The 57538-nt window shown below is 72.6% G+C and carries 56 protein-coding genes (2 of these 56 only partly in view); 32 read left to right on the top strand and 24 right to left on the bottom strand.

All coding sequences use genetic code 11. From position 1 onward, the window contains the following. The 5 genes in view from G514_RS0104000 to G514_RS0104020 are tightly spaced (at most 38 nt apart) and all read right to left on the bottom strand, a layout consistent with a single transcriptional unit that may run on beyond the window. Positions 1-142: the 5' portion of a lytic transglycosylase domain-containing protein gene (locus G514_RS0104000; protein WP_028650705.1), read on the bottom strand. The gene continues 803 nt to the left of window position 1, outside the view; the window shows 142 of its 945 coding nt (coding positions 1-142); its start codon is at positions 140-142; its stop codon lies off the left edge, out of view. Between the two features lie 37 nt (positions 143-179). Next, positions 180-674, bottom strand: coding sequence for a beta-class carbonic anhydrase (locus tag G514_RS0104005; RefSeq protein ID WP_028650706.1), 495 nt, complete (start codon positions 672-674; stop codon positions 180-182). Positions 675-712: 38 nt separating this feature from the next. After that, complete coding sequence (locus tag G514_RS0104010) at positions 713-2488, bottom strand: MFS transporter (protein WP_028650707.1); 1776 nt, start codon at positions 2486-2488, stop codon at positions 713-715. After that, positions 2485-3207 (bottom strand): LppX_LprAFG lipoprotein, encoded by a 723-nt coding sequence (locus G514_RS24765; RefSeq protein WP_051246673.1) that lies wholly within the window; start codon positions 3205-3207, stop codon positions 2485-2487. The genes G514_RS0104010 and G514_RS24765 overlap by 4 nt, the downstream gene beginning before the upstream one ends. Positions 3208-3211: 4 nt before the next feature. Then, positions 3212-5698: a DNA gyrase/topoisomerase IV subunit A gene (locus G514_RS0104020; RefSeq protein WP_028650708.1), complete on the bottom strand. Its 2487-nt coding sequence runs from the start codon at positions 5696-5698 to the stop codon at positions 3212-3214. A 578-nt stretch (positions 5699-6276) separates the two neighbouring features. Between G514_RS0104020 and G514_RS0104025 the strand changes: the two genes are divergently transcribed. The 3 genes from G514_RS0104025 (at position 6277) to G514_RS0104035 (ending at position 10982) form a co-directional block, all read left to right on the top strand. Beyond that, positions 6277-8982, top strand: a complete 2706-nt coding sequence (locus G514_RS0104025; RefSeq protein WP_028650709.1) for a bifunctional acetate--CoA ligase family protein/GNAT family N-acetyltransferase — start codon at positions 6277-6279, stop codon at positions 8980-8982. 270 nt (positions 8983-9252) lie between these two features. Beyond that, a complete protein-coding gene (locus G514_RS0104030) occupies positions 9253-9849 on the top strand; it encodes a DUF5998 family protein (protein WP_051246677.1) in 597 nt (198 codons plus the stop codon). 11 nt (positions 9850-9860) lie between these two features. After that, complete coding sequence (locus tag G514_RS0104035) at positions 9861-10982, top strand: alkaline phosphatase family protein (RefSeq protein ID WP_028650711.1); 1122 nt, start codon at positions 9861-9863, stop codon at positions 10980-10982. Between the two features lie 95 nt (positions 10983-11077). Here G514_RS0104035 and G514_RS0104040 read toward each other — a convergent pair whose 3' ends face one another. The 4 genes from G514_RS0104040 to G514_RS0104055 all read right to left on the bottom strand — a co-directional run bounded on the left by G514_RS0104040 (position 11078) and on the right by G514_RS0104055 (position 14298). Next, entirely contained in the window at positions 11078-12556 is a 1479-nt protein-coding gene (locus tag G514_RS0104040) for a multicopper oxidase family protein (protein WP_245582092.1), read from the bottom strand. A 3-nt stretch (positions 12557-12559) separates the two neighbouring features. Next, the gene (locus G514_RS28945) at positions 12560-13030 is read right to left on the bottom strand and encodes a hypothetical protein (RefSeq protein WP_051246680.1); all 471 of its coding nucleotides are present in this window, start codon (positions 13028-13030) and stop codon (positions 12560-12562) included. 143 nt (positions 13031-13173) lie between these two features. Then, positions 13174-13842 (bottom strand): thymidine kinase, encoded by a 669-nt coding sequence (locus tag G514_RS0104050; RefSeq protein WP_028650713.1) that lies wholly within the window; start codon positions 13840-13842, stop codon positions 13174-13176. A gap of 33 nt (positions 13843-13875) precedes the next feature. Next, positions 13876-14298, bottom strand: a complete 423-nt coding sequence (locus tag G514_RS0104055; RefSeq protein ID WP_028650714.1) for a DUF2000 domain-containing protein — start codon at positions 14296-14298, stop codon at positions 13876-13878. A 49-nt stretch (positions 14299-14347) separates the two neighbouring features. Between G514_RS0104055 and G514_RS0104060 the strand changes: the two genes are divergently transcribed. The 5 genes from G514_RS0104060 to G514_RS0104080 are packed head-to-tail and all read left to right on the top strand — an operon-like array spanning position 14348 to position 19423. Further along, complete coding sequence (locus tag G514_RS0104060; RefSeq protein WP_028650715.1) at positions 14348-15112, top strand: AraC family transcriptional regulator; 765 nt, start codon at positions 14348-14350, stop codon at positions 15110-15112. Then, on the top strand, positions 15109-15924 hold the full coding sequence (locus tag G514_RS0104065; RefSeq protein ID WP_028650716.1) for a sulfurtransferase: 816 nt from the start codon (positions 15109-15111) through the stop codon (positions 15922-15924). The genes G514_RS0104060 and G514_RS0104065 overlap by 4 nt, the downstream gene beginning before the upstream one ends. 20 nt (positions 15925-15944) lie before the next feature. Continuing rightward, positions 15945-16961, top strand: coding sequence for an NADP-dependent oxidoreductase (locus G514_RS0104070; RefSeq protein ID WP_028650717.1), 1017 nt, complete (start codon positions 15945-15947; stop codon positions 16959-16961). An 18-nt stretch (positions 16962-16979) separates the two neighbouring features. After that, positions 16980-18020 carry a GNAT family N-acetyltransferase gene (locus G514_RS24775; protein WP_051246684.1) on the top strand — a complete coding sequence of 347 codons (1041 nt, stop codon included), beginning with the start codon at positions 16980-16982 and terminating at the stop codon, positions 18018-18020. Positions 18021-18052: 32 nt separating this feature from the next. Beyond that, positions 18053-19423: a glucose-6-phosphate dehydrogenase gene (locus G514_RS0104080; RefSeq protein ID WP_036563488.1), complete on the top strand. Its 1371-nt coding sequence runs from the start codon at positions 18053-18055 to the stop codon at positions 19421-19423. 10 nt (positions 19424-19433) lie between these two features. On the opposite strand, the gene G514_RS31265 is transcribed toward G514_RS0104080, so the two are convergent. The 8 genes from G514_RS31265 to G514_RS24800 all read right to left on the bottom strand — a co-directional run bounded on the left by G514_RS31265 (position 19434) and on the right by G514_RS24800 (position 30028). Next, on the bottom strand, positions 19434-20591 hold the full coding sequence (locus tag G514_RS31265; protein WP_169576297.1) for a calcium-binding protein: 1158 nt from the start codon (positions 20589-20591) through the stop codon (positions 19434-19436). Further along, a complete protein-coding gene (locus G514_RS28955) occupies positions 20578-21441 on the bottom strand; it encodes a signal peptidase I (RefSeq protein ID WP_084151762.1) in 864 nt (287 codons plus the stop codon). Before G514_RS28955 ends, G514_RS31265 begins: the two co-directional genes overlap by 14 nt. Before the next feature lie 69 nt (positions 21442-21510). Continuing rightward, positions 21511-22209, bottom strand: coding sequence for a SipW-dependent-type signal peptide-containing protein (locus tag G514_RS0104095; protein ID WP_028650719.1), 699 nt, complete (start codon positions 22207-22209; stop codon positions 21511-21513). 182 nt (positions 22210-22391) lie between these two features. Then, on the bottom strand, positions 22392-24407 hold the full coding sequence (locus G514_RS0104100) for an SDR family oxidoreductase (protein WP_028650720.1): 2016 nt from the start codon (positions 24405-24407) through the stop codon (positions 22392-22394). Positions 24408-25094: 687 nt separating this feature from the next. Further along, positions 25095-26129 (bottom strand): septation protein SepH, encoded by a 1035-nt coding sequence (sepH, locus tag G514_RS28960; protein ID WP_051246693.1) that lies wholly within the window; start codon positions 26127-26129, stop codon positions 25095-25097. Between the two features lie 154 nt (positions 26130-26283). Continuing rightward, complete coding sequence (locus G514_RS0104110; protein WP_028650721.1) at positions 26284-27588, bottom strand: D-arabinono-1,4-lactone oxidase; 1305 nt, start codon at positions 27586-27588, stop codon at positions 26284-26286. Then, positions 27536-28783, bottom strand: a complete 1248-nt coding sequence (locus tag G514_RS24795; RefSeq protein ID WP_051246695.1) for an MFS transporter — start codon at positions 28781-28783, stop codon at positions 27536-27538. Before G514_RS24795 ends, G514_RS0104110 begins: the two co-directional genes overlap by 53 nt. 12 nt (positions 28784-28795) lie before the next feature. Further along, entirely contained in the window at positions 28796-30028 is a 1233-nt protein-coding gene (locus G514_RS24800) for an MFS transporter (RefSeq protein ID WP_051246697.1), read from the bottom strand. A gap of 24 nt (positions 30029-30052) precedes the next feature. Between G514_RS24800 and G514_RS0104125 the strand changes: the two genes are divergently transcribed. The 3 genes from G514_RS0104125 to G514_RS0104135 all read left to right on the top strand — a co-directional run bounded on the left by G514_RS0104125 (position 30053) and on the right by G514_RS0104135 (position 32446). Continuing rightward, positions 30053-31162: a ferrochelatase gene (locus G514_RS0104125; protein WP_028650722.1), complete on the top strand. Its 1110-nt coding sequence runs from the start codon at positions 30053-30055 to the stop codon at positions 31160-31162. Beyond that, complete coding sequence (locus G514_RS24805; RefSeq protein ID WP_036563491.1) at positions 31159-31983, top strand: inositol monophosphatase family protein; 825 nt, start codon at positions 31159-31161, stop codon at positions 31981-31983. The genes G514_RS0104125 and G514_RS24805 overlap by 4 nt, the downstream gene beginning before the upstream one ends. 172 nt (positions 31984-32155) lie before the next feature. Next, on the top strand, positions 32156-32446 hold the full coding sequence (locus G514_RS0104135) for a DUF4193 domain-containing protein (RefSeq protein WP_028650723.1): 291 nt from the start codon (positions 32156-32158) through the stop codon (positions 32444-32446). 75 nt (positions 32447-32521) lie between these two features. Here G514_RS0104135 and G514_RS0104140 read toward each other — a convergent pair whose 3' ends face one another. Beyond that, a complete protein-coding gene (locus tag G514_RS0104140; protein ID WP_028650724.1) occupies positions 32522-32815 on the bottom strand; it encodes a DUF4235 domain-containing protein in 294 nt (97 codons plus the stop codon). A 99-nt stretch (positions 32816-32914) separates the two neighbouring features. After that, positions 32915-33379 carry a DUF3093 domain-containing protein gene (locus G514_RS0104145; protein WP_028650725.1) on the bottom strand — a complete coding sequence of 155 codons (465 nt, stop codon included), beginning with the start codon at positions 33377-33379 and terminating at the stop codon, positions 32915-32917. A gap of 42 nt (positions 33380-33421) precedes the next feature. On the opposite strand from G514_RS0104145, the gene dut reads away from it, so the two are divergent. The 4 genes from dut to G514_RS24815 are packed head-to-tail and all read left to right on the top strand — an operon-like array spanning position 33422 to position 35671. After that, positions 33422-33904: a dUTP diphosphatase gene (dut, locus tag G514_RS24810; protein ID WP_157544590.1), complete on the top strand. Its 483-nt coding sequence runs from the start codon at positions 33422-33424 to the stop codon at positions 33902-33904. Beyond that, positions 33901-34539 carry a DUF3710 domain-containing protein gene (locus G514_RS0104155; protein ID WP_028650726.1) on the top strand — a complete coding sequence of 213 codons (639 nt, stop codon included), beginning with the start codon at positions 33901-33903 and terminating at the stop codon, positions 34537-34539. Before dut ends, G514_RS0104155 begins: the two co-directional genes overlap by 4 nt. Beyond that, positions 34536-34904, top strand: coding sequence for an OB-fold nucleic acid binding domain-containing protein (locus G514_RS0104160; protein ID WP_028650727.1), 369 nt, complete (start codon positions 34536-34538; stop codon positions 34902-34904). The genes G514_RS0104155 and G514_RS0104160 overlap by 4 nt, the downstream gene beginning before the upstream one ends. Continuing rightward, positions 34901-35671, top strand: a complete 771-nt coding sequence (locus G514_RS24815; protein WP_211222027.1) for a DUF3159 domain-containing protein — start codon at positions 34901-34903, stop codon at positions 35669-35671. Before G514_RS0104160 ends, G514_RS24815 begins: the two co-directional genes overlap by 4 nt. 37 nt (positions 35672-35708) lie before the next feature. Here G514_RS24815 and G514_RS0104170 read toward each other — a convergent pair whose 3' ends face one another. Both G514_RS0104170 and G514_RS0104175 read right to left on the bottom strand, forming a co-directional pair. Then, positions 35709-36380 (bottom strand): potassium channel family protein, encoded by a 672-nt coding sequence (locus G514_RS0104170; RefSeq protein WP_028650728.1) that lies wholly within the window; start codon positions 36378-36380, stop codon positions 35709-35711. A 7-nt stretch (positions 36381-36387) separates the two neighbouring features. After that, positions 36388-37035, bottom strand: a complete 648-nt coding sequence (locus G514_RS0104175; protein ID WP_425411428.1) for a potassium channel family protein — start codon at positions 37033-37035, stop codon at positions 36388-36390. A 96-nt stretch (positions 37036-37131) separates the two neighbouring features. On the opposite strand from G514_RS0104175, the gene G514_RS0104180 reads away from it, so the two are divergent. The 4 genes from G514_RS0104180 (at position 37132) to G514_RS0104195 (ending at position 44120) form a co-directional block, all read left to right on the top strand. Then, positions 37132-39183: an APC family permease gene (locus G514_RS0104180; RefSeq protein ID WP_051246778.1), complete on the top strand. Its 2052-nt coding sequence runs from the start codon at positions 37132-37134 to the stop codon at positions 39181-39183. Next, positions 39180-40322, top strand: coding sequence for a class I SAM-dependent RNA methyltransferase (locus G514_RS0104185; RefSeq protein WP_028650731.1), 1143 nt, complete (start codon positions 39180-39182; stop codon positions 40320-40322). The genes G514_RS0104180 and G514_RS0104185 overlap by 4 nt, the downstream gene beginning before the upstream one ends. Before the next feature lie 4 nt (positions 40323-40326). Beyond that, positions 40327-41046 carry a Type 1 glutamine amidotransferase-like domain-containing protein gene (locus G514_RS0104190; protein ID WP_036563495.1) on the top strand — a complete coding sequence of 240 codons (720 nt, stop codon included), beginning with the start codon at positions 40327-40329 and terminating at the stop codon, positions 41044-41046. A 233-nt stretch (positions 41047-41279) separates the two neighbouring features. Next, complete coding sequence (locus G514_RS0104195; RefSeq protein ID WP_028650733.1) at positions 41280-44120, top strand: aconitate hydratase; 2841 nt, start codon at positions 41280-41282, stop codon at positions 44118-44120. A gap of 8 nt (positions 44121-44128) precedes the next feature. Here the strand turns inward: G514_RS0104195 and G514_RS0104200 are convergent, their stop codons facing one another. Both G514_RS0104200 and G514_RS0104205 read right to left on the bottom strand, forming a co-directional pair. Next, a complete protein-coding gene (locus G514_RS0104200) occupies positions 44129-44434 on the bottom strand; it encodes a hypothetical protein (RefSeq protein WP_028650734.1) in 306 nt (101 codons plus the stop codon). After that, positions 44431-45681 carry a glycosyltransferase gene (locus G514_RS0104205; protein ID WP_028650735.1) on the bottom strand — a complete coding sequence of 417 codons (1251 nt, stop codon included), beginning with the start codon at positions 45679-45681 and terminating at the stop codon, positions 44431-44433. The genes G514_RS0104200 and G514_RS0104205 overlap by 4 nt, the downstream gene beginning before the upstream one ends. A 62-nt stretch (positions 45682-45743) precedes the next feature. On the opposite strand from G514_RS0104205, the gene G514_RS24820 reads away from it, so the two are divergent. The 6 genes from G514_RS24820 (at position 45744) to G514_RS0104235 (ending at position 48879) form a co-directional block, all read left to right on the top strand. Next, positions 45744-46331 carry a TetR/AcrR family transcriptional regulator gene (locus tag G514_RS24820; protein ID WP_157544591.1) on the top strand — a complete coding sequence of 196 codons (588 nt, stop codon included), beginning with the start codon at positions 45744-45746 and terminating at the stop codon, positions 46329-46331. Positions 46332-46397: 66 nt separating this feature from the next. Then, positions 46398-46913, top strand: a complete 516-nt coding sequence (locus tag G514_RS0104215; RefSeq protein ID WP_028650736.1) for a hypothetical protein — start codon at positions 46398-46400, stop codon at positions 46911-46913. A gap of 34 nt (positions 46914-46947) precedes the next feature. Next, a complete protein-coding gene (locus G514_RS0104220; RefSeq protein WP_028650737.1) occupies positions 46948-47259 on the top strand; it encodes a thiamine-binding protein in 312 nt (103 codons plus the stop codon). Positions 47260-47321: 62 nt separating this feature from the next. Further along, positions 47322-48047 carry a phosphatase PAP2 family protein gene (locus G514_RS0104225; protein ID WP_157544592.1) on the top strand — a complete coding sequence of 242 codons (726 nt, stop codon included), beginning with the start codon at positions 47322-47324 and terminating at the stop codon, positions 48045-48047. Next, a complete protein-coding gene (locus G514_RS0104230) occupies positions 48013-48417 on the top strand; it encodes a YjbQ family protein (protein ID WP_028650739.1) in 405 nt (134 codons plus the stop codon). The genes G514_RS0104225 and G514_RS0104230 overlap by 35 nt, the downstream gene beginning before the upstream one ends. Positions 48418-48492: 75 nt before the next feature. After that, complete coding sequence (locus tag G514_RS0104235; RefSeq protein ID WP_028650740.1) at positions 48493-48879, top strand: hypothetical protein; 387 nt, start codon at positions 48493-48495, stop codon at positions 48877-48879. A gap of 12 nt (positions 48880-48891) precedes the next feature. On the opposite strand, the gene G514_RS24825 is transcribed toward G514_RS0104235, so the two are convergent. Beyond that, positions 48892-49968, bottom strand: coding sequence for a glycosyl hydrolase family 18 protein (locus G514_RS24825; RefSeq protein ID WP_051246700.1), 1077 nt, complete (start codon positions 49966-49968; stop codon positions 48892-48894). Positions 49969-50036: 68 nt separating this feature from the next. Here G514_RS24825 and G514_RS0104245 point away from each other — a divergent pair, with 68 nt between their 5' ends. From G514_RS0104245 to dxs, 7 genes are all read left to right on the top strand, one after another. Next, positions 50037-50462, top strand: a complete 426-nt coding sequence (locus tag G514_RS0104245) for a cupin domain-containing protein (RefSeq protein WP_036563606.1) — start codon at positions 50037-50039, stop codon at positions 50460-50462. 65 nt (positions 50463-50527) lie between these two features. Continuing rightward, entirely contained in the window at positions 50528-51751 is a 1224-nt protein-coding gene (locus G514_RS0104250) for an EfeM/EfeO family lipoprotein (protein WP_028650742.1), read from the top strand. Next, entirely contained in the window at positions 51748-53025 is a 1278-nt protein-coding gene (efeB, locus tag G514_RS0104255; RefSeq protein WP_245582094.1) for an iron uptake transporter deferrochelatase/peroxidase subunit, read from the top strand. The genes G514_RS0104250 and efeB overlap by 4 nt, the downstream gene beginning before the upstream one ends. Positions 53026-53081: 56 nt before the next feature. Continuing rightward, entirely contained in the window at positions 53082-54752 is a 1671-nt protein-coding gene (locus tag G514_RS24830; protein WP_084151763.1) for a phospholipase C, read from the top strand. A gap of 4 nt (positions 54753-54756) precedes the next feature. After that, positions 54757-55188, top strand: coding sequence for an NUDIX domain-containing protein (locus tag G514_RS0104265; RefSeq protein ID WP_036563499.1), 432 nt, complete (start codon positions 54757-54759; stop codon positions 55186-55188). Beyond that, positions 55185-56126 carry an SMP-30/gluconolactonase/LRE family protein gene (locus G514_RS0104270; protein ID WP_028650745.1) on the top strand — a complete coding sequence of 314 codons (942 nt, stop codon included), beginning with the start codon at positions 55185-55187 and terminating at the stop codon, positions 56124-56126. The genes G514_RS0104265 and G514_RS0104270 overlap by 4 nt, the downstream gene beginning before the upstream one ends. Positions 56127-56158: 32 nt before the next feature. Beyond that, positions 56159-57538 carry the 5' portion of a 1-deoxy-D-xylulose-5-phosphate synthase gene (gene dxs, locus G514_RS0104275; protein ID WP_028650746.1) on the top strand. 534 nt of this gene lie beyond the right edge of the window, so only the first 1380 of its 1914 coding nucleotides appear in the window; it begins with the start codon at positions 56159-56161; its stop codon lies beyond the right edge, outside the window.

Genomic DNA, 57538 nt, shown 5'->3' on the forward strand with positions numbered 1-57538 from the left:
GCGGCGCGGCCTCGGAGGACGGGGTCGCCGCGGTGTCGGTCGGCTCCGGGTGCGTGGGCGCGGCTGCCTGCTCGTCGGTGCAGCCGGTCAGGCAGGTCGCGGCCACCACCGCCACGAGCCAGCCACCCACCCGCGTCAGCATCCCGTCAGCCTAGGGTCGCGCGCGGGGCGGGCAGCGCTCAGAGCTTCTGGTCGAGCAGGCCCGTGTCGACGTCGTACATGAAACCGCCGACCACGACCGTGTCGGGGATGAGCGGGTGCGACTGCACGCGGTGGACGTCGTCCTCCAGGGCGGCGATGGGGTCGTCGATCACGCCGAAGGCCTGCCAGGTCGCGTCGACGCCGGCGGACTCGCCGACCTTCTCGCGCAGCTGCTGCTCGGTGTGGAGGTTCATGGCGCAGCGGGTGTGCGGGATGATCAGGATCCGCTGCACCCCGAGGAGGTGCACGCCGAGCACCAGCGCCTCGAGGGCGGGGGAGGTGACGCGTCCTCCGGGGTTGCGGAAGATCTTGGCGTCGCCGGCCTTGAGTCCCACCATGTTGAGCGGGTCGAGCCGGGAGTCCATGCAGGTCACGATGGCCACCCCGGCGTGCGCGATCCCGTCGAACCCGGCGAGGTCGAACCTCGCGGCGTAGTCGCGGTTGGCGGCCAGCAGATCGTCGAAGTCACCCACGTCCCGAACGCTAACCGGTGGCCGCCTCGGCCCGGAAGTCAGCCCACGGAGCGGAGCGCCTCGACCGTGCCGACCGACCGGGTGGCGACGCCCCGGAACAGCAGCAGCGCCAGCAAGGCGGCGGCGACCGCGCAGACGACCGCGCCGAGGAAGACGGTCTGCTCCTGCGCGACGCCGGCGGCTTTCTGGAGGTCGCGGTACGCCGAGCACATCTTCGGCCCGCCGCACACCTCGGCGACCGACTGGAGCGCGTCCTGCTTGGCGTAGTAGCGGTGCAGGCCGATCGTCGTCAGCGCCGAGATGCCGACCAGCATCCCGACCATCCGGGCGACGACGACCATCGCGGTCGAGACGCCGTGCACCTCGGGGTCGGTCGCGGCCAGGATCGCGGCGTTGACCGGGGCCAGCGCGAGGCCGAACCCGAACCCGCACAGCACCAGCGTCGCCGTGGAGGTGACGTGGTGGTCGAGCGTGTCGACGTCCCAGCGCGACATCAGGCCGAAGCCGACGGCCGACATCGACATGCCGACGGCCGTGACGAGCCCCGCGCTGCGGGTCCGGATCAGGTAGCCGCCGAGGATCGCGCCGGCGGGCAGCGCGACGAGGAACCGGACGAGGACGAGCGCCGCGAGGAGCTGGGAGGTCCGGTAGGTCGTGGTGCGGGCGAAGATCGGGATGTCGATGAGCGCGGCGATCAGGGCGGCCCCGACGAAGAAGCTCACGACCACCGCGCCCCAGGCGGGCGTACGCCGCAGCGCACCCCGGGGGATCAGCGGCGACCCGGCGCGCCGCAGGTGGACGACCAGGGCCGCGGTCGCGACCGCGGAGCCGAGGAGGTACCAGACCCCCTGGTCGGAGAAGAGCTGCACGGCGGGGTCGGCCGTCGCGAAGGCGAGGATCACCCCGCCGAGGGCGACGGCCAGGAACAGGGCACCGGTGAGGTCGGCGTCGCGCGCGCTGCGCGCCCACCCGCGCAGGTCGACCAGCGGACGCGTGGCGGTGAGGCAGCGCAGCACGAACAGCGCGAGTGCGGTCATCGCGACGACGCCGACCGGGGTGAGCCAGCGGCCGTTGCCGGCGAAGGGGATGAAGTACTCGCCCCAGGTCAGGTCACGCACCACGCCGGGCGGCCGGACGAAGACGACGGCGCCGACGAGCACCGTGACCGCGAGGAGGAGCGAGCCGACCGGGTCGGGCAGGCGCCGTCGCTGGGCTGGTGTCGAGACGGGCGCAGCAACCGTCCCTCGACCCCCGGTCGCCCGCAGCGCGGCGGCGAGCACCAGCCCGACGGCGAGGTTGATGGCGAAGATGACGGGCCAGTCGGCGAAGGCGAGCACGACGGCTCCGAAGAGTGGGCCGATGACCGAGCCGAGCTCCTGGACGGCCGACACGACGCCGAGGGGTACGCCGCGGCGGTCGACGGGGTAGAGGTCGGCGACCAGCGCCAGCGTGGCCGGGACGAGGCCGCCGCCGCCGAGACCCTGGAGGAACCGGCCGGACACCATGCTGGGCAGGTCGTAGGCGAGCGCGGTGACGAGCGACCCCACGGCGAAGACGACGAGCGCGGCAGTGAGCACCGGCAGCCGCCCGCGCAGGTCGGCGATCCGGCCGATGAGGGGGAGCATGGCGACGTACCCGAGCAGGAAGCCGGAGACGATCGGTGCCGCGCGCTGGAGCTCCTCGATCGGGATGCCGGCGCTGCCCATCATCTCGGGCAGCGCGAGCACGACGACGTAGGTGTCGGCGGCCGCGAAGGCCACCGCGACCGAGGCCAGCGACAGCAACAGCCGCGGCGAGCGGCCCGCCGCGGTCACGGCGCGGTGATCTCCTTCTCGGTGCCGTAGTCGTCGAGGGTCAGCGTGTAGGTCACGTCGCCCTCGTCCTTGCCGTAGAACGCGCCCTTGATCACGGCCTCGCGCAGCTCACCCTCGTCGCTGATCGTGTAGGTGAAGTCGAAGTCGCCCTCGGCGGCCGGGATCAGCGCCTCGACCGCGTCGCTGGAGATGGTCCCGGTGTACTCGGTGAGGATCTCCTTGTTGCCGGCGCCGCCGCGCACCGAGTCGCCCGCCTCGACGTCCTCGGCCGCGGAGAGGAGGCCCGAGAACCCGCCGTCGGGGTCCATCAGCCTGGCCGGGTCGGGGGCGCCGTAGTCGGCCGGGTCGATGGGCGTCCAGTCGGGCAGCAGCAGCGAGTTCTTGGCGTAGGTCTTGCCGTCGACCGCGATCACGTCGGCATCGGCGGGCAGGCCGCTGACGCTGAGCTTGAAGGTGCCCTCGAACGCCGAGGGGTGCACGCCGGTGCCGTCGGCCGAGGTGATGCCGGTGACGCCGTTGGGCAGGTCGTCGGTCGCGAGCGAGATCTTCACCCCGCTGGTCTCGTCGAGCGTCTTCTTGGCCGCGGCGAGGACCTCGTCGGCGTTGCCTCCGCCCTTCGGCTCGTCGTCGCCGCCGCACCCGAAGAGCCCGCCCAGGCCCAGGCCGAGGGCCACGGGAGCGAGCAGCAGTCGCAGCCGCGCGGAGCCAGGGTGGGTCACGGGTTCAGCCTTGCACACGCGTCGCCGTCGCGAACCGCGCCAGCCTGGCACCCACCGGGCCGGCCACCGCGGCGATCGGCTGGCTGCCGGGCGTGCCGGACCCGTCGCGCTTGCCGGTCGCGTCGGGCAGGTCGACGGGCGCGCCGCTCGCGGCCGCGGCCCGCGCCGGGGCGTCGCCTGCCCAGGCGGTGACGAGGGTGTCCTCGCCCTTGAGGAACCGGTGGCAGCGGACGCCGCCGGTCGCCCGGCCCTTGGGTGGGTACTCGCTGAACGGCGTCACCTTGACCGCGCCGGGCTCGGTGCCGGGCAGGGCCGTGGAGGACCCGGAGGCGGTGACGACGACGGCGTCGTCGGTCGACGCCAGCGCGCCGAACCACGCGACCGTCTCGCCCGCGGCGACGCGGATGCCGGCCATGCCGCCGCCCGAGCGACCCTGCGGCCGCACCGCGGCGGCGCCGAAGTGCAGCAGCTGGGCATCGGTGGTGATGAAGCACAGCGTCTCGGTGCCGGTGGCCAGCTCGACCGCACCGACCACCTCGTCGCCGTCGTCGAGCCGGATCACCTCCCACTCGTCCTTGCCCAGCACCTCGGGGTTGACCCGCTTGACGGTGCCCCTGCGGGTGCCGATCGCCAGCCCGGGACCGTCGGTGGAGAGCCGGCTGAGCGCGAGCGCGCGCTCGCCGGGCTCGAGCGACGCAAGCTCGCTGACGGGGTAGCCGCCCTGCAGGTTGGGGTCGTTGGCCGACGCCGGCAGCGCGGGGAGGTCGAGCACCGACAGCTTGATCAGGCGGCCGCGGCTGGTGAGGAGGCCGACCTCGCCCCGCGCGGTCGCCGGGACCGCGGAGATCACCACGTCGTGGTTGGTGCGTGCGCCGCCCTCGCCGACCGGCTCGTCGCTGGAGGTGCGTGCCAGGAGCCCGCTGGCGGAGAGGAAGGCGAAGCAGGGGTCGTCGGCAACCTCGAGCGTGGCGGTCGCAGGCGTGACCGTGGTGCCGGCGGACTCCAGGAGCACCGTGCGCCGCGGCGTGCCGTAGGTCTTGGCGACCTCGGCGAGCTCGTCGGACACGACCTTCCGGAGCAGGGCCTCGTCGCCGAGGATCGCCTCGAGCTCCTCGATCTCACGGCGCAGGGTCTCCTGCTCCTTCTCGAGCTCGATCCGGCTGAACCTCGTCAGCCGGCGCAGTTGCATCTCGAGGATGTAGTTGGCCTGGGCCTCGGACAGGTCGAAGACCGAGATCAGCCGCTCGCGCGCGGTCGCGGTGTCGTCGCTGGTGCGGATCACCTGGATGACTTCGTCGATGTCGACCAGCGCGATCAGCAGGCCGTCGACCAGGTGGAGCCGCTCGGCCTTCTTGTCGCGGCGGAACGTCGACCGGCGGCGTACGACGTCGTAGCGGTGCTGGAGGAAGACCTCGAGGAGCTCCTTGAGCCCGAGCGTGCGCGGCTGCCCGTCGACCAGGCAGACGTTGTTGATGCCGAAGGACTCCTCCATCGGCGTGAGCTTGTAGAGCTGCTCGAGGATGGCCTCCGGGACGAAGCCGTTCTTGATCTCGATGACCAGGCGGGTGCCGTTGGCCATGTCGGTGAGGTCCTTGACGTCGGAGATGCCCTGCAGCTTCTTGCCCTGCACGAGCGTCTTGATGCGCTCGACGACCTTCTCCAGCCCCACGGCGTACGGCATCTCGGTCACCACGATGCCCTTGCGCCGGCCGACGGCCTCCACGCGGGCGGTCGCCCGCATCCGGAAGCTGCCGCGGCCGGTCTCGTAGGCGTCGCGGATGCCGTCGAGGCCGATGATCTTGCCGCCGGTCGGCAGGTCCGGGCCGGGCACGAACCGCATCAGCCCGTCGACCGAGGTGTTGGGGTGCGCGATCAGGTGGCGCAGCGCCTGGACCACCTCGACCAGGTTGTGCGGGGCCATGTTGGTGGCCATGCCGACGGCGATGCCGGTGCTGCCGTTGACCACGAGGTTGGGGATCGCCGACGGCAGCACGACCGGCTCGGTCTCGCGGCTGTCGTAGTTGGGCTTGAAGTCGACGGTGTCCTCGTCGATCGACGCCGTCATCGCCACCGCCGGCGGCGCCATCCGGCACTCCGTGTATCGCATGGCTGCCGGGGAGTCGTCGGGAGATCCAAAATTGCCGTGGCCGTCGATCATCGGCACCCGCATGGACCACGGCTGCGCGAGCCGCACCAGGGCGTCGTAGATCGCCCCGTCGCCGTGCGGGTGCAGGCGGCCCATCACCTCGCCGACCACGCGGGCGCTCTTGACGTGCCCGCGGTCGGGGAAGAGCCGCATGTCGTTCATCGTGTAGAGGATCCGGCGCTGCACGGGCTTGAGCCCGTCGCGGGCGTCGGGCAGCGCACGGGAGTAGATGACCGAGTAGGCGTACTCCAGGAACGACGAGCGCATCTCGTCGCCCACGTCGATGTCGAGGATGTGCTCCTCGAAGTCGTCGGGGAGGTCCTGCTTGGTGCCACGCCGTGCCATGACCCCATCCTCTCCCGCGGCACCGACGCGGTGGCGGGTGGCACGCCGACTGGATACCCCCGCGAGCTTCGGCCTGCGCTCGGAACCTGCTCGGTGGAATGCCTTTGCTGCGGGAATCTCGACAGGCTCGATCGGCGGTGGTCGGCCGGGTTGCCTTCCTTGCGGTGGCTTCGAGGCTCGTCGCTGGAGCTCCTCGCACCTCAGCCACCGTGGGGCTCGCGTCGTACGGTGGCTGAGGTGCGAAGGCGTGCTGCGCCTGAGCCTCGAAGCCTCCGCAGCCTGCGCTGGGAGCTGCTCAGCTCGGGTGCCTTTGCTGCGGGGATCTCGACAGGCTCGATCGGCGGGGGGTCCGGCGGGTGCCTTCCTTGCGGTGGCCTCGAGGCTCGTCGCTGGAGCTCCTCGCACCTCAGCCACCGTGGGGCTCGCGTCGTGCGGTGGCTGAGGTGCGAAGGCGTGCTGCGCCTGAGCCTCGAAGCCACCGCACCGAGGGCAGCCGGCCGTGGTCGGCCCCCAGCGGGGACACGCATGCGGCCGAGACACAACCGGCAGGGAGGACGCCGCCTCCTACGATGGCACGTGTGAGCGGCACCGAGCAGGCGACAGCGACCGAGCCGCCGCGCCACTGGGAGGCCGACGTCGTCCTGCGCGACGGCAAGACCGCGCACCTGCGGCCGATCCAGCCCGAGGACGCCGACCTGCTCGTGGAGTTCTACGAGCGGGTGTCGGACCGGTCGAAGTACTACCGGTTCTTCTCGCCGATGCCGCACCTGTCCGACCGAGACGTCGCGCGGTTCACCCAGGTCGACCACGACCAGCGGGTGGCGTTCGTGCTGACCCTGCAGGGTCAGATCATCGCGGTGGCGCGCTACGACCTCGTCTCGCCGGGCGAGGCCGAGGTCGCCTTCCTGGTGGAGGACCAGCACCAGGGGCGGGGGATCGCCCAGATCATGCTGGAGAACCTCGCTCAGGCCGCCCGCGAGCGCGGCATCGAGCGGTTCGTGGCCGAGGTGCTCCCCGACAACCAGCGGATGATCCAGACCTTCCGCGACGCGGGCTACCGCGTGGTCAGCGCCTACGACGAGGGCGTGCTCCAGCTCGAGTTCCCGATCGAGCCGACCGACACCGCGATCGGGATCATGCAGGGCCGGGAGCACATCGCGGAGGCGGCCTCGATCCACCGGTTCTTCAACCCGCGGTCGGTCGCCGTCATCGGCGCCAGCCGCCGTCAGGACACCATCGGGCAGGCGCTGGTGCGCAACCTGGTGACCGGCGACTTCAGCGGCCGGGTCTACGCCGTCAACCCCAGCGCGGGGGCGGTGTCCGGCTTGCCGGCGTACAAGTCCGTCAGCGACATCCAGGACGACGTGGACGTCGCGATCGTCGCGGTGCCGGCCGACTCGGTCGAGGACGTCGTGCTCGACTGTGCCGCGAAGGGCGTGCACGGGCTGGTGGTGATCTCGTCGGGCTTCGCCGAGACCGGCGAGGAGGGCCGGCAGCGGCAGCGCCGGCTGGTCGGCCTCGCGCGCTCGTACGGCGTCCGCCTCATCGGTCCCAACGCGCTCGGCATCATCAACACCGACCCCGAGGTGTCGATCAACGCCTCGCTGGCGACCCTGATGCCGCCCCGCGGGCGCGCGGGCTTCTTCTGCCAGTCCGGTGCGCTCGGGTCGGCGATCCTCGAGAAGGTCCGCAACCGGGGCCTGGGCCTCTCGACGTTCGTCAGCGCCGGGAACCGCGCGGACGTCTCCGGCAACGACCTCCTGCAGTACTGGGAGGAGGACGAGTCGACCGAGGTGGTGATGATGTACCTCGAGTCGATCGGAAACCCGCGCAAGTTCTCCCGCATCGCCCGCCGCGTCTCGCTGCGCAAGCCGATCATCGCCGTCCGCTCCGGCCGCACGACCCAGGGCGTGCCGATGGGGCACACGGTGCGCAAGATCGCGGCGCCACCGCAGGCCGTCGACGCGATGTTCCGCCAGGCCGGGGTGATCCAGGTCGACACCCTCGAGGACATGTTCGACGTCGCCCAGCTCGCCGCGCACCAGCCGCTCCCGCGCGGGCGCCGGGTCGCGATCGTCGGCAACTCCGACGCGCTGGGCCTGCTCGCGGCCGACGCGGCGTCGGCGGTCGGCCTGGTCGTCAACAAGCAGGTGGCCCTGAGTGCCGAGCCATCGCCGGAGGACTTCGAGGAGGCGCTCGACGACGCCATCGACGACCCCGACGTCGACGCCGTGGTCGTGGTCTACATCCCGCCGCTGAGCGTGCCCGGCGAGCAGATCGCCAACGTGCTGGCCGCGGTGGGGGAGCAGTCCGACAAGCCGCTGGTCTCGTCGTTCCTCGGCGCCGAGGGCATCCCCGAGCTGCTCCGGGTGCCGGACGTGGCCGGGTCCACCGCGGGCCGCGGCTCGGTGCCGTCCTACCCGGCCGTCGAGGCGGCGGTCAGGGCGCTCGCCAAGGTCGTGGAGTACGCCGTGTGGCTGCGCACGCCCGACGGGGCGGCGCCGGACCCCGACGCGGTCGACCTCGCGACCGCCCAGCAGGTCATCGGGCGAGCGCTCGCGGCGAACCCCGACGGCGTCGACCTCGACGCCGTTGCGCTCACCGAGCTGCTTGCGGCGTACGGCATCGAGCTGTCGGAGGCCCGGCGGGTGGCCACCCTGCGCGAGGCCCAGAAGGCGGGCCGCGAGCTGGGGTGGGACGTCATCCTCAAGGCCACCACCGAGCGGGTCCGGGAGCGGCCCGACCTCGCGCACGTCTGGCGCAACATCGACTCCTCCGCGGAGATGCGCGACGCGTGGGAGAGCCTGCTCGAGATCGTCGGCGAGCCCGACGACGCGGGCTACGTGGTGCAGAAGAACGCCCAGCCCGGCGTGCCGATCGCCATCCGCAGCCTGGAGGACCCGCTCTTCGGGCCGGTCGTCTCCTTCGGCATCTCGGGGCCGATCATCGAGCTGCTGTCCGACGTGTCGTACCGGATCCCGCCGATCTTCCAGCACGACGCCGCCTCGATGGTCCGGGAGATCAGGTCCTCGCCGATGCTGTTCGGCTACCGCGGCAGCGAGGTCGTCGACGTCGACGAGGTGGAGCGCCTGATCCAGCGGGTCGCCCAGCTGCAGAACGACCTGCCCCAAGTGCGCTCGCTCGAGCTCTCCCTGGTGCTCGCGGGCGCGCACGGCTCCACCGTGCTGACCGCCGCTGCCCGGGTCGAGCCCGTCGTCGACCCGCGGTCGGACTGGTTCGTGCGTCGGATGCCTGCCGTGCCGGGGGACACCATTCCGGGCTGACCCGCTGCGGGACTGTGCAGCATCTGGTCCCCGGTGGCGCCCCAATGCTGCACTGTCGTGGCGCCAGACCCGGGACGCCGGCATCTGCACCCCATCTGGGCCTCCTGGCGGGCTAAATGTGGTGCACATACATTGGCGGCTTCCGGAGGGTGGCCGGCCGGGACAGTGCAGCAATTGGGCGCTCATGGGGATGCAAAGCTGCACTGTCGGAGCCCCGAGGGCCCCGAGCCAGCAGCACCACGCCGTGGGGCGCGTGCCAGACTCCACACCATGCCGCTCCGCGCCACCGACGACCGCAAGGACGACGCCGACCGCAGCCGCGAGCTGCGCGACGCGATCGACCGCACCGGCTACTACCCCGAGGTCGTCATCGACAGCGTCGCCGCCGCGGTCTCGGGCGAGCGCGTCGTGTCGTTCTACGTCCACCACGAGCCGACGTTCGACCGCGACGAGGTGCGCCGCCACCTCTCGGTCATGGTGCTCACGCCGAGCCGGCTGATCATCGTGCACACCGACGAGCACGCTGGCGACGACCTGCTGCCCGAGCCCTACACGTCGACGTCGTCGGAGGCGATCCGGCTCAGCTCGGTGACCTCCGTCGTGGTCACGCGGATGGTCGCCAACCCCACCAAGGGCCAGACCACCCCCGCCGAGGCCGTGATCACGCTGGGCTGGGGCGGCGTCAGCCGGGTCGACCTGGAGCCGGCCGGCTGCGACGACCCGCAGTGCGAGGCCGACCACGGCTACACCGGCGTGCTCGCCTCCGACGACTTCTCGCTGCGTGTCTCCGCGGCCGCGGACGGGCAGGACGCCGTGCCGCTCCTGCTGTCGTTCGCCGAGCAGCTGTCCGCCCGGACGCATTCCTAGAGCGCGGCCTGTTGACCACCCCCTTCGTCGAGCCTGCGTACGGCCACCGCGGGCTGGGTGACGTCGTCCCGGCCATCGGACACGCGCTGGGCAGCGACGCGCTCCGGCGCCCGACGGGCCTGGTGCTGCCCGAGGCGCCGGCCTACGTCCTCTTCCTGGTCGACGGCCTCGGGGCGCGGCTGCTCGAGAGGTACGCCGCCGCTGCGCCGTACCTCTCGTCGCTGCTGGCGGACTCCGCCCCCGGCACCGCCGGCGTCCCGTCGACCACCGCGACCAGCCTGACCTCGCTCGGCACCGGCCTGACCCCGGGCACCCACGGCCTGGTCGGGTTCACCAGCCGCGTCCCCGGCACCGACCGCCTGCTCAACGCGCTCTTCTGGGACAAGTCGGTCGACCCTCTCGTGTGGCAGCCGCACCAGACCGCGTTCGGCCGGCTCACCGACGCCGGCGTGCGGGTCGACGTCGTCAACAAGCGCGAGTTCGACCGCAGCGGCCTCACGATCGCCGCCCAGCGCGGCGCCGGCTACATCGGGGCGGACCGGATCGGCGAGCGGATCGCCGGTGCGGTGACCGGGTCGACGCACCGCCCGTCGCTGACCTATCTCTACGACGGCGACCTCGACTGGACCGGTCACAAGTACGGCGTCGACTCGCCCCAGTGGCTCCAGCAGCTCGCCGCCATCGACGCCGAGGCCGTGCAGCTGCGCGAGGCACTGCCCGACGAGGTGCGCCTGGTCGTGGTCGCCGACCACGGGATGGTCGACTCGACCCCGGCCAGCCGGCTCGACGTCGACCAGCACGAGGAGCTCCGCGACGGGCTGGTGCTGCTCGGCGGCGAGGCGAGGTTCCGCCACCTCTACTGCGCGGACGGCGCCGTCTCGTCGGTGGCCGCCTGCTGGGCCGAGGTGCTCGGCGACCGCGCCGACGTGCTGACCCGCGAGGAGGCGATCGCGCGGGGCTGGTTCGGCACCGTCACCGAGCTCGTGCTCCCGCGGCTCGGCGACGTGGTGGTCGCTGCGCGCGACGACGTGGCGATGTTCTCGAGCAAGGACTTCGGCTACGAGATGAGCCTCGTCGGCCTGCACGGCTCGCTGACGTCGGACGAGATGCTCATCCCGATCCTGGTGGGCTGACGGCGGGCGGCCAGTTTCACCGGGTACCCGGTGAAACTGGTCCTTCCCGGCTGGAACTCCATCCGGTCAGCGCCAGTTTCGTGGGGGCAGTCCGGTCACTCCGGGGAGTTGTTCGACCGGCCGCCGACTCGGAAGGACGACTCCACGCCGGTGTACATCAGGTGCGCGACGAGCCCCTCGGCCGCGTGCACCAGGTTGTGGCAGTGGTCCATCCAGATGCCCGGGTTGTCGGCCAGGAACGCGATCTCGTAGGTCTCGCCGTTCTTGACCTCCAGGGAGTCGACCCACCAGGGGCTGCCGGTGGCCGGCTCGCCGTCCCGCGACAGCACGACCGCGTGGTGACCGTGCAGGTGCATCGGGTGGTTGTCGCCGCTGCCGTTGTGGATCTCGAACACCACGACGTCGCCCTCGGTGACCATGTACATCGGGATGTCAGGGAAGAGATGCCCGTTGATGCTCCACCACATGCCGGGCCGGCCGTCCAGGAAGCCGGGGCGCTTGCCGATGCGGTAGTCGAACCTCCGGTCCGGGCTACCGGTGTCGAAGCCGATCTCGGCGGGCTCGCCGTAGGACAGCAGGTCGACGTACTCCTTCGGCGCCCGCGGCACGTCGCCGCCCGAGGGGTCGGCGCCGAGCACGAGCGCGGTGGAGCCGCCGAAGTCGACGCGTACGCCGCCCTCCGGCACCACGAGGCCGAGGTCGACGCGGCCGCCCGCGGGCAGGCCGTACTTCCGGTCGTCGATCTCGCCGGGACCGTTCACCTCCCTGCCGTCGACGGCCAGCACGCGGTACGGCGCACCGGTGACCCACAGCGTCGCCAGCCCGTTGTCGGTGTTCACGACGCGCAGCCGCACCGACTGGCCGGTCTCGGCATCGACGGTCGTCGTGCCCTTCTCGCCGTTGAGCGTCGCCCCCTCGGCGTAGCGGTGCAGGACCGCGAGCTCCTCCTGCGTCCCGGGGTCGGCCTCCGCGGGGTGGATCACCAGCGCGCCCAGCAGACCCCGGCGCACCTGCTCGTGGGAGACCTGGTGGGAGTGGTACCAGTACGTGCCGGCGTCCTCGGCCACGAACCGGTAGACGTGCTCCTCGCCCTCGAGGACGGCGTCCTGGGTGACGCCCGCGACGCCGTCCTCGGCGTTGGGGACGTCGACGCCGTGCCAGTGCAGCGTGATGCCGTCGTCGACGTTGTCGTTGACCAGCGTCACCTCGACGAGGTCACCGACCGTGGCCTCGAGCGTCGGCCCGGGGGAGGTGCCGTTGACGGTGTAGTGGTCGTCGTCGACGCGGACGGTCAGTGTCTCGCGCACGTCGGCGGGCCGGTCCGGGTCGGCCACCAGGTCCTTGACCGGTGTGCCGTGGCCCATCCCGTGGTGCTGGTCGACGGGGCCACCGCCCCAGTCGACGTAGCCCATCTCCGCCACGTCGTAGCTGTCCGGCAGCAGGCTGGACTGCCGCATCCAGCCGAGCGGCAGCAGGATCGCGAGCGTGGCTGCGACGGCCAGCAGGGGCCGCCGGCGGGCGCGCACGAACGCCCACGTGCGCGCGCGCAGGTCGCCGTGACTGCTCGGGGTCACCCCTCAGACGGCCGCGGGCGCCGTGCCGGGAGCGCGCATGGCAGCGGCGGCCCGCTGGGCGGCCATGATCGCGATGCCCATCAGCACCAGCGCGTTGATCCCGTGGAGGGCTCCGAACCCGGAGCCCACCTCACGCGAGAGCGCCGGGAGCACCAGCACCTGCAGGACCACCAGGACGAAGATGGTCGCGGCCAGGGTGATGCCCTTGGGCACCTTGGCGAAGAACGACACGATCAGCAGCACCAGCGAGCAGAGCGGGATCAGGATGAGGCCGTTGAAGAACATGTGGATCGCGAACGCCGCATCGGCGCTGCCGATCGACTCGCAGTCCTCCTTGCAGTCGAGGAACTCCTCGTCGATGACCCCTCCGTCGTTGATGAAGTTGGTCACGCCGAAGAAGCCCCAGGCGATCGCGCCTGCCTGCACGACGACGAGCACGGCGATGGTGATCGCCAGGATCCGGTAGGCCTTCACAGGTCCCCCCTGTAGCTGCGGTGTGGGTCGGACGTCCCGAGGAGTCCTCAGCAGTGTCGCTGAGGACTGAGCATCCGCCGCGATGGCACGCCGGGGCAATGGTCAGGTTGGGCCAGGTTCTGCTTGACCAGGTTCTTGACGAGTCAACCAAAGGGGAGCGGCTCGGCGCCCAGCGCGACGGCGTGAGCGCGGGCGGCGGTCATGCGGCGGCGGTGGTGCTGGCGGCAGAGCACCTCGTAGGACACCTCGGGGGCGGGCGCCGCGGTGTCCTGGCCGCCGGTGACCTCGACGTCGCCGACGACGATCACCTCGCCCTCGACGACCATCACGCCGTCCTCGGTGCGCGCGTTGTGGGTCGCCCGCTTGCCGCACCAGCACAGCGCCTCGACCTGCAGGACGTGCGTGTGGTCGGCGAGCTCGACGAGCCGGGCGCTGCCTGGGAACAGCTCGCTGCGGAAGTCGGTGAGGATCCCGAAGGCGAACACGTCGAGCTGGAGCTCGTCGACGACCTTGGCGAGCTGCTCGACCTGGTCGCGGGTGTAGAACTGCGCCTCGTCGCACACCAGGTAGTCGACGCGCGCGCCGCGGGTGAGCTCGTCGACGACGTAGCGCCAGAAGTGGAAGTCCTGGTCGACCTCGATCGCGTCGTGCTGCAGTCCGAGCCGGCTTGACAGCATCGCGGTGCCGGCACGGTCGCGGCTGGTGAAGATCCGGCCCACCAGCCCGCGCTGGGCGCGGTTGTGGTTGGTCTGCAGCGCCAGCGTGCTCTTGCCGGAGTCCATGGTCCCGGTGAAGAACTGGAGCTCGGCCACGCAGTCACCCTAATGACCGCAGCAGGCGGTTCGTCACGGATGCAGGCGCGCGCCCTTCACGGACTTGTCGACGGCGTTCCTCGGACCGTGCAGGGCGACGCCCACCAGGTCGAGGTCGTCGCGGGCGACCGCGCGCACGGCCGCGCGGTTGTCGACGTCGTTGCCGGTAGAGAACATCTCCCTGGTGTAGATGCTCATCGCCAGCTGCCGGCCCAGCGCGCGGCCGTGCGCCGCCGTGAGCGTGGCGGCGTCCGCCTCCAGCACGACCACCGGCTGCCCGAGCAGCGGGAGGTACGCCGTGCCGTCGGCGTCCTCGTACGGCTCGCCCACGAGCTGCGGGTGGGCGCCGACGACCCCGCTCACGAGGAACGCGGTCACGTTGAGCCGCTGCCACGTCTCCAGGTCGTCGCGGACGAGGACGGCGATCTTGGTGTCGAACCTGGTGTCGGAGGGCACCGCTCCAGCCTGCGGCGTCGCGCAGGGTGGGGTCTTGTACGTTCCTGACATGGAGCGGGTGCGGTCCTGGAAGCCCGAGGTGCCGGGCGTCTCCGAGGTGCTGCACGCCCACTTCACCGAGCACGCCTACCCGGTGCACGTGCACGCCGCGTGGACGCTCCTGCTCGTCGACAGGGGCGGCGTCGACTACACGCTCGACGGGTCCCGGCAGCAGGCGGCGACCGGGCGGCTGACCGTGCTGCCGCCGCACGTCTCCCACGACGGACGGGCCGCGAGCCCGGACGGGTTCGACAAACGGGTGCTGTACGTCGACCAGCGCTGGCTGCCCGAGTCGCTCACGGGCGCCGCGGTCCGCGGACCTTCGCTCGCGGACGCGGAGCTGGTCCGCCAGGTCTCGGCGGTGCACCGCTGCCTCGGCGACGGGCTCGAGGCGGAGTCGCGGCTCGCCCTGGTGACCGAGCGGATCGCCGCCCACCTGTCGCTGCGAGGCCAGGCGCCGGCCGCGCGCGACGCGGGGCTGGCCCGGCTGGTCCGGGCCAGGCTCGACAGCGACGAGCCCACGCTCGAGGCGCTGGCCCACGAGCTCGGCACCCATCCGTCGCACCTGGTGCGGGTCTTCCGGCGTGAGTACGGCCTGCCGCCGCACCGCTACGTCGTCGGCCGGCGGCTCGACCGCGCACGCCGGCTGCTGCTCGAGGGGATGCCGATCGCCGAGGTCGCGACCGTCGTGGGCTTCCACGACCAGTCGCACCTGACCCGGCACTTCCGGACCCTCCTCGGCACCACCCCCGGTGCGTTCCGGAGCGCGGCGTGACGTCGCCGCTCGTCTCGGTCGCCGAGCTGCGCGAGAGCCTGGGCCACGTGACCGTCCTGGACGTGCGCTACCGGACCGGCGGCGCGTCGGGTCCGGGGGAGTACTCGCTCGGCCACGTGCCGGGTGCGGTGTACGTCGACCTCGACACCGAGCTCGCGTCGGCGCCGGGCGCGGGCGGGCGACACCCGCTCCCCGAGACGGCCGTCTTCGAGGCGGCGATGCGCCGCGCCGGCGTCCGGGACGACCGGCCGGTCGTGGTCTACGACGACTGGAGCGGTCTGGGCGCCGCTCGGGCCTGGTGGCTGCTGCGCTTCCACGGCCACGCCGACACCCGGTTGCTGGACGGCGGCTGGTCCGCCTGGGTCTTCGCTGGCGGCGAGGCGGAGCGAGGCGTCGCGATGAACCCCGAGGGCGACTTCGTCGCGCGGCCTGGCCGGCTGCCGGTCGTCGAGGCCGACCGCGTCCTCGACGTACCCGTGCTGGTCGACGCCCGGGCACCCGAGCGCTACCGCGGCGAGACCGAGCCGATCGACCCCGTCGCCGGCCGCATCCCCGGCGCGGTCAACGTGCCGACGACCACCAACCTCGCGGCCGACGGCAGGTTCCGCGACCCCGACCAGCTCCGCGCGCTCTACGAGGCTGCCGGCGTACCCCTCGACGGGTCGCGGGAGGTCGCGGTCTACTGCGGCTCGGGCGTCACGGCGGCCCACGACCTCGTCGCCCTCGACCTGCTCGGCGTGCAGGCCACGCTCTACCCGGGCTCGTGGTCGGAGTGGATCACCGATCCGGAGCGGCCGGTCGAGCGGGAGTAGCTCCCTGTGAGGATGCCCTTGTGAAGTCCACCCAGGTCCTCCTGTCGAGGCGTCCCGACGGCGAGCCGAAGCCCACCGACTTCGAGACCGTCACCACCGACCTCCCGCCGCTGGAGGAGGGCCAGGTGCTGCTGCGGGTGCGCTACCTCTCGCTCGACCCCTACATGCGCGGCCGGATGAGCGAGGTCGAGTCCTACGCCGACCCCGTCGCGCTCGGCGACGTGATGGTCGGCGGCACCGTCTGCGAGGTGATCGAGTCGCGGTCGGACCACCGCGCGGTCGGCGACCAGGTGCTGTCCTACTCCGGCTGGCAGACCCACGCCGTCGCCGACGCCCGGCACACCCGCAGGCTCGACCCCGACGCCGCGCCGGTGTCCACGGCCCTGGGTGTGCTCGGCATGCCCGGCTTCACGGCGTACGCCGGCCTCCTCCTGCTCGGGAAGCCACAGCCCGGCGAGACCGTGGTGGTCGCCGCGGCGACGGGACCGGTCGGCTCCGCGGTCGGGCAGATCGCGAGGCTCAAGGGCGCGCGGGCGGTCGGCATCGCAGGCGGGCCCGAGAAGTGCCGGGCGCTGCTCGACGAGCTCGGCTTCGATGCCGCGGTGGACCACCGGGCGCCCGACTTCCGCGACCGGCTGGCCGAGGCCGTGCCGGACGGGATCGACGTCTACTTCGAGAACGTCGGGGGAGAGGTGGCCCGCGCCGTGATGCGCCACCTCAACCTCTACGCGCGGATACCCGTGTGCGGCCTCGTCGCGGGCTACAACGCAGCCGGCGTGCCCGAGGGCCCCGACCGGCTCGACGGCTTCATGCGGCGGGTGCTGACCAAGAGCCTCACCGTGCGCGGCTTCATCCAGAGCGAGTTCGAGAAGGAGCACCACGGGAGGTTCGTCGAGGAGATGTCGAGGTGGCTCGCCGACGGGTCGGTCCGCTACCGCGAGGACGTGACCGTCGGCCTGGACAACGTCGTCGAGGCGTTCAACGGCATGTTGGCCGGCCGCAACTTCGGAAAAGTGGTTGTCCAGGTCGGCGACTGACCTGCTTGACTCGAGCCGGTGAACGGCCCGCGGATCGAGGACATCGGACCCGACGACCCGAGGTTCGCCGACTGGCACGCTGCGGTCGCCCGCTCCTACGCCCACGAGCGGCAGCCGGGCTGGTGGGAGTCGCTCGAGTCGGCGCGCATCTCCTTCGCCCGGCCGGGCACCCAGAAGCGCCGGGTCGCCCTGGTCGCCACCCGGGACGGGGTCGTCGTCGGCGGGGCGGTGCTGGGCCTGCCACTGGACGTCGACGTCGACGTGGAGACCGTGTCGGTCGAGCTCGGGGTCCTGCCCGACGCCCGGCGCAGCGGTGTCGGCGGCGCGCTGCTCTCCGCGGTCAGGGAGCTGGCCGCCAGCGAGGGCCGCGACGTCGTGCAGGCGGAGGTGTTCGTGCCGGTCGACCGCAGCCCCGAGGAGTGGCCGGGCGCCCGGTTCGCCGAGAGCCACGGGCTCCGCTGCGTGAACGTCGAGCACCGCTTCCTGCTCGACGTCCCGCTGCCCGAGCCGCGGCTGCGCGAGCTCGCGGCTGCCGCCGAGCAGGGCTCGTCGCGCGACAACACGGTCGTCTCCTGGGTCGGCGGCTGCCCGGAGCAGCACCTCGAGCAGTGGGCGCGGATGCAGACGCAGATGAACCAGGACGTGCCGACCGGCGAGCTCACCGTGACCGCGCGACAGGTCGACGCCGAGCGGGTCCGCGACTCCGACCGCCGGATGGCGGAGCAGGGGTGGACCAAGGTGCGGAGCATGGCCCTGGACGCCGATGGCGCCGGCCGCGGCTACACCGAGCTGCTCGTGTCGGAGCACGACCCCGACGTGGTGGTGCAGGACGACGCCTGGGTCGATGAGACCCACCGCGGCCGCCGGCTGGGGATGCGGCTCAAGATCGCCAACCTGCGGCGGCTGCAGGGCCACGACGACGGTGCGCTCCTCGGCCCCCGGCGCCGCGTGCAGACCTACTGCGAGCAGGACAACACCGCGATGCGGCGCATCAACGCCGAGGTGGGGTTCCGAGCGGTCGACACGCTGCGCGGCTACGAAGGCCCGGTCGGCGGCTGACGGCTCGGGTCGGCGCTGGTTACCGGTCCGCCATGGCCACGCGAATCGACACCCTGCTCGTGCTCGGCGCTGACGGCGACCTCGCTCGGCGGTTGCTGCTCCCCGGCCTGGCGTCGCTGCTGTCGAGCGACTGGGAGCCCCGGCGCCGGCTGCTGGTGCTGGGCGCCGGCCTCGGGGAGCTCGACGAGCGGTCGTGGCAGGCCCGGGTCAAGGAGGCGTTCGGATCGGCCGGCGCCGGGGGTCGTCGCGTGGACGACACCGCGAAGCGCAGCCGCTACCGCACCTGCGACGTCACGGCTGTCGAGGAGCTGAAGAGCCTCCTGGAGGAGTGCGAGGGCACGCCCGCGATCTACTTCGCCCTGCCGCCGGCGGTGACCGCGCGGGTCTGCCAGGCGCTGCGGCTGCTCGACCTGCCCGAGGGGACGGTGCTGGCGATGGAGAAGCCGTTCGGCACCAGCCTCGACGACGCCCGAGGGCTCAACGCGCTGGTGGGCACGCTGGTGCCCGAGCCTCAGGTCTTCCGGATCGACCACTTCCTGGGCCGCAGCGACGTGATCAACATCCTGGGCGTGCGGTTCGCCAACCGGCTGCTCGACCCGGTGTGGAGCAACCAGCACGTGGAGTCGATCGAGGTCGTCTACGACGAGTCGCTGGCGCTGGAGGGCCGCGCCGGCTACTACGACAAGGCAGGGGCCCTCGTCGACATGGTGCAGAGCCACCTGCTGCAGGTGATGGCGCTGCTGATGATGGACCCGATCGCGGCGGTCGACGAGCGCGAGCTGCGCAGCGCGAAGGCCGAGGTGCTCCGGGCGACCAGGCTCCGGGGCGGACCGCGGCGGGCGAGCCGGCGGGCGCGCTACACCGGCGGGAGGATCAACGGCCGCGACGTCCCGGCGTACACCCGCGAGGACGGGGTCGACCCGCGCCGGCGCACCGAGACCTTGGCCGAGCTGACGGTCGAGGTGGACTCGTGGCGGTGGGCGGGCGTCCCGGTCACGCTCCGGTCGGGCAAGGCGCTCGGGCGTCCTCGCAAGGAGGCCGTGGTCACCCTCAAGCCGTCGCCGCGGCTGCCCGACGGCCTGCGCGGCCGGACGACGCCCGACCGGCTGGTGATCGGCTTCAAGCCCGCCCGGCTCGCCGTGCACCTCGACGTCAGCGGTCCGGGCGACCCGTTCGAGCTCGAGTCCGTCAGCCCGGAGGCCGACCTGTCCGACGGCGACCTCCCGGCGTACGGCGAGGTGCTGGCGGGCGTCCTCGAGGGCGATCCGCTGCTCGCGGTGCGCGGCGACAACGCCGAGGAGTGCTGGCGGATCGTCGAGCCCGTCCTGGCGGCATGGCACGCCGACGAGGTGCCGATGGACACCTACGCCGCGGGCTCGGACGGACCGCGCGGCTGGCGTTGACCGACCGCGCCTACCCCGCGGCGGGGGTGGGAGCGGGGTCGCTCGGCTGCTGCGGCGGCTGCGGCTCCTGCGGGCCGGGGTCCGGCTGCGGGTCCGGAGCCGGGGGCAGGGTCGCCGGCGGGTCGGGCTCCGGCGCGCGCGTGGGCGGCGGGTCGGGGTCGGGTCCCTGGGTGGTCGGCGGGTCCGGGTGCGTGGACGGCTCGTCGGACGGCCCGTCGGTGGGGTGGTCGACCGGCGGCCCGGTGGGAGTGGTCGGTGCCTGCTCCGCGGTCAGCTCGCAGGAGTAGTAGTCGGGAGCGCGAGCGCCGTCGCACGTGTCGAACCCGGCGCCGCCGATCATGACGTCCTTGCCGTTCGCGCCGAGCAGCACGTCGTCCCCCTCCCCGCCCACGAGGCAGTCCTTGGCGTTGCCGCCGTCGATCCGGTCATTGCCGCCGAGGCCGAGGATGATCTGCTTGCCGTTGCCGGCGTTGATCACGTCGTCGCTCTCGGTCCCGACCACGACCTGCCTGTAGCGGCCGGCAGGGCCGCACTCCGCGGGGATCGCGGGGCCGATCAGGCCGGTGCCGATCTCGATGGTGCCGACCGCGAAGTCGGTGAAGCCGGCGTGCGCGAGGCTGGCCTGCGCGGCGGTGACCGTGAACCGGTCGGTGTCGGTGAGCAGCGAGTACGGGTAGTCGGTGCCGGGCGCCAGCCGCACCGAGACCGAGACGCTCAGGTCGGTGTCCGGTGCCACGTCGGCGCGCACCGGGACGTCGACGTTGGGGGACAGCAGGCCGCAGTAGTCCAGCCAGTCGCCGCCGAACGAGATCTGCACCGATCCGCCGGGCTTCGGCCCCCAGGTGTCGGCGCCGGTCGGCACGCAGTAGGCCGAGGCGCCCTCGGGGCGCACCTCGAGGGCGATGTCGGCCGGGATGGACCCGCGGTAGGCGATGCTCACGGTCCTCGACTGCGCCACGCCGGGCAGCAGGCCGGTGTACTTCAGCTCCGGCCCGGCGCCAGGCCCGGGGATGCCCAGGGCGACGTGCGCGGCCCGGACGGTGTTGTGCTTGATGCGGTCGGCGTCGGAGAACGCGGCGTACGTCACGCCCGTCCCGGACGCGCAGACGACGAGGCCGCCCGCCGCGAGCGCGGCGAGCGTCGTCCGGCTGGGCCTAGTCCGACGCACCGGCCACCTGCGCATCCTCCGACAGCGGCACCTCGGTGCGGCTGCCCACGACGCTGGTCGGGGCGTCCCACACCTCGATGCTGAGGGGCTCCTGGAGCCGGAGCAGCTCGAGGGCCGCCTCGACACCGCCCTCGGGTGGCGCGATCAGGAGGGTGTACGTCGCCTCGTCGCTGCGCAGCAGCAGGCCGCTCCAGCGTCGCACGAGGTCGGCGGGCGCCTCGCCCTCGGGGCGCGCGAGCGTGGCGAGGATCAGCGCGCGGTCGATCGTGAGCGACGGCGTCGGTTCGTCCTCGACGGCCGGCTCGTCGTCCTTCTTGCGCCGGTCGCGCAGGCTGCCGGAGAGCTGGGTGAGCGCGTAGCCGGCCAGCAGGATCATGCCCACCAGGCTGATGCCGCCCTTGCCGTGCAGGCCGTCGCGGATGCTGCCGAGGTAGGGAACGTGGAACCACACCTGTCCGCGGATGGCCGCGGCGGGGACCTTGTCCATGTCCGCGCCACGGTTGGCGTCGCCCTTGAACGTGAAGGCCAGACCTTTGTCGGTCTGCTGGATCTTGGTGATGCGGTGCGTGATGTAGACGTCCTCACCCGGCTCGGACTGGTAGGTGGCCACGTCGCCGATCTCCAGTGTGCCTGGGTCGACCGGTCGCACCAGCACGATCGAGCCGACGGGGATCTCAGGCGTCATGCTGCCGGTCAGCACGGTCAGCGCCGCGCCGTTCGTCGCTCGCGGCAGCACGACCACGACAGCGATCGCAGCGATCACGATCATCAGGACCGAGACAAGGGCGGCTCGTGCCGTCCACCTGACCGCTGCGAGCGCGATGGTTCGCGCCCTGGTCGGCTCGCTCATGCAACCGCTCCGATCGCTGTCGTGGTGATGCGGAGGGGCCGACGAGTCGGCCCCTCCGCATCCGGAGAATTACGGGTTGTGCGGGGTGCGCGGCGTGCCGTACGGCGCCTGCTTCAGGTCGAAGTGCGCGGCGAAGTCCGCCGAGTCGCCCTGCGACGCGTTGTCGACGGCGTAGGCCAGGCTGATGTCCATCGACACGCACAGACCCTCGCCCGGAGCCAGGTACGAGCGGTCCACGGCACCGACACCCGTGAGCTGGTAGGCCGGCTGGGTCTTCCACCACGCCAGGCTGCCGCCGTGCTGGCCGGTAACGACCTTGAGGGCAGGAGCGTTGGACTGGGTGCACTGGTTGGGGCTGTTCACCGCGTAGGACGTGACCTGGAGGATGGCGTCGTCGATGAAGTCGCCCTGGTCGCCCGAGTCGCAGTTCGCGTCGTCGGCGCGCTCGCCGTTGCTGTCGCAGCCGTTCTCGGTGCCGACCAGGTCCTTGATGTTCATGAAGAGCTGGCCGCTCGGCGTGGACGCCCCGTCGTTGCTGGCGACGTAGACGAGGCGCTCCCCGTTGATGCCGCCCGGCGCCATCGTGACGTTGTCGAAGACGGTCTGGCTCCCGGCGTTCGGGCTGACCGTCAGCTTCAGCACGCCGGCGCCGGCCTCGTTGCCGGTGATGTCCTGGAAGTCCGACCACGAGGCGAACGTGCCGCCACCGGCGGCGAGAGCGACGAGCGCGACGCCCGCGAGGCTCCCCTTGATGAGCTTCTTGTTCATGCTTTTCCTCCCGTTGGCAGGCGGCACAGCCGCTGCTCGGGACTGCCGGTCACCCTCCGTGGCCGGTCTCGCCCCATGAGGAAACGATCTGTCGGCGAGAGGCTTCGCGGCTTCGCACGGGCTGTTGAACCGGGGAGGACCCGACATCCACAAATGTGTGGATGCCGGGGCGTGCGACCGACCTACCAGTGCACGCCCTTGAACACCTTCGCCAGCATGATCTGCTCGGACTCGCGGGTGCCGGTCGAGCCCGGCTCGCCCGGGGTCGTGCCCTTGGCAGCGGCGGAGTCGGGGAAGACGTGGTAGGCCATGTTGAGCACGCGGAAGGCGAGCTTCGGGGCCACGGTGTGCGCGACCGCGCCGACGTTGCCGAGCAGCGTGTTGATCTCGTGGGGGCGCTCGACCATCGCCTTGATCACCAGGTCGGCCGCCTGCGCGGGGGAGATCGTGGGGAACTTGTCGTAGATCTTGGTCGGGGCGATCATCGGCGTCCGCACCAGCGGCATGTGGATGCCGGTGAACGTGATGCCGTCGCCGACCAGCTCCGACGAGACGACGTTCGACCACGAGTCGAGCGCGGCCTTCGAGGCGACGTACGCCGAGAAGCGCGGCGGGTTGGTCTGCACGCCGATCGAGCTGACGTTGACGACGTGGCCGCGCTTCTGCTTGCGCATCGTCGGGAGGAGCCCCATCACCAGCCGGATCGCGCCGAAGTAGTTGAGCTGCATCGTGCGCTCGAAGTCGTGGAAGCGGTCGTGCGACAGCTTCAGCGAGCGGCGGATCGAGCGGCCGGCGTTGTTGACGACGAAGTCGATGGCCGGCAGCTCGGTGGTGAGCTGCTCGCACAGCGCGTCGATCGCCTCGAGGTCGGACAGGTCGCACGGGAACACGTGGGCGGTGCCGCCCCGGCGCTCGATCGTCGCCCGGGTCTCCTCGAGCTTGTCCTTGCCGCGGGCGACCAGGACCGGGATGCCGCCGCACTGCGCGACCTTCAGCGCGGTGACCTGGCCGATGCCGGACGAGGCGCCAGTGATGACGACGTACTTGCCCTGGAGCGCCTCGCGGTTGCGCGCGTCGCGCCCGGTGGCCTCGTCGAGGTTCTCCTCCCAGTAGCCCCAGAGCGTGCGGGCGTAGCCCTCGAGGTCGGGCACCGCGATGCCGGAGCCGGCGAGCGCCTTCTCGGTGCGGCGCGAGTCGAAGACCGCGGTGAACGACGTGTGGGCCAGCACCTCGGCAGGCACGCCGAGCCGGCCCACGGTCAGGTCGAGGACGGCCTGCGCGGGCGCGGTCCTGATCACGCCGTTGATCAGCGTGGACGGGCGCAGCGCCCGGGGCAGCAGCCCGAGCGCGCCGGTGGTCCGGCGGTCGACGGGCGTCGCGAACGTCGGCGCGCCGGCCGCCCTGCAGAACGCGTTGACCATGTCGACCACCGGCTGCGGGTCGGGGTTGACCAGGTGGAACGCCTCGCCGTCCCGGTCGGGCAGGTGGGCGAGGTGGTCCATCGCCTTGGCGACGTAGTCGACCGGCACGACGTTGGTGTCACCGAGGTCGATGCCGACCAGCGGCAGCCACCCGGGCAGGTTGTCGCGCATCAGCTTCATCAGCGGGAAGAAGTAGTAGGGCCCGTCGACCTTGTCCATCGCGCCGGTCTCGGAGTGCCCGACCACGATCGCGGGCCGGTAGACCCGCCACGGCACGGTCGCCTCGGTCCGGACGATCTTCTCGGACTCGAACTTCGTGCGGTGGTACGGCGAGGGCAGGTGCTGCCCCTCGTCGAACATCGCCTCGTCGAAGGTCCCCTCGAACTCGCCGGCCGCCGCCACCGACGACACCTGGTGGAAGTGGCCGACCTGCAGTGCCTCGGCCAGCTCGAGGGCGTGCCGGGTGCCGCCGACGTTGAGCGCCTCGTTGGTCGCGTCGTCGGCGGTCATGTCGTAGATGGCAGCGAGGTGGAAGAAGTGGTCGATGTCGCCGCAGTGCTCCTCGACCCACGCCTCGTCGACCCCCAGCCGGTCACTCCCGAGGTCGCCGACCACGGGGACGACCCGGTCGGACGCCCACGACCGGATGAGCGCCTCCATCCGGTCGAGCGACGACTCCCGGCAGAGCACGAAGATCGTCCCCGCCCGGTGGTCGACCAGCTCCTCGACGAGGTGCCGCCCGATGAACCCCGTCGCACCGGTCACGAAGTACGCCATGCCGTGACGTTACCGGCTGGTCACCTCGGGCGACCACCGCGAGGAAGCAGGCCGAAGCCTCCGCAAGGTAGGCACGTGCTCGACCCCCGCTGATCGAGCTTGTCGAGATCACCGCAGCGAAGGCACCCGCTGGCCCACCGCTGGTTGAGGAGGTCGCGCAGCGACCGTCTCGAAACCTCCGCAGGGCAGGCACCGGGGCGAGGTCCGCTCCGGCTCCCAGGTCACCTGGCTTCGAGGCTCAGGCGCAGCACGCCTTCGCACCTCAGCCACCGTACGACGCGCAACTCACGCATAGCCTCCGCAAGGAAGGCACCCGCTCGACCCCCGCTGATCGAGCTTGTCGAGATCACCGCAGCGATGGCACCCGCTGGCCCACCGCTGGTTGAGGAGGTCGCGCAGCGACCGTCTCGAAACCTCCGCAGGGAAGGCACCCGGCCGAGGTCGGCTCCGGCGTCCAGGTCGCCCTGGCCCCGAGGCTCAGGCGCAGCACGCCTTCGCACCTCAGCCACCGTACGACGCGCGCGCGCTCGTGCGAGCGCGGCTCGGCTCCGCGGGGGCGTGACCGAGGCGGGTGAGCCGGGTGCCTGGCCTGCGGTGGTCTCGCCGCCCGTTGCGGCTTCGCAGGCTCAGCCGCAGGGCTTGCCCGACCTTCGCTCGTGACGGCGACAGCTCGTTCCTCGCTGTCGCCTACTCGCTCGGACCACCGAACATGATCTCGTCCCAGCTCGGGACCGAGGCGCGGCCGCGGGTCTTCTTGACCGGGCGGCGCGGGGGCTCGGGAGTCTCGTCGTCCTCGTCGTCGAGTGCGGCGGCGTCGGCGGCCTCGTCGACCAGCTCGCTCTCGTCGACGCCCGGCTGGTCGTCGAGGAAGGCCTCGATGGGCTCGTCGGTGATGCGGAGCGCGTCGTCGCCGAGCTCCTCGCCCAGCTCGTCGGTCAGGCTGAGCTGGTGCTCGTCCTCGGCGGGGACGGAGGAGAGGCGGCGTACGCCGGGCTGGTCGGCCAGCTGCGGCTCGGGATCGGCCACCGGGTCGGGGACGTCGCCGACGAGCCAGCGCGCGTCGTCGTTGTCGAGCACCACGAAGTTGCCGGGCTGGTCGAAGGTGAGCTCGGCGAGGCCGTCGCGGCCCTGGATCGTGAAGCGCCCCGTCAACGACCAGCGACCGTCCTCGCGGCGCCAGGCGTCCCAGGCCACGACCTCGGGGTCGACGTTGCGCTGGTGCAGGTGACCGGTGACGGCCTCGCCGAGGGTGCGCGCGCCGTGCGGCGCGTCGCCAGCAGGACGGCGGATCGAGGACCGCTGGGCGCGCTCGGCGACGTGCTCGCGCTCGGCGAGCACCGGGGCGGCGTACGGCATCACCTTGTCGACGGTCGTCTGGGCAGCAGCGGCGACCTGCTCGGGGGTCTCCCCGGCCCGGATCCTGGCCTGGATGTCACGGGGTCGCAGCATGCTGTCCATCTGGGTCTCCACCTTGGGCACCGGTTTCTCGGGTCGGTTCTCGGGCCGGACGCCCGGAGCCACACCCAGCGCGGCCCGCAGCCGGGCGTCGATCTCGAGCGTGAACTCCGGTCCGGACGGATCGTGCGGGTCGGCCAGCCTCAGCCGGCGGCCGTCCGGGGTGAGTCCGACGAGCGTCAGGTACTGACCGGTCGTCTGCTCGGGGCGCGCCGCAGCCGGTGGTGGGCTGGGGCGCTGGCTGGCTGAGCGCTGGGGTGCCGACATGGGTGGTCGTGGCCTCGTCGTGGTCCTCTGTCCGGATGCCGCGAGCCTACGTCAGCGGCCCGCGCGCGGGCGGGACCGTGAGCGTGCGCCACGCCGGGGATCCGCGTGATCGTCGTCGCAGGTCAGCCGCGTCGGTGCCCGGGGAGGTCCGGGGTCAGTCGCCGAGCACGCGGCGCAGGTAGGCGTTGGCGAAGACCCGCTGGGGGTCGAGCCGGTCGCGCAGGGCGAGGAACTCCTCGAAACGCGGGTACGCCGGCGCCAGGTCGGCCGCCGTGCGGGTGTGCACCTTGCCCCAGTGCGGCCGGCCGTCGTGGGCGCGCAGGATCGGCTCGAGCAGCCCGAAGTAGTCGCGGTGCTCGGCGTCGCGGTGGGTGTGGAAGGCGAGGTAGAAGGAGTCGCGGCCGCCCGCGGTCGACAGCGGGATGTCGTCGGCCCGTGCGACTCGGATCTCGACGGGGAAGCTGATCCGCAGGTCCGACGCGTCGAGCGCGCGGCGGCACTCGCGGAGCACGTCGAGCCCGGCCGCGCGCGGCACGGCGTACTCCATCTCGCGGAAGACGACGTCGCGCTCGGCCACGAAGACCCGGTGTGCCACGTCCGAGTAGGTGCGGTCGCTGAGCAGGCGCGCGCCGAGGCGGTTGAAGCGGGGGATCGCGGCCGGCAGCCGGTTGAGCACCGCGGTTGCCGCGCCGAAGACGGTGTTCTGCAGGAACCGGTCGTCGAGCAGCAGCTGGGTGCGCGACAGCGGCTTGCGGACCGAGAGGTCGGTGCCGCGCCGGAAGTTCTGCTTGATCTGCAGCCGGTCGGTGTGGGGGAACCAGTACATGTCGACGTGATCCGCGCTCGCCGTGATCTCGTCGTACGACGCGAGCCCCTCGTCCCAGCCGTACGGCGCCTCGACCGCCTCGAGGACGAACAGCGGCTCCACGCGGAACGTGATCGTGGTCAGGACCCCGAGCGCACCGAGGCCGACCCGGGCCACGTCGAGGATGTCGGCGTTCTCCTCCGGGGTGGCCCGCAGCAGCTCGCCGGTGCCGGTGACGAGCTCGAGACCCACGACCTGCGCCGCCAGCCCCGCCGCGGTGCCGCCGGTGCCGTGGGTGCCGGTCGAGATCGCGCCGGCCAGCGTCTGCTCGGCGATGTCGCCCATGTTGTGCAGGCTCAGGCCCAGCCGCTCGAGCTCGGCGTTGAGGACCTTCAGCGGGGTGCCGGCGCGGGCGGTGACCGTCATCGCGTCGCGGTCGACCGAGACGATGCCGAGCAGGCGGTCGGGCCGCAGCATCGTCGCCTCGGGAGCGGAGATCGCGGTGAAGCTGTGGCCGGTGCCGACCATCTTGACCGTGCTGCCGGACTCGAGCGCCCGGCGTACCTCCGCGACGACCGCGTCGGCGTCGGGGGGCGTGGCCTCACGCGTCGGGCGGGCCGTCTCCAGTCGCGACCAGTTCGTCCACGTCGTCACGCGAGGAGCCTATTGACCGCCCGCGGCGGGTCGCGACGGCGGCCACGACGCCGATCAGGCCCGAGCAGACCGGCACGAGGTACGCCGCGTGCGGTCCGTGCGCGTCGATGACCACGCCGGCGACCGCGGCGCCCGGCGCGATGCCGGCGGCGATGGTCGTGGTGAGGATCGCGATGCCCTCGGTGAGCCGGCGCGCGGGCACGGTCTGCTCCACGAACGACACGGCCGCGATGAGGGTCGGGGCGATAGCGAACCCGGCCAGGAAGAGGAGCACGCCCATCGCGACGGCGCCCCCGACGAGCGGGGTCGGCGCCATCAGGACCGTGAAGGCGACCACGCCGAGCCGCATCCGGGCCGCCGGGGTGTTGCGCCAGCTCACGGCGCCGGTCGCGAACCCCGCCACCAGCGAGCCCAGCGCCCACAGCGAGAGCAGCGCGCCCGCGATCGACTTCTCGCCGAGGTCCTCCGCGAACGCGACGGTCACCACCTCGGTCGAGCCGAACACCCCGCCCATCGCGAGACAGATCAGGGCGAGGGGGACGAGCTGGAGCCACGGCATGCTCGTCCTGGCCCCGGACTCGGAGTGGACGGGGTGGGCGGGCGGCTCGGTGGCGCGCAGGGAGCAGAAGAGCAGCGTGCCTACCAGCCCGGTGACGATCGCCGCGACGAGGCCGGCCGCCGGCTGGACGGTCGTGGCGAGGACGGTGGCCAGCGGCGGCCCGAGGAGGTAGACGAGCTCGTCGACCACGGCCTCGAGCGCGAAGGCGGTCTGGCGCTCCGAGGGGTTCGCGAGGGCGTGCGTCCACCGCGCGCGGACGGCGGCGCCGACGGCGGGCATGGTCGCGCCGGCGACCGCGGCGAGCACGTGGGGGAGCGGGACGCGGTGGCCGGCCTCGACCGCCCAGGCCAGGAGCGACAGGCTCAGCGAGCAGAGCGCGATCGCCGGCAGCAGCACCGGGCGCTGGCCGAGGCGGTCGATCAGCCGACCCTGCAGGAGTGCCGCCAGCGACGAGGCCACGACGAACGCCGCGGAGATCCCGCCCGCCAGGCCGTAGGAGCCGGTCTCGGCCGAGACCATGAGCACGATGCCGAGCGTCACCATCGAGATCGGCAGCCGGGCGAGGAACCCGGTGGCGGAGAACGCAGCGGCGCCCGGCTCTGAGAGCACCTGGCGGTAGGCGGACAGTACGGGCATGGCCTGCTGAGGCTAGGGCTCGGTGCGGCTGGCTCCCAACTCCATGTCGGCCCTCTCGGCGGAGCCCGACGGAAGCGCCCGCGCGGCCGCGGCCGCGAGCACCGCGGCACCCAGCGAGACCGCGAGGTAGGCCGGCGACGAGCCGCCCGCGTCGACGACCACTCCTGCGAGCGCGGCCCCCGGCGCGACCCCGGCCACCAGGCCGGTCTGCAGCAGCGCCATGCCCTCGGTGAGCCGGGCCGGGGGAGTGACCTGCTCGATCATGGCCGTCGTCGCGATCAGGGTGGGCGCGATGGCCAGTCCGCCGACCAGCATCAGGGCGCCCATGACGCCGATCGAGTCGACCAGGAAAAGCGGTGCCATCGCCAGCACCAGCCCGAGGGCTCCCCAGCGCACCCGCTGGGCGAGGCTGCGGCGGAACCTCAGCGCGCCGGTGACGGCGCCGGCGGTGAGGCTGCCGAGCGCCCACAGCGCCAGCAGCAGTCCGGCCGCGGACTTGGTGCCCTGCTCGTCGGCGAAGGCGACGGTGATCACCTCGGTGCCGCCGAACATCAGCCCGAGCGCGACGCACACGACCGTCACCGGTGCGAGGGTGCGCCACGGCAGCGGCTCCTGCGGGCCTGCCGACCGGTCCCGCGGGTGGGCGGGCGGCTCGGTGCCCCGCTGGGCGGCGAACGCCAGGCTGCCGCCGACCCCGGCCACGACGGTGGCCACGATGCCGGCCGCCGGGTCGACCAGCGTGCCGAGCAGCGTCACGAGGATGGGGCCGACCATGAAGACCGACTCGTCGACCACGGCCTCGAACGCGTAGGCGGTCTCGACCTCGCTCGCGGAGTCCGGTCCCTCGAGCACGTGGGCCCACCGCGTGCGGACGCAGGCGTCGATCGGCGGGAGGCTGGCGCCGGCCACCGCCGCTGCGGCGTACCACGACCAGCTCGGCCAGCCCGTGTGCACCGCGACCGCCAGGCCGACCAGCCCGAGCCCGAAGACGACGCTGGTGGTCGCGAGCACCCGGCCCTGGCCGAGGGCGTCGACCAGCCTGCCCAGGGGGATCGCCGCGACCGCGTTGGCGACCATGTAGACGGCCGCCACGGACCCGCCGACGCCGTAGGAGCCGGTGTCGGCCTGCACCAGGAGCAGCATCCCGAGCCCGGCCATCGACAGCGGAAGCCGCCCGACCAGGCCGGCCGCGGAGAACCGAAGGGCGCCGGGCCGGGAGAGCACCGACCGGTACGACCCGAGCATCGGACCCCTCCATAGACTCGCGACGTGGAGGCTACCGACGTCGCGCCGTACGACGCGCTGCTCCTGGTCTCCTTCGGCGGCCCGGAGCGGCAGGAGGACGTCGTCCCGTTCCTCGAGAACGTCACGCGCGGACGCGGGATTCCGCGCGAGCGGCTCGAGGCGGTGGGCGAGCACTACCGCCTCTTCGGCGGCCGCTCGCCGATCAACGACCTCAACCGCGACCTGCTCGCGGGCATCGAGGCCGACCTCGCGACCGCCGGTATCGACCTGCCCGTCTACTGGGGCAACCGCAACTGGGACCCCTACCTCACCGACGCGGTGCAGCGGATGACGGACGACGGCGTGACGAGGGCGGCCTGCTTCGTGACCAGCGCCTACTCGTCGTGGTCGAGCTGTCGCCAGTACCGCGAGAACCTCTACGACGCCGTCGCCGCGGTCTCGGGCGACGGGCCTCGTCCCGGGGGCGCGCCGGTGCTCGACAAGCTGCGCCACTACTTCAACCACCCGGGCTTCGTGGAGCCGGTGGTCGACGCGACGCTGGCCGCCCTGACCTCCCTCGGCGACGCACGCGAGGGCGCGCACCTGGTGTTCGTGACCCACTCGATCCCGATGACGATGGCCGACACGTCCGGTCCCGACGGCGGTGCGTACGTCGCGCAGCACCGCGACGCGATGACCTCCGTCACGGCCCGGATCGCCGAGGAGACCGGTGCCGACCACCCGCACGCGCTCGTCTACTGCTCGCGGTCGGGGTCGCCGCAGGTGCCCTGGCTGGAGCCCGACGTCAACGACCACCTCGAGGAGCTGGCACGGGCCGGTGCCCCGGGCGCCGTGCTGATCCCGGTCGGCTTCGTCTCCGACCACATGGAGGTCGTCTACGACCTCGACACCGAGGCGATGGCCACCGCGGAGCGGCTCGGCCTGCCGGTCCGGCGGGCGGCCACGGCCGGCACGGATGCCAGGTTCGTGGCCATGGTCCGCGACCTGCTCCTCGAGCGCGCGGCCGTCGAGCGCGGTGAGGACGTCGTCCGCGCGGCCGTGGGGTCGATCGGTCCGCTCTGGGACCGCTGCCCGGTGGGGTGCTGCCCCAACCCGCGCGCCGAGCGCCCGGCTCTCTGCGGCGAGCCGGCATGACGAGCGTCGGTCCGACGCCGGACGAGCTGCTCCACCTCGCGGTCGCCGCGGCGCGCGACGCGGCCCGACTGGTCCAGTCCGGTGCCGCGCGCGGGGTGACGGTCGCGGCCACCAAGTCGAGCGACGTCGACGTGGTCACCGAGTCCGACCGCAGCGCGGAGCGGCTGATCCGGCGCAGCCTCCTCGGCGCCCGCCCCGACGACGCGATCCTGGGCGAGGAGGCCGAGGGCGACCAGAGCGACGAGCCGGGCTCCTCCGGCGTCCGCTGGATCGTCGACCCCATTGACGGCACGGTGAACTTCCTCTACGGCATCCCGCAGTACGCCGTGTCGATCGCCGCCGAGCTCGACGGCGAGGTCGTGGCCGGGGTGGTGCTCAACGTCGCGACCGGCCAGGAGTACACCGCGACCGCCGACGGCCCGGCCCAGCGTGACGGCGTACCGCTCCGGGTGCGCCCCGTCGTCCCGCTCGCCGAGCGCCTGATCGGCACCGGTTTCTCCTACGAGGCGCGCCAGCGCGAGATCCAGGCCGCCGCGCTGCTGCGCCTGCTGCCGCGGATCCGCGACATCCGGCGGCTCGGGTCGTGTGCGCTCGACCTTTGCGGGGTGGCCCAGGGGTCCCTCGACGGCTACCTGGAGGAGGGCGTCAACCTCTGGGACCACGCGGCCGGCGGGCTGGTCGCCCAACGGGCGGGCGCGCGGGTCCAGTCCGAGCGCGGAGTGGGCGGCCGGGCCATCGTGCTGGCGGCCCCGGAGGGCGGCTTCGACGAGTTCAGGAGTGCCGTAGCCCAGGCTGGGTACCTCGCGTCGTCCGGCTCGTGAGCCCGCTCCCGAGCAGGGAATAGTCACCCCCGACCCGGTGTTCCACCCGCGCATCGGCCGCCGGTGTGTCCGTTCCCGGGCCAATGGTGCACAATCCTCGCTTGCCGACGACGTTCCACGTCGGTCTCGGGGGATGACAGACGTGAAGAACGGCCGAAGGGAGTGATGAGACATGGCGACTGACTACGACGCCCCGCGCAAGAGTGAAGAAGACCAGTCCGAAGAGAGCATCGAAGAGCTCAAGGCGCGTCGCCACGACAAGAACTCCGGCAAGGTCGACGAGGACGAGGCCGAGGCGGCCGAGTCCTTCGAGCTCCCGGGTGCGGACCTCTCGCACGAGGAGCTCGCGGTCGAGGTGAAGCCCAAGCAGGACGACGAGTTCACCTGCATGAGCTGCTTCCTGGTCCACCACCGGAGCCAGCTGGCCGACGCCAAGAAGCTGATCTGCTTCGACTGCGCGTAGCGAAGTCACGCATCGCCGATCCGGCGAAGAACCCGCCACCCTCGGGTGGCGGGTTCTCGCGCGTCTACGCCGTCCTTACGCCTCGTCGCCCTTCCGCAGCCCGGGAGGCAGGTGACCCGTCGAGCGGGTGTAGTAGCTCGCGGCCCGGCGCTGGGCGACCATCCGCGCCAGCGCCACCGCCGCGCCGGTGACGCTCGCCCACAGCACGGCCTCGCCGATGCTCACGTCGGGGTCGGCGGGGTTCTCGGGCGGGTTCTTGCCCGCCGCCACCTTCCACGACCGGTCGAGGAGCTTGCGGGTCAGCGCCGCCGCCCCGAGCCCGGCGACCAGGGACATGACGGTCCACACCTTGGAGCTGTCAGATGCCATGGGCTGACGGTACCCACGCGGCGCAGCGGCGTAGTCAGCGATCCTCGATCGCGTTCGGTGCGTTGCTCACGCGGCCACGGCTCTGGTCGCGTCTCGTGTCTACGCCCGGGCACTCTCCGTCAGCCCATGGATCGCCGCCGCCAGCTCGTCGGGGTGCCGCGAGCTCACCAGCCAGTACGGCGCGGGGTCGGCCGGGTCGGTGATCTCCACGCGGACCGCCCGCTTGAGGTAGGGGCGCAGCAGCAGGTAGGCGCGGGCGTCGGCCTCCGGGCCGGCGACCCGCCGGGTCTCCTCGGCGTCGAGCGCGGCCACCGAGCCCAGGTGCACCGCCTCGATCCGGGCGCGACCGGCGCGGAACCAGCCGCCCTCGACGCTCACCCGGGCGCTCCCGTAGGAGAGGAGGAGGGCCGCGAGCAGCGCCAGCGCGAGCCCGCTGCACAGCCAGGCGGCGGCCCCGGGCACCGCCACGACCAGCGCCAACCACAGGCTCGCGACCAGCATCACGCCCTGCACCCACCACCGCAGAGGCACGCCCAGCCGCTCGTCGTACCTGGCCGCGTCCACGCGCGGATCCTCCCACTAGCGGGAGGTACTAGCCTCCGGCGGGTGGAGCTGCCGGTGCCTGTCGTCCGTCTCGACCCCGACCTGCCGCTGCCGGCGTACGCCCACCCCGGCGACGCGGGGGCCGACCTCATGACTCGCGTCGACGTGACCCTCCAGCCGGGGGAGCGGGCGCTGGTGCCGACCGGCATCGCGATGGCGGTGCCGGAGGGGTACGTCGCGCTCGTCCACCCGCGCTCCGGGCTGGCGGCCCGGCACGGGCTGTCGATCGTGAACACGCCGGGGACCATCGACGCGGGGTACCGCGGTGAGGTGAGCGTGCTGCTGGTCAACCTCGACCCGGCCGAGCCGATCGAGCTGCGCCGCGGCGACCGGGTCGCCCAGCTGGTGTTCCAGCGGGTCGAGCAGGCGGCGTTCGCGGAGGTCGAGGTCCTGCCCGAGAGCGTGCGAGGGGGCGGCGGCTACGGTTCTACCGGAGGATTCGGGGCGCAGACCCCGGCCGTCGACACTGGAAGTGAGCGCACGTGAAGTTCCGCCGCAAGGCGCAGTCCGACGTCGAGCCCGACGGCACCGTCGGCGACCTCGACCCCGCGGAGCCGCAGGCCGAGCCCGAGGACCTGCCGGCCGACGGCCCGTTCGACTCCGAGGAGCTGCCGGGCGACGGCGCCGGCGAGCGCGTCGACCTCGGCTCCCTGCTCATCGCGCCCGAGCCCAACCGCGAGCTGCGCCTGCAGGTCGACGAGGCCAGCGGGGCCGTGCAGTCGGTCGTCATCGCCGGGCCCGACGGCGCCCTCGAGCTGCGCGCCTTCGCGGCGCCCCGCAACGGCGACCTCTGGTCCGACGCCCGCCCCAAGATCGCCGGTGAGATCGCGCAGGCCGGTGGCACCGCCACCGAGCGCCAGGGGCCGTGGGGCACCGAGCTGATCTGCGAGGTGCGCCAGCGTGGCGGCGGCAGCCAGGTCTCCCGGGTGATCGGCATCAACGGCCCGCGCTGGATGCTGCGGTGCTCGCTGCTCGGCGCGGGGGCCACCCGCCCCGAGGACGCGAAGGACTGGGAGGAGAGCATCCGGCGGGTCGCCGTGCACCGGGGCGCCCAGGCGATGCCCGTGGGCGAGGGCCTCCCCCTCGTCATGCCACCGCAGGCCAGACGCTCCGACCAGTGAGCAAGAACAAGCTGCGGCGCACGATCAGCCGCTGGGCCAACCCGAGCGACCAGGAGGCCCACCACCTGCGCCAGGAGTACGCCCGCGCCGGCACGCCCGGCACCACGTCGATCTCCGAGGCGCCCGACCGCGAGCCGGTGTCACTGCGTGGCGCTCTCCGCACCGTCACCCTGCGCCCGCGGGCCGGCATCCCCGCCCTCGAGGCCGAGCTCCACGACGGCACCGGCGTGATCACCGTGGTCTGGCTGGGGCGCCGGCGGATCGCCGGCATCGAGCCGGGCCGGGCGATCGAGGTGCACGGCCGGATCGGCGCGTACGACGGCGCGCGGGTCATGTACAACCCCCGCTACCAGCTCATCCCATGAGCGCCCCGCACCCCGACGGGCCGGACGTGGCTGCCGGGACCGACGCCGACGACGAGCGGCCGCGCCCCACCGTCGAGACCGTCGAGGCGATGGTGCGCGCGCAGATGGCGGCCTCGCTCGGCGGCCGCCGCGGCATCGTCGAGGCCGCGATCCCCGGCGTCCTGTTCACGATCATCTGGCTCGCGACCAAGGACATCCGCGCCGCGCTCGTCGTCGGCGGTGTCGGCGTCGCGCTCGCCCTGGCGGTGCGGCTGATCCAGCGCTCGACGGTCCAGTACGTCTTCAACGCGGCGTTCTCGATCGCGATCGGCTACGTCTTCACCCGGATCGCGGCGAGCGCCGGCGGCGACGCCTCCGACCAGGCCCTGGCCTACTTCCTGCCGGGCATCCTGATCAGCCTCGGCTACACGATCCTCTTCGGGGCGTCGTGCCTGGTCCGCTGGCCGGTGGCCGGCTTCATGGTGGGTAGCGTCAGCGGCGACCCGCTCGCCTGGCACGAGGACGAGCAGGTGGTCAGGCTCTGCACCCGGCTCACCTGGGTCTTCCTGATGCCCGGGGCGGTCGGCGTGCTGCTGCAGGGCCCGGTCTGGCTGCTCGGCTGGTCCGACACGATCGACAAGGACACCGCGGTCCTGCTCATCGGCGTGCTGCGCCTCGGCCTCGGCTGGGCGCTGCGGATCGCCTCGTGGTCGCTGATCGTCTGGCTGCTGGCCCGCAACGCCACGCCCATCGACGAGGGGCGCGAGGCCCAGCCCGGGGCAGCGTAGGCGCCACGCCGCACGCTCGTTCCTCGCGCGCCGCTGCTCAGGAACCGTGCTCGGTGGGGGCGAGGAGGCGCTCGAGCTCGTCCTCGCGGTCCTCCTGGACGACGAACAGGAGCTCGTCGCCGGCCTCGATCGGCTGCTCGCTGCCGGGGACGTAGACCTGGCCGTCGCGCAGGATCGTGACGAGGGCGCAGTTGTCGGGGAAGGGGACCAGCCCGGCCGGCTTGCCGACGTACGGCGAGTCGGCAGGCAGGGTCAGCTCGACGAGGTTGGCGTTGCCCTGGCGGAACGTGAACAGCCGGACCAGGTCGCCGACGGTCACCGCCTCCTCGACCAGGGCGGACATGATGCGCGGGGTCGACACGTTGACGTCGACGCCCCACGCCTCGCTGAACAGCCACTCGTTGTTGGGGTGGTTGACCCGGGCGACGGTGCGCGGCACGCCGAACTCGGTCTTGGCCAGCAGCGACGTCACGAGGTTGGCCTTGTCGTCACCGGTGGCGGCGATCACCACGTCGCACTTGTCGAGGCGCGCCTCCTCGAGCGAGGACAGCTCGCAGGAGTCGGCGAGCAGCCACTCGGCGTCAGGCACCCGCTCGGGCTTGACCGCGTCGGAGTCCTTGTCGATGAGCAGCACCTGGTGGCCGTTCTGGATCAGCTCGCGGGCGATCGAGCGACCGACGGCGCCGGCTCCGGCGATGGCAACCCTCATGACACCGTCAGCGCTCCTCGGGTCCGGCTTCGATGACTTTGAACGTGTTGGCGGCGTTCTCCTCGCGCATCACGAGGTGGATCAGGTCGCCCTCCTGGATGACCGAGTCGCGGTTGGGGAGGATGCCCTCGCCGAGGCGGTCGATCCAGGCGATGCGGGAGCCCGTCTGCTCCTGGAAGTGGATGGTGCGCTGGCCGACCCACTGCTCCGGGATGGGCACCTGGTCGACCCGTACGGTGCCGGACGGGTCGCGGAAGTCGGCCTCGGCGCCGGCGGGCAGCAGGCGGCGCAGCACCTGGTCGGCGGTCCACTTGACGGTCGCGACCGTCGTGATGCCGAGGCGCTGGTAGACCTCGGCGCGGCCGGGGTCGTAGATGCGGGCCACGACCTGCTGGATGCCGAAGGTCTCGCGCGCGACGCGCGCGGCGATGATGTTGGAGTTGTCGCCGCTCGAGACCGCCGCGAAGGCGTCGGCGCGGCGGATGCCGGCCTTCTCGAGGACGGCCTGGTCGAAGCCGTAGCCGGTGACCTTGTCGCCGTTGAACTCGGGGCCGAGGCGCCGGAAGGCGTCGGGCTCACTGTCGATGACCGACACGGTGTGGTTGCGGTCCTCGAGGCTGCGCGCGAGGGTCGACCCGACCCGCCCGCAACCCATGATCACGACATGCACCCGGCCACGGTATCCGTTGCGCGTCGCGACTGACGTCGTTGGCTGCGGTTCCGGGCCGCGGTGTGCGTACGCTTGCGGCTCGTGGGTGTCGGCGACGTCTCCAAGCGGATCCTGCTGGGACGCAAGCTGCGAAGCTCCCAGCTGGGCGAGACGCTGCTGTCCAAGCGGATCGCGCTCCCGGTCTTCGCCAGCGACGCCCTCTCGTCGGTCGCCTACGCGCCCGACGAGGTCTTCATCATGCTCTCGCTGGCCGGCGCCTCGGCGTACGTCTGGTCGTGGAAGATCGCGGTCGCCGTGGCGCTGGTGATGGCCGCCGTGATCGCGTCGTACCGCCAGACCGTGCACGCCTACCCGAGCGGTGGCGGCGACTACGAGGTCGCGACGGTCAACCTCGGGCGCACCGCCGGCATGACGGTCGCCAGTGCCCTGCTCGTCGACTACGTGCTCACCGTCGCCGTGTCGATCTCCTCCGGCGCGCAGTACGCCGCCGGCGCGATCCCGGCGCTCGACGGTCACGAGGCGGTCTTCGCCTCGGCCCTGGTGCTGCTGCTGATGGCGATGAACCTGCGCGGCATCCGCGAGTCCGGCACGTTCTTCGCCGTCCCGACCTACGCGTTCATGGTCGCGATCCTCGGCATGTGCGGCTACGGCCTGCTGCGGCTCGCGGCGGGCGATCTGCCCGACGTCGAGAGCGCCGACCTGCACATCACGCCGGACCCCGACGTGGGCAGCTCCGACTCGCTGACGACGTTCGCGCTGATGTTCCTGCTCGCCCGCGCGTTCTCCTCCGGCTGCGCGGCGCTGACCGGCGTCGAGGCCATCTCCAACGGCGTGCCGGCGTTCCGCAAGCCGAAGAGCCGCAACGCCGCGACCACGCTGCTCCTGCTGGCCATGATCGCGATCACGATGATGATCAGCGTCATCGTGCTCGCGCGGCAGATGGGCATCCGCTACGTCGACCCGCACGACTTCGAGCGGCTCAGCCGCGACGGCGAGCCCGTCCGTGCCGGCTTCGACCAGCACCCCGTGATCTCGCAGATCGCGCGGGCGGTCTTCCACGACTTCACGCCCGGCTTCTACCTCGTGGTGACGGTGACCGGGATCATCCTGGTGCTGGCGGCCAACACCGCCTTCAACGGCTTCCCCGTCCTCGGCTCGATCCTGGCCAAGGACGGCTTCGCCCCGCGCGCGCTCGGATCGCGCGGCGACCGGCTGGCCTACAGCAACGGGATCGTGTTCCTCGCGGTCATGGCGATCATCCTGATCCTGGTCTTCGACGCCCAGACCACCCGGCTGATCCAGCTCTACATCGTCGGCGTCTTCGTGTCGTTCAACCTCAGCCAGCTCGGGATGATCCGGCACTGGAGCCGCCACCTGAAGGACGAGCAGGACCCCGTCGTCCGGCGCCGGATGATGCGCTCGCGGGTGATCAACACGATCGGCCTCACCTTCACCGCGGTCGTGCTCGTGATCGTGCTGGTCACCAAGTTCCTCGCCGGCGCGTGGATCACGATCCTGGCGATGGTCTTCTTCTTCGCGATCATGCGCGCGATCCGCGGCCACTACGACAACGTGCAGCTCGAGCTGGCCGCCGAGGACGAGGACAAGGTGATGCCGACGCGCGTGCACGCCATCGTCCTGGTCTCCAAGCTGCACAAGCCGACGCTGCGCGCCCTGGCCTTCGCGAAGGCCACCCGGCCCAACGTGCTCGAGGCGGTCTACGTCTCGACCAGTCCCGCGGAGACCAACCGGCTGCTGGAGGAGTGGGACCAGCGCCGCATCGACGTGCCGCTCAAGGTGCTGCACTCGCCGTACCGCGAGCTGGTCCGGCCGATCGTCGAGTACGCCACCGAGATCAAGCAGGCCAACCCGCGCGGCGTGGTCGCGGTCTACATCCCGGAGTACGTCGTCGGCCGGTGGTGGGAGCAGCTGCTGCACAACCAGACCGCCCTGCGGCTCAAGGGGCGGCTGCTGTTCACCCCGGGCGTGATGGTGACCTCGGTGCCCTACCAGCTCCGGTCCTCGCAGATCGCCCGCGAGCGCGAGCTGCGCGAGGACTACCGCGTCCGGCCCGGCGACCTGCGCCGCGGCGAGGTCGACCCGCGCGGCGAGCGCAGGGACGGCATCCGCTGAGCCCCGCACGGCGTCCTCGCGCACGCACCCGCAACCGGCCCCCGCGAGGTGCGTCGCACGTCGGCGAGCGGCACGAGGTCGTGGTCGGGCCCGTCGCGCACGGTGGCCACTGCGTCGCCCGCCTGCCTGCGGACGACGGGCCGGGGCGAGTCGTCTTCGTGCGGCACGCGCTCCCCGGCGAGCGGGTCGTCGTCGAGATCACCGAGGGCACCGACGGCGACCGGTTCTGGCGCGGCGACGCCGTCGAGGTGGCGGAGGCCGACGCCGACCGGGTCGTCCCGCCGTGCCCGTACGCCGGTCCCGGCCTGTGCGGCGGCTGCGACTTCCAGCACGTGGCGCTGTCGCGGCAGCGGGCGCTGAAGGCGGACGTGGTCCGCGAGCAGCTGTCCCGGCTCGCCGGCCTCGACGTCGACGTCACGGTGGAGGAGGTGCCGGGTCTGCCTCCGCACGAGCACGACGGCCTGCGCTGGCGCACCCGGCAGCGGTTCGTGGCGCTGCCCGGCGGGCGCCGCGGGATGCGCAAGCACCGCTCGCACCAGGTCGTCGAGGTCGACGACTGCCTGATCGCCGTGGCTCCCGCCGACCACGTCGTGCGTGGCGCGGCGTTCGAGGTGGCGGACGACGGCTTCTGGCAGGTGCACCCGGGCGCGCCCGGGGTGCTGGTCGACACCGTGCTGGCCTACCTCGCGCCGCAGCCGGGGGAGTCGGTGCTCGACCTCTACGCCGGGGTCGGCCTGTTCGGGCGGTTCCTCGCCGAGGCGGTGGGCGAAGGCGCCGTGACGCTGGTCGAGGGCGACGCGGCCGCGTGCGAGCACGCGCGGGCCAACGTCCCCGCGGCGACGGTGCTCGCCGGCGACGTCGGCGAGGTGCTCGCCGGCCTGCCCGTCGAGCCGGTCGACCTCGTGGTGCTCGACCCGCCCCGCGAGGGGGCGAGACGCGCCGTCGTGGAGGCCGTAGCGGCCCGGCGTCCGCGGGCGATCGCCTACGTCGCCTGCGACCCGGCCGCGCTGGCGCGCGACCTCGCGGTCCTCGCCGAGCACGGCTACCGGCTGGACCGACTCCGCGGACTGGATCTCTTTCCCATGACCCACCACGTAGAGTGCGTGGCTGTAGCGGTCCCAACCGATCTCGGGGGCTGAGTCCATGCGCATCCTCGCCACGTCGGGCGGCTTCCTGCCGTCCGAGTCCACGCCGTTCGACTGGCGCCCAGGCCCGCTCATCGAGCACGCCATCCACCTCGCCGGCGATCCGGAGCGGCCCCGCTTCTGCTACCTCGGCACCGCCTGCGGCGACGCGGTCAACGGCACCTCGGCGTTCTTCCGCGCCTTCGCCGGCTCCGACGTCCGGGCCACGCACCTCGAGCTGTTCTCGATGCCCAACGTCCCCGACGTGCGCGCCCACCTGCTGGCCCAGGACGTCATCTGGGTCGGCGGGGGATCGGTGGCCAACCTCCTCGCCGTCTGGCGCGTGCACGGTCTCGACGAGGTCCTGCGCGAGTGCTGGGAGAGCGGCGTCGTCCTCGGCGGCGTCTCCGCCGGCTCGATCTGCTGGTACGCCGGCGGCCCCACCGACAGCTTCGGCTCCGACCTGCGGCTCTCGCCCCCCGGCCTGGGGCTCCTGCCCTACGGCAACGGCGTCCACTACGACAGCGAGGACCAGCGCCGGCCGCTGCTGCACGCCCTGGTCGGCAAGGGCGACCTGCCGACCTCCCACGCCACCGACGACGGCGTCGGCCTCGTCTACGACGGCACCGAGCTGGTCGAGGCCGTCGCCGACCGGCCCGGCGTCGCGGCGTACGTCGTCGAGCGCCGCGAGGACGGAAGCGTCAGCGAGACGCGGATCGAGCCGCGTTTGCTGGGCTGAGGGGCGTCGGCTGGGGCAGTTTCACCGGGTACCCGGTGAAACTGGCGCTGACCGCAAGGAGTTCCATCCGGTCAGCGGCAGTTTCGTCGGGTCAGTCCCCTGTCGCGTCCCATCTCGACGTCGTGTATCTTGACATCAAGAGACTTGCGGGCGGGTACCGACCGCATTGCGCGCGACGGCAGGATGGGTAAGCAGCCGGCGTTGTCGAGGGGTCAGACGAGGAGATGGTGAGCATGGCCAGCAAGGACAGTTTCGGAGCCAAGGGCAGTCTCGACGTCGGCGGCACGTCGTACGAGATCTACCGGCTCGACAAGGTCACCGGCGAGGGCCTGGACGTCGCGAGCCTGCCCTACAGCCTCAAGGTGCTGCTGGAGAACCTGCTCCGCACCGAGGACGGCGCCGACATCACCGAGGAGCACATCCGGGCGCTGGCCGGCTGGGACGCCGACGCCGACCCCGACAAGGAGATCCAGTTCACCCCGGCGCGCGTGATCATGCAGGACTTCACCGGCGTGCCGTGCGTGGTCGACCTCGCCACGATGCGCGAGGCGATGGCCGACCTCGGCGGTGACCCGACGCGCATCAACCCGCTCGCGCCGGCCGAGCTCGTGATCGACCACTCGGTGATCGCCGACGTGTTCGGCACGCCCGAGGCGTTCGAGCGCAACGTCGAGATCGAGTACGAGCGCAACCGCGAGCGCTACCAGTTCCTGCGCTGGGGCCAGGGCGCCTTCGAGGACTTCAAGGTCGTGCCGCCCGGCACCGGCATCGTCCACCAGGTCAACATCGAGCACCTGGCGCGCGTGGTGTTCACCCGCGAGGTCGACGGCGAGACCGTGGCCTACCCCGACACCTGCGTCGGCACCGACTCCCACACCACGATGGTCAACGGCATCGGCGTGGTCGGGTGGGGCGTCGGTGGCATCGAGGCCGAGGCGGCCATGCTCGGCCAGCCGGTGAGCATGCTGATCCCGCGGGTCGTCGGCTTCAAGCTGAGCGGCGACCTGCCCGAGGGCGCGACCGCGACCGACCTGGTGCTCACGATCACCGAGATGCTCCGCAAGCACGGCGTGGTCGGGAAGTTCGTCGAGTTCTACGGCCCCGGCGTCTCTGCCCTGCCGCTGGCCAACCGCGCCACGATCGGCAACATGAGCCCGGAGTTCGGCTCCACCATCGCGGTCTTCCCGATCGACGAGGAGACCACGAAGTACCTCGAGCTCACCGGCCGCACCGAGGAGCAGCTCGCGCTGGTCGAGGCCTACGCCAAGGAGCAGGGCCTCTGGCACGACCCCGACGCCGAGCCGCGCTACTCCGAGAAGCTCGAGCTCGACCTGACCACCGTCGTCCCGTCGCTCGCCGGGCCGAAGCGCCCCCAGGACCGCGTGGCGCTCTCCGACGCCAAGCAGGGCTTCCGCGGCGCGCTGGCGGCCTACGTCGAGGACGGCGAGGCTGCCGTGTCCGGTGAGTACGACGAGGCGCTCGAGGAGTCGTTCCCGGCCTCGGACGCACCCGCGGCGCACGACGACGTGCATGGGCAGACGCCGTCGCGCGACTACCTCTCGTGCGCGCCGAAGGACGGCGGCCGGCCGAGCAACCCCGCGATGGTGACCCTCGAGGACGGCACGACGTTCGAGGTCGACCACGGCGCGGTCGCCATCGCGGCCATCACGTCGTGCACCAACACCTCCAACCCCTCGGTGATGATCGGCGCCGCGCTGCTGGCCAAGAAGGCCGTCGAGAAGGGCCTGCAGCGCAAGCCGTGGGTCAAGACCACGCTCGCGCCGGGGTCGAAGGTCGTCTCGGACTACTACGAGAAGGCCGGCCTCACGCCGTACCTCGACAAGCTCGGGTTCAACCTCGTCGGCTACGGCTGCACGACCTGCATCGGCAACTCCGGCCCGCTGATCCCCGAGGTGACCCAGGCCGTCAACGACAACGACCTCGCGGTCGTCTCGGTGCTGTCCGGCAACCGCAACTTCGAGGGCCGGATCAACCCCGACGTGAAGATGAACTACCTGGCCTCGCCGCCGCTGGTGGTCGCCTACGCGCTGGCTGGGTCGATGGACGTCGACCTGTTCAACGACCCGCTCGGCCAGGATCAGGAGGGCAACGACGTCTTCCTGAAGGACGTCTGGCCGACCGCGCAGGAGGTCGAGGAGGTCATCGCCACCGCGATCACCTCCGAGATGTTCACCCGCGACTACGCCGACGTGTTCGCCGGTGACCAGCAGTGGCAGTCGCTGCCGACGCCCGAGGGCGACACGTTCGAGTGGGATGCCGAGTCGACCTACGTGCGCAAGCCGCCGTACTTCGACGGCATGCCAGACGAGCCGGAGCCGGTCACCGACATCGAGGGCGCCCGGGTGCTGCTCAAGCTCGGCGACTCGGTCACGACCGACCACATCAGCCCGGCCGGCGCCATCAAGAAGGACTCGCCCGCCGGCGCCTACCTCGCCGAGCACGGCGTCGAGCAGCGCGACTTCAACTCCTACGGCTCGCGCCGCGGCAACCACGAGGTGATGATCCGGGGCACGTTCGCCAACATCCGGCTCCGCAACCAGCTGGCGCCCGGCACCGAGGGCGGCTTCACCCGCGACTTCACGACCGGCGAGGGCGACGACGCGACGGTGACGTCGGTCTACGAGGCCTCCGAGCACTACCTCGAGGCCGGCACTCCGCTGGTGGTCCTGGCCGGCAAGGAGTACGGCTCCGGCTCCTCGCGCGACTGGGCCGCCAAGGGCACCGCGCTGCTGGGCGTGAAGGCCGTCATCGCCGAGTCCTACGAGCGCATCCACCGCTCGAACCTCATCGGCATGGGCGTGCTGCCGCTGCAGTACCCCGAGGGCGAGACCGCCGAGTCGCTCGGCCTCACCGGCGAGGAGACGTTCTCTGTCACCGGTGTCACAGACCTCAACGACGGCACCACGCCGCGCACGGTGAAGGTCACGGCCGACGGCCCGTCCGGATCCACCGACTTCGACGCGGTCGTGCGCATCGACACCCCCGGCGAGGCGAACTACTACCGCAACGGCGGGATCATGCAGTACGTCCTACGGAGCCTACGCCGCGCCTGACGGGTAGCTCAGCGGCGGCGCTGCAGCTCGACCGCCTCGGCGACCGCGCGGGTGACCGCGGCGGGGTCGGCGCGGTCGAGCTCGACCACGACCATCATGTGGCTCTCGAACCGCGGTGGGACGCCGAAGGTGTCGGGATGGTCGGCCAGCAGCCGCTCGCGCGCGGCGAAGCCGGCCCGGATCACCACCGAGGTCGGGTCGAGCCGACGCACCACGAGCCGGTCGTCGACGTACCACGCCGGGCGCGCCTCGGTGCCCTTGCGCTTGACCCCCTCGTGCGACAGGGCCAGCCGGCCGACCTCGTCGAGGTTCACGCCCGGCAGCCTGCCACCCCCGCGCCGGCCACGGACAGGGCGGCGTCGGCGAAGCGGCCCGCGCCGCCGTGCTCGCGCAGGACCGTCGCGGCCCGCTGGGTGGAGGCGTCGAGCGCCCGCGCCCGGCGTACGGCGTCGCGGAGCCGCTCCGGGGTCAGGTCGCCCGCCCTGAGCGTCACCCCGGCGCCCGCCTCGCTCACCCGGCGGGCGATCTCGGGTTGGTCGCGGCCGAACGGCACCACGACGCTCGGCACGCCGGCCGCGAGCGACTTCGACACGATGCCGAACCCGCCGTGGGTCACCACCACAGCGCACTCCGGGAGCACCTGACCGTGCGGCACGAACCGCTCGACCCGGACGTTGCCCGCGGAGGTCAGGCCCGCGGTGTCGTGCGCGTCGACGAGCGTCATCAGGACCCGCACCGGCTCGTCGCGCAGCGCCTCCACGGCGACCCGGGCGAGGTCCTCGTCGCCCTGGTAGTCGCTCGAGCAGGTCACCAGCACCCACGGGTCGCCGGGCTCGTCGAGCCAGGCCGGCCGGTCGGCGGGCGGGTCCCACGGCTGCGCGCCCACGAGGTGGAACGCCGCGGGCAGGTCGGTGCGCGGGTACTCCAGCGGCTCGCCGGTCAGCACGATCACGCCGTCGTGCGAGGGCAGCTGCTCCAGGGGCGACCGGAACGGCGCCAGCCCGGCGGCCACGCGGAGCTCGTTGAGCCCGGGCAGCATCGCCTTGCCGAACGCCCGCTCCACGACCTTCCAGAGCACCCGGTCGCGCAGCCGGCCGAGGGGGCCGGCCATCGGCGCCAGCCCGAGACCGTACGGCGGTATCCCGCGGCCCGGCCACGGCAGCACGGACGGCATGACGACGGCACTCGGCAGCGGCGAGGCCTCGGCGACGGTCTGCGCGCCGTACGCGATGGCGTCGACGAGAAGCACGTCCGGGCGGTGGGCGGCGATCGCGTCCTGCAGGTCGGGCCCGTCGAACCGGCCGCGGTGCACGAGGTCGGCCTGCCCGCCGCTGAGGCGCTCGGCGCCGCTCGTGGCCTCGTAGTCGGTGACCCGGACGGCCAGCACCTCGGGTGCGATGGGCGAGACGTCGGTCAGACCCGCGGCCCGGAGCGTGTCGAGCAGCTCGGGCAGCGTGCGGACGTGGACGTCGTGCCCGCGGCGCTGGAGCTCCAGCAGCCCGGGGACGAGCGGGAAGACGTGGCCGGTGGCTGGCGCGGTGTACGCGAGGAATCTGGTCATGGTCTGTTAGTATGAGAATCAATTCATTTGTGTCAAGATAAAACGAAGTAGAGGAGGCGGGAGTGGCCACTCGACGGTACGAGATGTCGAGCCGCGACCGGGCCCGCGCCGCGACCCGCGAGGCGATCATCGACGCCGCGGTCGACCTCTTCACCGGGGCGTGGTTCGACGAGGTCACCCTGGCCGAGGTCGCGGCGCGCGCCGGTGTCTCGCAGCAGACGGTGGTCAACCACTTCGGCAGCAAGATCGGGGTCTACCTGGCCGGGATCTCCGAGCGGGTCGCGCCGGCGATCGTGGAGAGCCGGGCGGCGGCGCGCCCGGGGGACGTCGAGGGGGTGGTGGCGGCGGTGGTCCGCGACTACGAGACAACGGGCGACGGCACCTTCCGGACGGTCGCGCTGTCCGAGCGGGTCCCCGAGCTGCGCGAGATCGTCGAGCGCGGTCGAGCCGCGCACCGCGCGTGGGTCGCGGAGATGTTCGAGCCGCAGCTGAGGCGGCGTCGCGGCGCCCGCCGGGAGCAGACGCTGCGGCTGCTGGTCACGGTCCTCGACGTCTCGACCTGGACGACGCTGCGCCGCCACGAGGGCCTCGACCGCGACGCGACCGCCGCCCACCTGCGGGCGCTGGTCGAGGGCGTGCTGGGCGGCTGACGCGGCCCAACACACGGCCCGAACGGGCTAGAGCCACGGGTGCGGGCCGCGTGCCAAGGTGCTGCCATGTCTCCGCGCTCCTGGCTCGTCGTGCTCGCCCTCGTCTGCTCCGCGCTCTTCGTGACGGCCGGCCCGGCGGGGGCGGCCCGGACCGATCCCGCGGCGCGGGCCGCGATCCCGCGCACCTACGACCAGGCGCTCGCGCACTTCCAGAACGCCACGAAGGTCCGCGTGAACCGGAAGTTCTACACGCCCAGCGGCAACATCTACTGCAACGTCGGCATGCGGCTCGTGAAGGGTTGCGAGATCAACGTCGGCCGGATCCCGGGACCGAACGTCTGCCGCAACAACCCGGTGTCGAAGACCGTCGGCCGCCTCGAGTTCCGCCGGTCGAAGGTGCAGCCCGTGTGCAACACCGACACGATCCGGACGTCGAACACCCGGACGCTGCCGTACGGCGAGGCGATGATCTACGGCAACATCTCCTGCCTCAGCGAGGAGATCGGCGTCACCTGCCTCAACGAGAAGTTCGAGTTCGGCTTCTTCCTGCACCGCGGTGAGTACGTCCTCTTCAGCCGCTGACGGGCGGCCGCCGACCGCTGCGTAGGTTGGGGACGTGCTCATCGCCTTCAGCATCTCGCCCACCGCCACCACCGAGGACGGCTCCGTGTCGGAGGCCGTCGCGGCCGCCGTCCGGGTCGTGAAGGAGTCCGGGCTCCCGTGGGAGCTGACCAGCATGTTCACGACCGTCGAGGGCGAGTGGGACGAGGTGATGGCCGTGGTCAAGCGCGCCGTCGACGTCGTCGCCGCGGTGTCGCCCCGCGTCGGGCTGGTGCTCAAGGCGGACATCCGGCCCGGCTTCGAGGGCCAGCTGACCGCGAAGGTGGACCGCGTCAACGCGCTGCTGGACCGGCCGGCCGACGGCTGAGTCCCCACCGCTCCGGGTAACTGCCCTTCTGGAGGGCACGGGGACGACCCGGAGGAGGAGCTGTGGCAGGCACGTGGACAGGGAGGCTGGCCCGCGTCGTGGCGGCCTACGCCGTCATCGCGCTGGTCGTGGTCGCGTGGGGCTGGCTGCTCACGCACCCGTTGCAGGGACCCGTCGAGGGCGTCGACGACGACGTGTCGCGCTGGTTCGAGGACCAGCGCACGTCAGCCCTCGACCCCGTGTCCGACGTCGGGACGCTGCTGGGCGAGACGCCGGTCGCCCTCGGCTTCGGCATCCTGGTGGCGCTCGTGGCCGGCTTCGCCTTGCGCTCGGTCGCGGCGGCCGCCCTGACCCTGGTGGCGGACGTCGGCGACGGCGGCATCTACTGGCTCGGCACGCACGCCGACCCGCGGGACCGCCCGCCGGTCCACCTCATGGACTCCGGCCTGGTGCCGGACGCGAGCTTCCCGTCCGGCCACGTGGGGTCGGCGATCGCGGTCTACGGCAGCGCGGCCCTGCTCCTCGCACTGTGGCTGCGCCGGCGCGGCCGCGCGACCGGTGTCGGGGGAGCGGTCGTGGCGCTGCTCGTGTGCGTGCCGCTCTTCGTCGCACTCAGCCGGCTCTACCAGGGCGCCCACCACCTCACCGACGTGGCCACGGCCCTCGTCTACGGCACCGTCTGGGTGCTGGTGTGCGCGACCCTCCTGGGGCTGCGCTCGACGGCGTCCGACGCCGCCGTGCCACGATCGGCGGGTGGACTCAGAGACACGCCAGTACCGCACCGGTGACCGCGAGGTCGTCCTCGACCTGACCCGCGACTGCGCCCGCTACGTCGCGGACCGGGGCGACGGGCTGCTCCACCTGTTCGTGCCGCACGCCACGGCCGGGATCGCGATCCTCGAGACCGGGGCCGGCAGCGACGACGACCTCCTGGCGGCGCTCGGCGAGCTGCTGCCGGCCGACGACCGGTGGAAGCACGCGCACGGGTCGCGCGGCCACGGCCGGTCGCACGTGATGCCGGCGCTGGTGCCGCCGTACGCCACGGTGCCGGTCCTCGGCGGCGAGCTCGCCCTCGGCACCTGGCAGAGCATCTGCCTGGTCGACCTCAACGTCGACAACGACGAGCGCACGGTCCGGTTCAGCTTCCTCGCCGGATGATCCGCGCCCACCCCTGCGTGGCCCGGATCCGCGCTTGATCGAACAGAGGTTCGAATCCTGACGTAGGCTGCGGCGATGGTCTCGCAGCACGCCCGCCGACTCGTGGCGCCGCCCGGCTGGCCCGCGGAGGTGCGACCTCCCGACGCGCCCGAGTGGGAGCGGACGGCGACCAACTGGCTGCTCGACCTCTGCCCACCGGAGTACCGCGCCTACCCGACGCTGCGTCACCACCCCGTGGTGCTCGCCCGGTTCGCGCTCCTGCACGTGGAGGCGTGCCAGGCCTCGGTCAGGCGCGGCCTGAGCGAGGCGCGCGCCGAGCTGCGGGACGTCGCGACGCTCGACGTGGTCGATGCCGCGGTCGAGACCTGGCTGGCGGAGGAGGCGCGGCTCGCCGGCGTACGCCGCGCCGTCGGGCTGGTCGAGGAGGCGCTGCGCGGGCGCCGCTACGTCGCGCGCCTCTGACCTCCGGCGAGGTCAGGGCAGCGGGTCGGCCGACCCCAGCCGCCACAGCGCCAGTCCGTGCAGCCCGAGCTCGGTCGCCAGCGCGAGGCGCAGCGCGTACGAACGCCCGTCCGACCACCACAGCCGCGTGCCGTCGAAGAGCCGGGCGGTCCACTCGCCCGGGCCAGTGCGCCACCGGGCGCGCGCGTCGTCGCGGGCGACGAGCCGCCGAGCCTGCCGGTCGGTGACGGTGCGGCCCTCGCGGTGCCGCGGCCAGGTGTAGCCGTAGCCGGCCACGCCGAGGTCGACCTTCGCCGCGGGCACGACCGAGGTGACCACGCCGACCGCTCGGCGCTGCCAGCCCAGCGCCCCGATGGGGCCGGGGCCGGACCACGGCCCGTGCTGGTCGTAGGTCATCAGTGCCAGCATGTCGACGGCGGCGCCGAGCTCGGCGAGCCGGTAGCCCCGGGCGACGTACTCCTGCGGGTCGGTCGAGGCCATCACGGCGATCGACACCGACTTCTCGGGCGCCATCCGGCTCTGCAGTTCGGTCACCAGCATGAGCAGCCCGTCCGCGTCGCGCCGGGCCATCGACTCGAGGTCGACCTGGATGCCGTCCCAGCCCTGGGCGGCCACGAACGACGCGAGCCGACCGGCGACCGCCTGCACGTGGGCGGGGTCGCGCAGGAGCCGGGCGGCGGCCCGTGGGTCGAAGTCGCCGAGCCGGTTGCTGTAGTTGCTGAGCAGCAGCTCGGCGCGCAGCCCGTGGGCGTGGGCGGTGGCGAGCAGGCGCGTCAGGTCGGCGTCCGGCGCCGAGACCGAGCCCCCGTTGCGGGCGAGCGAGACGCCGTCGACGCCCAGCGTCGCGAGGCCGTGCGCGTCCCGGGCGACCAGGGAGTCGGACGCACCACCGAGGACGTAGCCCGTCGACGCCAGCGAGGCCGCCCGCGCGTCGGCGGTCCGCTCCGCGGCCGGGGGCGGGGCACCCGCGGAGGGGGAGGCGACGGCCGGGAGCCCGCCGCTGACGACGAGCGCGAGGACCGCCGCCGTCAGCCTGCTCGGGAGCCTGCTCGTGAGCCTGCTCGTGAGCCTGCTCGTGAGGAAGGGCACGCGGTCACCCTGCCACGGGTTCCGCGGTTCGGGTGCACGCCCCGCGCCGGGCCACCTACCGTCTGTGCATGACCCCGACGGCGGCCTCCTCGGTGCTCAAGGTGGCGCGCAGCGACATCTCGCTGACCGACCAGCCGATCAACCCCGACTGGATCCTCGAGGGCACGCCCCGCGCGCGCATCTCGGAGTGGGGCGAGAGCCCCGACGGCACCACGTCGCACTGGACGTGGGACTGCACGGCGGGCCGGTTCCGCTGGTACTACGACGTCGACGAGACGATCGTCGTCGTCGCCGGCGCGGTCACGATCCGGGTCGACGACGAACCGCCGGTGCGGCTCGAGGTGGGTGACGCGGCGTACTTCCCGGCGGGGCACTGGGTGACCTGGCACGTCGAGGAGTACGTCCGCAAGCAGGCCGTCGTCCGCGTGCCGGTGCCGCGCACCATGCGGCTGGCCGTCAACGGCATCGGCCGCCGCAAGCACCGCCTGCGCTGAGTCGGGACCGGCCCACCCTGAGGGGGATCGACCACAGCCGAGGGCCGACCTAGGCTGGCCGCCTCATGGCCCCCTCCCGGCGGATGCACCTGTCCGCGGTCCTCGTCCTGGTGGCCGCGGCGGTCGCGGGCACGGTCGCGACCGCGGTCTCCACGAGCGACCGCCGGACCGCGACGGCCGCACCCGGCGCGCCCGCCGCCGACGCCGCGCCCGGCGTCGTGGACGTCCACCTGGACGACTGCGGTTCCGCGTGGGTGCCCGGACCCGCAGGAGGGCAGGAGATCACCCTGCACAACACCGACTTCCGCGCGGGGGAGGTCCGCGTCGTGGGGGTGGGGGCAGGCAACGGGCGCAAGGTCTTCGCCGAGCTCGAGCCGTTCGGCCCGGGCAGCACCGTGACCCTCCACGTCCGGCTAGCCGCCGGCGACTACGCGCTGCAGTGCCTGTTCGAGGAGCACGCGCCGGTCACCGGTCCGGCGCGCACCGTCACGGGGGACGCGCCCGGCGTCCGGGGCGTCCGCCCGCTCCCGCAGGACAAGCTGGTGCGGGCCACGCTGCGCTACACCGCCTGGGTGCGCCGCCAGCTCCCGGCGCTCGAGCGGCAGACCCGTGCTCTGTCCGCGGCGGTGGCCGCCGGCGACGTGGCGGCCGCCAAGCGCTGGTGGCTGACCGCGCACGCGGGCTACGAGCGGCTGGGCGCGGCGTACGACGCGTTCGGCGACCTCGACGGCGTCATCAACGGCCTGCCCGCAGGACTGCACCGGGGGGTCCGCGACCCGGGCTTCACGGGCTTCCACCGCGTCGAGCTCGCGCTGTGGCACCCCGCCTCGACCAGCGCGGCCGAACGGCGCCGGCAGGCCGCGGCGCTGGCGGAGGCCGTCGGCGACCTGCGCAAGGAGCTCGCGAGCGCCCAGCTCGCCCCGCTGACGTTCTCGATCCGTGCCCACGAGATCGCCGAGAACCTGCTGCGCCCGGTCCTCACCGGCCAGGCCGACCTCGGCAGCCACAGCGACCTCGCGACCGTGGCGGCCGGTCTGGAGGGCACCCGGGTGGTCCTGGACCTGGTGCGCCGGCAGCTCCGGGGCCGCTACCCGCACCTGCGGCGGCTGCTCGGTGAGGTGGAGCGGGCCCACCGCGTCGTGTCCAGGCTGGCCCGCGGCCCGCTCGGGCACCGGGCGGTGGACGACTGGCCGCTGGCCCGCCGGCAGCACGTCGACGCCCTGGTCGCCGGTCTCGCCGAGCGGCTGGCGCCGGTGGCCAGCGTGCTCGAGCCGAGGAGGGTCACGTGACGGGCGACCGGCCCAGCGACCGGCCCGGCGACCGGCCCAGCGGCATCCAGCGCCGCGGCCTGCTGGGCGCCGGCGCCGCGGGCGCGCTCGGCGGGGCCGCGGCCGGCGCCAGCCTGGTGCCGGGGTGGGGCCCCGGGCGCGGGGCCGCCGCCGAGGCGGCCGCCCGGAGCGAGCCCGCCGCGCCCATCCCGTTCCACGGCGTGCACCAGCCCGGGGTCACCCGCGAGGTCGTCGCCAGCGCGGCGTACGTCGCGTGCGACGTCACGACGACCCGCCGTCGCGACCTGGCGGGGCTCCTGAGGACCCTCACCGACCGCTCGCGCTTCCTCTGCACGGGCGGCCGGCCGCCGGACGTCGGCATCACCAGCCCGCCGTCCGACTCGGGCGTGCTCGGCCCCGAGCTGCCCGCCGACGGGCTGACCGTGACCGTGTCGGTGGGCGCGAGCCTCTTCGACGACCGGTTCGGCCTGGCGCGACGCCGGCCGCGGCGGCTGACGACGATGGGCACGTTCCCCGACGACGACCTCGACCCCGACCTGTGCCACGGCGACCTGATGCTGATGATCGCCGCACCGCACCCCGACACGGTGCTGCACGCGCTGCGCGACCTGCTCCGCCACACCCGCGGGGCGCTGCAGCCGCGGTGGCGGGTCGACGCCTTCGGCTCCCCGCCGCGGCCGTCGGGCACGCCGCGCAACCTGATGGGGTTCATGGACGGCACCGCCAACCCCGGCCCCGAGGAGCTCGACCGGCTGGTCTGGGTCGGCGTCGGCGAGCCGGCGTGGACTGCGGGCGGGAGCTACCAGGTGGTCCGCGTGATCCGGATGTTCGTCGAGTTCTGGGACCGCGTCGGGCTCAACGAGCAGGAGCGGATGATCGGCCGGCGCCGTGACACCGGCGCGCCCTTCTCGGGGTCGGTCGAGACCGACGTGCCGGACTACTCCAACGACCCGGTCGGCGCGACCACGCCGCTCGACGCCCACATCCGGATGGCCAACCCGCGCACACCCGCCACCGACGGGAGCCGGATGCTCCGCCGCGCCTACAACTACGACCGGGGGCTCGACGCGAACGGCGACCTGGACATGGGGCTGGTCTTCACGGCGTACCAGAGCGACCTGCAGCGGGCGTTCGTGACCGTCCAGAAGCGGCTCGCGGGGGAGCCGCTGGTCGACTACATCTCGCCGATCGGCGGCGGCTACTTCTTCGCCCTGCCCGGCGTCCAGGACCCCTCTGACTGGTATGGGCAACGACTGCTCGCGGGCGTAACGTGACGAACGGCCCGCCTCCCGGCCCGCCTCGTCGAACATCCCAGGAAGGTTCGCAGCGCATGCCTCGTCGTCTCGGAACCACCGTCGGCGTGTGCGCCCTCGCCGGCGCGCTCGCCACCCTCGTCGTCGGAGCCACCGTGCCCGGGTCCGGTGCCGCCTCGCGGGCACCCGCGCCCGCGCCGGTCGCCTCGGGCCAGGCGGCGACCGGCGTCTCGCCGGTCGCGTTCCTCGACCCGAGGAAGGGCAGGACCAAGACCCCCATCAAGCACCTGGTCGTGATCTTCGACGAGAACATCTCCTACGACCATTACTTCGGGACCTACCCGAAGGCCACCAACAAGGGCGGCGGCACCAAGTTCAGGGCGAAGAAGAACACGCCGAGGAACGACAACCTCATCACCTCGAAGAAGCTGAAGAAGAACCCCAACCTCTACAAGCCGTTCCGCCTCGGGCCGAAGCAGGCGCTCACCTGCGACCAGAACCACGGCTACACCGCCGAGCAGAAGGCCCACAACCTCGGCCACATGGACCAGTTCGTCCAGAACGTCAGCGTCGACACCTGCTCCGGGCCGTTCGGCGCACCGGGCCTGACGATGGGCTACTTCGACGGCAACACCGTCACCGGTCTCTGGAACTACGCCCAGAACTTCGCGATGTCCGACCGGTCCTTCGCCGACAACTTCGGCCCCTCGACACCGGGCGCGATCAACCTGGTCTCCGGCAACACGCACGGCTTCGTCGAGGTCGACCCGGTCACCGGCGCGCCCGCCACGCCGTCCAGCCAGCTGATCGACCACGACCCGACGACCGGCGTCGGATCGATGATCGGCGACCCGCAGCCGTACCACGACGACTGCTCGCACCACGCCGGCGCCAACCTCGTGGTCGGCACAGGCCGCAACATCGGCGACCTGCTCAACGCGAAGGGGATCACCTGGGGCTGGTTCCAGGGCGGCTTCACGCCGACGTCGCCGTGGCCGGGCGCTCCCGGCACGTTCGCCACGTGCGGGACGACGCACCAGAACGTCGGCGGCGGCAGCTCGATCGACTACATCCCGCACCACAACCCCTTCTCCTACTACCCCTCGACGGCCAACCCGCACCACCTGCCGCCGAGCTCGATCAAGGCCGTCGGCACGACCGACCAGGCCAACCACAACTACGACCTGTCGGTGTTCGCGCAGGCGATCAAGAACAAGAGCCTCCCGGCCGTGAGCTTCCTCAAGGCGCGGGCCTTCGAGGACGGCCACGCGGGCTACTCCAGCCCGCTCGACGAGCAGCGCTTCCTGGTGGAGCAGATCAACCTGATCCAGAAGTCGAAGTACTGGAAGGACACCGCGATCGTCATCGCGTACGACGACTCCGACGGCTGGTACGACCACCGGGCCGCGAAGATCACCCACGGCTCGCATAACGCGACGCTCGACACGCCCCTGTGCTCGGGCGTCCCCGCGGCGGGCGGCTACACCGGTCGCTGCGGCCCCGGTCCTCGGCTCCCGCTGCTGGTCCTGTCGCCGTACGCCCGGGCGAACTTCGTCGACCACCACCAGACCACGCAGTCCTCGATCCTCCGGTTCATCGAGGACAACTGGAAGGTCGGCCGGATCGGGGACTTCTCCTTCGACGCCGGCGCGGGCTCGCTCAAGCACCTGTTCGACTTCAAGCAGCGTCGCACCATCCAGCTGCTGCTCAAGCCGAACGGCGCGGTCAAGCGGCTGAGGGGCAAGTAGGGCGGTGGCCCGCGAGTTCGCCGGCGTGATCGTGGTCGACCGCCGGGGCTGGATCCTGCTCCAGGAGCGCGACGAGCACCCGGTGATCGACCCCGAGCGCTGGGGCCCGCCGGGTGGGCACCTCGAGGACGGTGAGGACCCCGCCGAGGGTGCGGCGCGTGAGCTCGAGGAGGAGACGGCGGTCCGCATCGACCCCGCGGAGCTGACCCTGTGGCGGGCCATCGAGGTCTTCCACGAGGCCTACGGCTCCTGGGACCGGATGCACGTCTACGCCACCAGGGCGGACCTGGTCGACGCGGACATCGAGTGCCGCGAGGGCCGGCAGATCGTCTTCGTGGAGCCGGGCGCAGCCCGGGCGCTCGACCTCACGGCGTCGGCGTCGATCTCGGTGCCGGGCTTCCTCGACTCCGACCTCTACGCCACCATGACCGCGTGAGCGCCCCGACTTCCTCCGCCCTCACGGTCGTGCCGGTGCCGGGACCCGGCGCGGAGGACGTCGTGGTCGCCACGAGCGGTCCGGACGAGGGCTCGGTCTTCACCGGCACCGCCGACGGCGCGATCTGGAGGACCAGCCACGACGGCGCGAGGATCGACCGGGTCGCCGACACCGGCGGGCGTCCGCTCGGCATCGAGCTCGACCCCGACGGCCGGCTGCTGGTCTGCGACGCCCACCGCGGGCTGCTCCGCGTCGACCCGGGTTCCGGTGCCGTGGAGACCGTGACCGACAGCGTCGACGACGTGCGGATGGTCTTCTGCAACAACGCGGCGATCGCGGAGGACGGCACCGTCTGGTTCTCGGACTCCTCACGCAGGTTCGGCATCGAGGACTGGAAGTCCGACTTCGTGCAGGTCACCCGCACCGGCCGCCTGCTCCGGCTGGGCACCGACGGGGTGGTCACCACGGTCCTCGACGGCCTGGCGTTCGCCAACGGCGTCGCCCTGGCCCGCGACGAGTCCTACGTCGCGGTGGCGGAGACCGCGGCGCGCACGGTCGTCCGCCACTGGATCACCGGTCCCCGCGCCGGCACCCGAGACCTGCTCGTGCAGGACCTCCCCGGCTACCCCGACAACATCGCCCGGGGCTCCGACGGCCTGATCTGGGTCACCATCGCGAGCCCCCGTGACCCTGTGGTGGAGCGGCTGCAGGGCGGCCCGATGTTCCTGCGACGGGCCGCCACCCGCATCCCGGAGGCGATCCAGCCCAAGCCGAAGCGGACCGTGCGGGTCCAGGCCCTTGACGACACCGGGCGGGTCGTGCAGGACGTCGACGTGCGGACGGACGGCTACCACATGGTGACCGGGGTCCGGGAGCACGAGGGCCGGGTCTGGCTGGGCAGCCTGCACGAGCCGGCGATCGCGTTCATCGATCTCTGATCTGGGCACCCCCACCCGTAGACTCGCTGACCATGGGCCTGCTCGACACGATCTCGGGGCCGCGCGACCTGCGCCGGCTCTCCGACGACGAGCTCGAGACCCTCGCGAGCGAGATCCGCGACCGGCTGATCGCCTCGTGCGCGCCGGTCGGCGGCCACCTCGGGCCCAACCTGGGCGTCGTCGAGCTGACGATGGCCATCCACCGCGTCTTCGACTCCCCGCGCGACCGCGTCGTGTGGGACACCGGCCACCAGGCCTACGTCCACAAGATGGTGACCGGACGGGCCCGCGAGTTCGACCGGCTCCGGGTCGAGGGCGGGCTGAGCGGCTACCCGAGCCAGGCCGAGTCCCCCCACGACGTCGTCGAGAACAGCCACGCCTCCACCGCCCTGAGCTACGCCGACGGGCTGGCCAAGGCCTACGCCATCCGGGGCGAGGACCGCCACGTCGTCGCCGTCATCGGCGACGGTGCCCTCACCGGCGGCATGGCCTGGGAGGCGCTCAACAACATCGCGGTCGCCAACCGATCGCGGCTGGTGATCGTCGTCAACGACAACGGCCGCTCCTACACCCCGACCGTGGGCGGTCTCACCACCGCGCTCACCACGCTGCGCACCAGCCCGCGCTACGAGCAGGTGCTCGACGTCATCAAGCGGCGCCTCAACGCCGTGCCCGGTGTCGGCCCGGCCGCCTACGACGCTCTGCACGCGATGAAGAAGGGCGTCAAGGACGCCGTCGCCCCCCAGGGGCTCTTCGAGGACCTCGGCCTGAAGTACGTCGGGCCGGTCGACGGTCACGACCGCGCGGCGACCGAGCACGCCCTGGCGCAGGCGAAGAAGTTCAACGGGCCGGTGATCGTGCACGCGATCACGCGCAAGGGCTTCGGCTACGACGCCGCCGAACGCCACGAGGCCGACCAGTTCCACCAGGTCGGGCCCTTCGACCCCGACTCGGGGGAGCAGGACCCCAAGGGCACCATCTGGACCAACGCCTTCACCGACGAGATCGTCCGGATCGGCCAGCGGCGCAAGGACGTCGTCGCGATCACCGCGGCGATGATGCACCCGGTCGGGCTGCACCAGTTCCAGGCCCGGTTCCCCGAGCGGACCTTCGACGTCGGCATCGCCGAGCAGCACGCGGCGACCTCGGCGGCCGGGCTCGCCATGGGCGGGCTGCACCCGGTCGTCGCGATCTACGCGACGTTCCTCAACCGTGCGTTCGACCAGGTGCTGATGGACTGCGCCCTGCACCGTTGCGGGGTCACCTTCGTCCTCGACCGGGCCGGGGTCACCGGCGACGACGGTGCCAGCCACAACGGCATGTGGGACATGTCCATCCTCCAGGTCGTCCCCGGCCTGCGTCTGGCCGCGCCCCGTGACGCCACCCGGGTCCGCGAGCTGCTCAACGAGGCG

It is taken from the genome of Nocardioides halotolerans DSM 19273, from assembly GCF_000422805.1.
Taxonomy (GTDB): Bacteria; Actinomycetota; Actinomycetes; order Propionibacteriales; family Nocardioidaceae; genus Nocardioides; species Nocardioides halotolerans.

Coding starts and splice junctions, on each gene's coding strand:
- G514_RS0104215 (WP_028650736.1), top strand. CDS start 46,398: ATGTCTCCGCGCTCCTGGCTCGTCGTGCTCGCCCTCGTCTGCTCCGCG.
- sepH (WP_051246693.1), bottom strand. CDS start 26,129: ATGTCGGCACCCCAGCGCTCAGCCAGCCAGCGCCCCAGCCCACCACCG.
- G514_RS0104195 (WP_028650733.1), top strand. CDS start 41,280: ATGGCCAGCAAGGACAGTTTCGGAGCCAAGGGCAGTCTCGACGTCGGC.
- G514_RS0104190 (WP_036563495.1), top strand. CDS start 40,327: ATGCGCATCCTCGCCACGTCGGGCGGCTTCCTGCCGTCCGAGTCCACG.
- G514_RS0104080 (WP_036563488.1), top strand. CDS start 18,053: ATGGCCACGCGAATCGACACCCTGCTCGTGCTCGGCGCTGACGGCGAC.
- G514_RS0104205 (WP_028650735.1), bottom strand. CDS start 45,681: ATGACCAGATTCCTCGCGTACACCGCGCCAGCCACCGGCCACGTCTTC.
- G514_RS0104250 (WP_028650742.1), top strand. CDS start 50,528: ATGGCCCCCTCCCGGCGGATGCACCTGTCCGCGGTCCTCGTCCTGGTG.
- G514_RS0104135 (WP_028650723.1), top strand. CDS start 32,156: ATGGCGACTGACTACGACGCCCCGCGCAAGAGTGAAGAAGACCAGTCC.
- G514_RS24815 (WP_211222027.1), top strand. CDS start 34,901: ATGAGCGCCCCGCACCCCGACGGGCCGGACGTGGCTGCCGGGACCGAC.
- G514_RS0104100 (WP_028650720.1), bottom strand. CDS start 24,407: ATGGCGTACTTCGTGACCGGTGCGACGGGGTTCATCGGGCGGCACCTC.
- G514_RS24800 (WP_051246697.1), bottom strand. CDS start 30,028: ATGCTCGGGTCGTACCGGTCGGTGCTCTCCCGGCCCGGCGCCCTTCGG.
- G514_RS0104020 (WP_028650708.1), bottom strand. CDS start 5,698: ATGGCACGGCGTGGCACCAAGCAGGACCTCCCCGACGACTTCGAGGAG.
- G514_RS24805 (WP_036563491.1), top strand. CDS start 31,159: ATGACGAGCGTCGGTCCGACGCCGGACGAGCTGCTCCACCTCGCGGTC.
- G514_RS0104140 (WP_028650724.1), bottom strand. CDS start 32,815: ATGGCATCTGACAGCTCCAAGGTGTGGACCGTCATGTCCCTGGTCGCC.
- G514_RS24795 (WP_051246695.1), bottom strand. CDS start 28,783: ATGCCCGTACTGTCCGCCTACCGCCAGGTGCTCTCAGAGCCGGGCGCC.
- G514_RS0104095 (WP_028650719.1), bottom strand. CDS start 22,209: ATGAACAAGAAGCTCATCAAGGGGAGCCTCGCGGGCGTCGCGCTCGTC.
- G514_RS0104170 (WP_028650728.1), bottom strand. CDS start 36,380: ATGAGGGTTGCCATCGCCGGAGCCGGCGCCGTCGGTCGCTCGATCGCC.
- G514_RS0104060 (WP_028650715.1), top strand. CDS start 14,348: ATGGAGCGGGTGCGGTCCTGGAAGCCCGAGGTGCCGGGCGTCTCCGAG.
- G514_RS0104030 (WP_051246677.1), top strand. CDS start 9,253: ATGCCGCTCCGCGCCACCGACGACCGCAAGGACGACGCCGACCGCAGC.
- G514_RS0104235 (WP_028650740.1), top strand. CDS start 48,493: ATGGTCTCGCAGCACGCCCGCCGACTCGTGGCGCCGCCCGGCTGGCCC.
- G514_RS24830 (WP_084151763.1), top strand. CDS start 53,082: ATGCCTCGTCGTCTCGGAACCACCGTCGGCGTGTGCGCCCTCGCCGGC.
- G514_RS28955 (WP_084151762.1), bottom strand. CDS start 21,441: ATGAGCGAGCCGACCAGGGCGCGAACCATCGCGCTCGCAGCGGTCAGG.
- G514_RS0104245 (WP_036563606.1), top strand. CDS start 50,037: ATGACCCCGACGGCGGCCTCCTCGGTGCTCAAGGTGGCGCGCAGCGAC.
- G514_RS0104175 (WP_425411428.1), bottom strand. CDS start 37,035: ATGGGTTGCGGGCGGGTCGGGTCGACCCTCGCGCGCAGCCTCGAGGAC.